The 57,671-nt window shown below is 65.3% G+C and carries 48 protein-coding genes, 1 tRNA gene and 1 pseudogene (1 of these 50 running past the window's edge); 36 read left to right on the top strand and 14 right to left on the bottom strand.

All coding sequences use genetic code 11. The annotated features are described in order from the left end of the window. Window positions 1-9: the 5' end (the start) of an acyl-CoA dehydrogenase family protein gene (locus M9H71_RS17815; protein ID WP_107354018.1), read on the bottom strand. It extends 1,152 nt beyond the left edge of the window; only the first 9 of its 1,161 coding nucleotides appear in the window; it begins with the start codon at window positions 7-9; its stop codon lies beyond the left edge, outside the window. A gap of 26 nt (window positions 10-35) precedes the next feature. After that, window positions 36-1,100 carry an acyl-CoA dehydrogenase family protein gene (locus M9H71_RS17810; protein WP_455406283.1) on the bottom strand — a complete coding sequence of 355 codons (1,065 nt, stop codon included), beginning with the start codon at window positions 1,098-1,100 and terminating at the stop codon, window positions 36-38. A 261-nt stretch (window positions 1,101-1,361) separates the two neighbouring features. Between M9H71_RS17810 and M9H71_RS17805 the strand changes: the two genes are divergently transcribed. Then, window positions 1,362-2,144, top strand: coding sequence for an SDR family NAD(P)-dependent oxidoreductase (locus M9H71_RS17805; RefSeq protein ID WP_455406282.1), 783 nt, complete (start codon window positions 1,362-1,364; stop codon window positions 2,142-2,144). A gap of 64 nt (window positions 2,145-2,208) precedes the next feature. Here the strand turns inward: M9H71_RS17805 and M9H71_RS17800 are convergent, their stop codons facing one another. From M9H71_RS17800 to M9H71_RS17790, 3 genes are all read right to left on the bottom strand, one after another. Then, entirely contained in the window at window positions 2,209-2,493 is a 285-nt protein-coding gene (locus M9H71_RS17800; RefSeq protein WP_455406281.1) for a GlsB/YeaQ/YmgE family stress response membrane protein, read from the bottom strand. 69 nt (window positions 2,494-2,562) lie between these two features. Next, complete coding sequence (locus M9H71_RS17795) at window positions 2,563-3,123, bottom strand: YidB family protein (RefSeq protein ID WP_455406280.1); 561 nt, start codon at window positions 3,121-3,123, stop codon at window positions 2,563-2,565. A 120-nt stretch (window positions 3,124-3,243) separates the two neighbouring features. Next, window positions 3,244-4,575 (bottom strand): TadE/TadG family type IV pilus assembly protein, encoded by a 1,332-nt coding sequence (locus M9H71_RS17790; RefSeq protein WP_455406279.1) that lies wholly within the window; start codon window positions 4,573-4,575, stop codon window positions 3,244-3,246. Between the two features lie 216 nt (window positions 4,576-4,791). Here M9H71_RS17790 and M9H71_RS17785 point away from each other — a divergent pair. Further along, window positions 4,792-4,868, top strand: a tRNA-Arg gene (locus M9H71_RS17785). A gap of 80 nt (window positions 4,869-4,948) precedes the next feature. Here the strand turns inward: M9H71_RS17785 and M9H71_RS17780 are convergent. Both M9H71_RS17780 and M9H71_RS17775 read right to left on the bottom strand, forming a co-directional pair. Continuing rightward, window positions 4,949-5,950, bottom strand: a complete 1,002-nt coding sequence (locus M9H71_RS17780; RefSeq protein WP_455406278.1) for an NADP-dependent oxidoreductase — start codon at window positions 5,948-5,950, stop codon at window positions 4,949-4,951. A 79-nt stretch (window positions 5,951-6,029) separates the two neighbouring features. Then, complete coding sequence (locus M9H71_RS17775) at window positions 6,030-6,980, bottom strand: hypothetical protein (RefSeq protein ID WP_455406277.1); 951 nt, start codon at window positions 6,978-6,980, stop codon at window positions 6,030-6,032. 290 nt (window positions 6,981-7,270) lie between these two features. On the opposite strand from M9H71_RS17775, the gene M9H71_RS17770 reads away from it, so the two are divergent. Next, complete coding sequence (locus M9H71_RS17770) at window positions 7,271-8,902, top strand: FMN-binding glutamate synthase family protein (RefSeq protein ID WP_455406276.1); 1,632 nt, start codon at window positions 7,271-7,273, stop codon at window positions 8,900-8,902. 96 nt (window positions 8,903-8,998) lie between these two features. Here M9H71_RS17770 and M9H71_RS17765 read toward each other — a convergent pair whose 3' ends face one another. Then, entirely contained in the window at window positions 8,999-11,041 is a 2,043-nt protein-coding gene (locus M9H71_RS17765) for a carbohydrate porin (RefSeq protein WP_455406275.1), read from the bottom strand. Between the two features lie 372 nt (window positions 11,042-11,413). Then, window positions 11,414-12,226, bottom strand: a complete 813-nt coding sequence (locus tag M9H71_RS17760) for a creatininase family protein (protein WP_455406274.1) — start codon at window positions 12,224-12,226, stop codon at window positions 11,414-11,416. Between the two features lie 129 nt (window positions 12,227-12,355). Here M9H71_RS17760 and M9H71_RS17755 point away from each other — a divergent pair, with 129 nt between their 5' ends. The 5 genes from M9H71_RS17755 to M9H71_RS17735 are packed head-to-tail and all read left to right on the top strand — an operon-like array spanning window position 12,356 to window position 16,824. Beyond that, window positions 12,356-13,492 (top strand): ABC transporter substrate-binding protein, encoded by a 1,137-nt coding sequence (locus tag M9H71_RS17755; RefSeq protein WP_455406273.1) that lies wholly within the window; start codon window positions 12,356-12,358, stop codon window positions 13,490-13,492. A gap of 8 nt (window positions 13,493-13,500) precedes the next feature. After that, entirely contained in the window at window positions 13,501-14,331 is an 831-nt protein-coding gene (locus tag M9H71_RS17750; protein WP_455406272.1) for an ABC transporter ATP-binding protein, read from the top strand. Further along, a complete protein-coding gene (locus M9H71_RS17745; protein WP_455406271.1) occupies window positions 14,328-15,152 on the top strand; it encodes an ABC transporter permease in 825 nt (274 codons plus the stop codon). The genes M9H71_RS17750 and M9H71_RS17745 overlap by 4 nt, the downstream gene beginning before the upstream one ends. Then, on the top strand, window positions 15,152-16,138 hold the full coding sequence (locus M9H71_RS17740; RefSeq protein WP_455406270.1) for a 2-hydroxyacid dehydrogenase: 987 nt from the start codon (window positions 15,152-15,154) through the stop codon (window positions 16,136-16,138). The genes M9H71_RS17745 and M9H71_RS17740 overlap by 1 nt, the downstream gene beginning before the upstream one ends. A 2-nt stretch (window positions 16,139-16,140) precedes the next feature. Then, the gene (locus tag M9H71_RS17735) at window positions 16,141-16,824 is read left to right on the top strand and encodes an AprI/Inh family metalloprotease inhibitor (protein WP_455406269.1); all 684 of its coding nucleotides are present in this window, start codon (window positions 16,141-16,143) and stop codon (window positions 16,822-16,824) included. A gap of 97 nt (window positions 16,825-16,921) precedes the next feature. Here M9H71_RS17735 and M9H71_RS17730 read toward each other — a convergent pair whose 3' ends face one another. Beyond that, window positions 16,922-18,415 carry an NAD-dependent succinate-semialdehyde dehydrogenase gene (locus M9H71_RS17730; RefSeq protein ID WP_455406268.1) on the bottom strand — a complete coding sequence of 498 codons (1,494 nt, stop codon included), beginning with the start codon at window positions 18,413-18,415 and terminating at the stop codon, window positions 16,922-16,924. A gap of 176 nt (window positions 18,416-18,591) precedes the next feature. Next, window positions 18,592-18,921, bottom strand: coding sequence for a hypothetical protein (locus M9H71_RS17725; protein WP_164603606.1), 330 nt, complete (start codon window positions 18,919-18,921; stop codon window positions 18,592-18,594). 246 nt (window positions 18,922-19,167) lie between these two features. On the opposite strand from M9H71_RS17725, the gene M9H71_RS17720 reads away from it, so the two are divergent. Both M9H71_RS17720 and M9H71_RS17715 read left to right on the top strand, forming a co-directional pair. Beyond that, window positions 19,168-20,355 (top strand): serine hydrolase domain-containing protein, encoded by a 1,188-nt coding sequence (locus M9H71_RS17720; RefSeq protein WP_455406267.1) that lies wholly within the window; start codon window positions 19,168-19,170, stop codon window positions 20,353-20,355. 133 nt (window positions 20,356-20,488) lie between these two features. Further along, on the top strand, window positions 20,489-22,183 hold the full coding sequence (locus M9H71_RS17715; protein WP_455406266.1) for an AMP-binding protein: 1,695 nt from the start codon (window positions 20,489-20,491) through the stop codon (window positions 22,181-22,183). A gap of 214 nt (window positions 22,184-22,397) precedes the next feature. On the opposite strand, the gene M9H71_RS17710 is transcribed toward M9H71_RS17715, so the two are convergent. Continuing rightward, complete coding sequence (locus tag M9H71_RS17710; RefSeq protein ID WP_455406265.1) at window positions 22,398-23,399, bottom strand: adenosine kinase; 1,002 nt, start codon at window positions 23,397-23,399, stop codon at window positions 22,398-22,400. Window positions 23,400-23,672: 273 nt separating this feature from the next. On the opposite strand from M9H71_RS17710, the gene murJ reads away from it, so the two are divergent. The 15 genes and pseudogenes from murJ (at window position 23,673) to M9H71_RS17635 (ending at window position 37,912) form a co-directional block, all read left to right on the top strand. Next, the gene (gene murJ / locus M9H71_RS17705; RefSeq protein WP_455406264.1) at window positions 23,673-25,229 is read left to right on the top strand and encodes a murein biosynthesis integral membrane protein MurJ; all 1,557 of its coding nucleotides are present in this window, start codon (window positions 23,673-23,675) and stop codon (window positions 25,227-25,229) included. A 55-nt stretch (window positions 25,230-25,284) separates the two neighbouring features. Next, window positions 25,285-26,337 carry a tryptophan--tRNA ligase gene (trpS, locus tag M9H71_RS17700; protein WP_455406263.1) on the top strand — a complete coding sequence of 351 codons (1,053 nt, stop codon included), beginning with the start codon at window positions 25,285-25,287 and terminating at the stop codon, window positions 26,335-26,337. Between the two features lie 400 nt (window positions 26,338-26,737). After that, window positions 26,738-27,232 carry a universal stress protein gene (locus M9H71_RS17695; RefSeq protein WP_455406262.1) on the top strand — a complete coding sequence of 165 codons (495 nt, stop codon included), beginning with the start codon at window positions 26,738-26,740 and terminating at the stop codon, window positions 27,230-27,232. A 146-nt stretch (window positions 27,233-27,378) separates the two neighbouring features. After that, on the top strand, window positions 27,379-27,945 hold the full coding sequence (locus tag M9H71_RS17690) for a NifU family protein (protein WP_455406261.1): 567 nt from the start codon (window positions 27,379-27,381) through the stop codon (window positions 27,943-27,945). 133 nt (window positions 27,946-28,078) lie between these two features. After that, window positions 28,079-28,774 (top strand): tRNA (adenosine(37)-N6)-threonylcarbamoyltransferase complex dimerization subunit type 1 TsaB, encoded by a 696-nt coding sequence (gene tsaB, locus M9H71_RS17685; RefSeq protein WP_455406260.1) that lies wholly within the window; start codon window positions 28,079-28,081, stop codon window positions 28,772-28,774. A gap of 22 nt (window positions 28,775-28,796) precedes the next feature. Next, window positions 28,797-29,282 (top strand): ribosomal protein S18-alanine N-acetyltransferase, encoded by a 486-nt coding sequence (rimI, locus tag M9H71_RS17680; protein WP_455406259.1) that lies wholly within the window; start codon window positions 28,797-28,799, stop codon window positions 29,280-29,282. Window positions 29,283-29,343: 61 nt separating this feature from the next. Further along, the gene (locus tag M9H71_RS17675; protein ID WP_164603632.1) at window positions 29,344-29,775 is read left to right on the top strand and encodes a Fur family transcriptional regulator; all 432 of its coding nucleotides are present in this window, start codon (window positions 29,344-29,346) and stop codon (window positions 29,773-29,775) included. Window positions 29,776-29,862: 87 nt separating this feature from the next. After that, a pseudogene (locus M9H71_RS17670) lies at window positions 29,863-30,521 on the top strand (HAD family hydrolase). 119 nt (window positions 30,522-30,640) lie between these two features. Continuing rightward, window positions 30,641-32,032 carry a tRNA (N6-isopentenyl adenosine(37)-C2)-methylthiotransferase MiaB gene (miaB, locus tag M9H71_RS17665; protein ID WP_455406258.1) on the top strand — a complete coding sequence of 464 codons (1,392 nt, stop codon included), beginning with the start codon at window positions 30,641-30,643 and terminating at the stop codon, window positions 32,030-32,032. Window positions 32,033-32,038: 6 nt separating this feature from the next. Then, a complete protein-coding gene (locus M9H71_RS17660) occupies window positions 32,039-33,094 on the top strand; it encodes a PhoH family protein (RefSeq protein ID WP_455406257.1) in 1,056 nt (351 codons plus the stop codon). A 68-nt stretch (window positions 33,095-33,162) separates the two neighbouring features. Further along, window positions 33,163-33,666 carry an rRNA maturation RNase YbeY gene (ybeY, locus tag M9H71_RS17655; RefSeq protein WP_455406256.1) on the top strand — a complete coding sequence of 168 codons (504 nt, stop codon included), beginning with the start codon at window positions 33,163-33,165 and terminating at the stop codon, window positions 33,664-33,666. A gap of 1 nt (window position 33,667) precedes the next feature. Next, window positions 33,668-34,789: a hemolysin family protein gene (locus M9H71_RS17650; RefSeq protein WP_455406255.1), complete on the top strand. Its 1,122-nt coding sequence runs from the start codon at window positions 33,668-33,670 to the stop codon at window positions 34,787-34,789. Next, complete coding sequence (gene lnt / locus M9H71_RS17645) at window positions 34,786-36,396, top strand: apolipoprotein N-acyltransferase (RefSeq protein WP_455406254.1); 1,611 nt, start codon at window positions 34,786-34,788, stop codon at window positions 36,394-36,396. Before M9H71_RS17650 ends, lnt begins: the two co-directional genes overlap by 4 nt. 200 nt (window positions 36,397-36,596) lie before the next feature. Then, window positions 36,597-37,016: a helix-turn-helix domain-containing protein gene (locus M9H71_RS17640; RefSeq protein ID WP_110787152.1), complete on the top strand. Its 420-nt coding sequence runs from the start codon at window positions 36,597-36,599 to the stop codon at window positions 37,014-37,016. A 128-nt stretch (window positions 37,017-37,144) separates the two neighbouring features. After that, a complete protein-coding gene (locus M9H71_RS17635) occupies window positions 37,145-37,912 on the top strand; it encodes a tRNA (guanine(46)-N(7))-methyltransferase TrmB (RefSeq protein WP_455406253.1) in 768 nt (255 codons plus the stop codon). A gap of 31 nt (window positions 37,913-37,943) precedes the next feature. Here M9H71_RS17635 and M9H71_RS17630 read toward each other — a convergent pair whose 3' ends face one another. Then, complete coding sequence (locus M9H71_RS17630) at window positions 37,944-39,029, bottom strand: DUF2336 domain-containing protein (RefSeq protein ID WP_455406252.1); 1,086 nt, start codon at window positions 39,027-39,029, stop codon at window positions 37,944-37,946. A 328-nt stretch (window positions 39,030-39,357) separates the two neighbouring features. Between M9H71_RS17630 and rimP the strand changes: the two genes are divergently transcribed. The 10 genes from rimP (at window position 39,358) to M9H71_RS17580 (ending at window position 53,905) form a co-directional block, all read left to right on the top strand. Continuing rightward, complete coding sequence (rimP, locus tag M9H71_RS17625; RefSeq protein ID WP_455406251.1) at window positions 39,358-40,137, top strand: ribosome maturation factor RimP; 780 nt, start codon at window positions 39,358-39,360, stop codon at window positions 40,135-40,137. Window positions 40,138-40,139: 2 nt separating this feature from the next. Continuing rightward, window positions 40,140-41,753, top strand: a complete 1,614-nt coding sequence (gene nusA, locus M9H71_RS17620) for a transcription termination factor NusA (protein WP_455406250.1) — start codon at window positions 40,140-40,142, stop codon at window positions 41,751-41,753. Window positions 41,754-41,813: 60 nt separating this feature from the next. Then, on the top strand, window positions 41,814-42,593 hold the full coding sequence (locus M9H71_RS17615) for an RNA-binding protein (RefSeq protein WP_455406249.1): 780 nt from the start codon (window positions 41,814-41,816) through the stop codon (window positions 42,591-42,593). Beyond that, window positions 42,586-45,219, top strand: a complete 2,634-nt coding sequence (gene infB, locus M9H71_RS17610; RefSeq protein WP_455406248.1) for a translation initiation factor IF-2 — start codon at window positions 42,586-42,588, stop codon at window positions 45,217-45,219. Before M9H71_RS17615 ends, infB begins: the two co-directional genes overlap by 8 nt. Window positions 45,220-45,392: 173 nt before the next feature. Then, window positions 45,393-45,806 (top strand): 30S ribosome-binding factor RbfA, encoded by a 414-nt coding sequence (gene rbfA, locus M9H71_RS17605; RefSeq protein WP_455406247.1) that lies wholly within the window; start codon window positions 45,393-45,395, stop codon window positions 45,804-45,806. Further along, window positions 45,806-46,903: a tRNA pseudouridine(55) synthase TruB gene (truB, locus tag M9H71_RS17600; RefSeq protein ID WP_455406308.1), complete on the top strand. Its 1,098-nt coding sequence runs from the start codon at window positions 45,806-45,808 to the stop codon at window positions 46,901-46,903. Before rbfA ends, truB begins: the two co-directional genes overlap by 1 nt. A gap of 2 nt (window positions 46,904-46,905) precedes the next feature. Continuing rightward, entirely contained in the window at window positions 46,906-47,175 is a 270-nt protein-coding gene (gene rpsO, locus M9H71_RS17595; protein WP_164603662.1) for a 30S ribosomal protein S15, read from the top strand. 333 nt (window positions 47,176-47,508) lie between these two features. Beyond that, window positions 47,509-49,665 carry a polyribonucleotide nucleotidyltransferase gene (gene pnp / locus M9H71_RS17590; protein WP_455406246.1) on the top strand — a complete coding sequence of 719 codons (2,157 nt, stop codon included), beginning with the start codon at window positions 47,509-47,511 and terminating at the stop codon, window positions 49,663-49,665. 286 nt (window positions 49,666-49,951) lie between these two features. Then, window positions 49,952-51,619 (top strand): methyl-accepting chemotaxis protein, encoded by a 1,668-nt coding sequence (locus M9H71_RS17585; protein ID WP_455406245.1) that lies wholly within the window; start codon window positions 49,952-49,954, stop codon window positions 51,617-51,619. A 606-nt stretch (window positions 51,620-52,225) separates the two neighbouring features. After that, window positions 52,226-53,905, top strand: coding sequence for a PAS domain-containing protein (locus M9H71_RS17580; RefSeq protein ID WP_455406244.1), 1,680 nt, complete (start codon window positions 52,226-52,228; stop codon window positions 53,903-53,905). Between the two features lie 10 nt (window positions 53,906-53,915). Here the strand turns inward: M9H71_RS17580 and M9H71_RS17575 are convergent, their stop codons facing one another. Continuing rightward, complete coding sequence (locus M9H71_RS17575; RefSeq protein ID WP_455406307.1) at window positions 53,916-54,857, bottom strand: LysR substrate-binding domain-containing protein; 942 nt, start codon at window positions 54,855-54,857, stop codon at window positions 53,916-53,918. Window positions 54,858-55,127: 270 nt separating this feature from the next. On the opposite strand from M9H71_RS17575, the gene katG reads away from it, so the two are divergent. Next, entirely contained in the window at window positions 55,128-57,338 is a 2,211-nt protein-coding gene (gene katG / locus M9H71_RS17570; RefSeq protein WP_455406243.1) for a catalase/peroxidase HPI, read from the top strand. Window positions 57,339-57,671: the final 333 nt, after the last annotated feature.

The following is a 57,671-nucleotide window of genomic DNA, read 5'->3' as shown; positions in this document are numbered from 1 at the left end:
GGCGGTCATCGCATAATCTCGCTACGTTGAGGCGGTCAGCGCGAAGCGACCAGCGGCCACAAATCATCGGCACCACGCTTGGCCACCATGCGGCCGAGCTCGACCGCCCAATGGCTCTCGTTGCCGAAATCGTCGCGCCAGGCGAGCGCGCGCAGGCTGAATCGATGCAGGACGTGCTCGGCCGTGAAGCCGATCGCACCGTGCACCTGATGGGCGATCGCCGCGCCCTTCTCGGCCGCCTCGGCGCAACGGATCTTGGCCGCGGCGGCTTCGAGAAACAGCGCGTCATCGAAGCCATCGGCGCTGCTGATCGCGTCGGCCGCGGAGGTCGCGGCCGCGAGTGCAGCCGAGGTCTCGCCGGCGAGCTTTGCCAGATTGTGCTGCACCGCCTGGAATTTGCCGATCTTCTTTTCGAACGCGACGCGCTCGTTGGCGTAAGTCACGCTGCGGTCGAGCAGCGTTTCCAGCGCGCCGGCGATTTGCAGGCTGCGCGCGACGGCGCCCATCAGCAGCAAAGAGGTCTGATCCAGCCCCTCAGGCGCGGGCGCCGTGGCGATCGGCGCGACCTTGTCCAAAGTAACGACGTCCGACGCATCACCGCCGACGCCGAGACCTTTGTCGATCCGGCAGGCCGATGCCGGCACCAGCGCGATCGTTGCGCCGGCGGCGCTTTGCGCCAGCACGGCGATGTGCTGCGCGCCTTGCGCGAACGGCACGCTGCGCGCGCGGCCCGACAACTTGCCGTCCGCATCCAGCGCAATGCGGTCTTTCGGATGAGCCGGCGCGATCGTCATCGCGCCTTCGGGCGCCGCGATCTTGCCCTGGGCGAGCAGCCAGCCGGCCAGCATGGTTTCGGCGAGCGGCACCGCGAGGCCGGCGCGGCCGGCGGCGTTGAGGACGCCGAAGCCTTCGGCAACGCTGGCGCCCGAGCCACCGAACTCCTCCGGCACCCAGGACAGCAGCAGCCCGGACTCGCTCAGCGCCTGCCACAGCGGCGCCTTCCAGGTCTCGGCTTTGTCGGCATTGATGGTTTGCGCATCGGCGAGGTCGGCGAAGATCTTCTCCGCAGTCTCGACGACGATGTTGTCAGTCTCCGTCACGGCGTTTCCCGGTTGCGCACTCAGCACCCGGCGGATCGCCAAGCATGCGTGCTGGTCTTGTTGTTGCGCGGCATGATGCTGAAAAGCCGATACGAAGACAAGCGCGGCCGGCACGGGGCGGACTGCGCAGCGGACATGGTCGAAACCGACGAACGCGACAGACTTATTCCGCATCATGGGTTTTGCCGGCTTGCCCTCGATGTCGCAGCCGATATGGTGGCGGCCACGCGGCGAAGCCGGTTCGATGCAGAGGGAGTGAAGATGTCGGAAGGACTGAACGTAATCGTCACCGGGTCGGCTTCGGGGCTCGGCGCCGCCACCGCCAAGATCCTGGCGAAAGACGGCGCACGATTGGTGATCAACTACGCATCGAGCAAAGACGACGCAGAAAAGACCGCCGAAGAGTGCCGCAAGCTCGGCGCCGCCGAGGTGATCGTGGTGCAGGGCGACGTCTCCAAGGACGACGACTGCAAACGAATCGTCGAAGCCGCGGCGGGTTGGGGCAAGCTCGACGCCCTGGTGAACAATGCCGGCACCACCAAGCATGTCGCGCATCATCTGCTCGATCAGTTGTCGGCCGATGATTTCCAGCGGATCTATGCGATCAATACGATCGGCCCGTATCAGATGGTTCGCGCGGCGCGCGAACTGCTGGTCGCCGGCGCCAAGGCGGCGGGGCGCGCCTCTGCGGTGGTCAACGTCTCGTCGGTCGCAGGGATCAGCGGTATCGGCTCGTCGATCGCCTATGCGGCCAGCAAGGGCGCGCTGAACACCATGACGCTGTCGCTGTCGCGCGCACTGGCGCCGAACATCCGGGTCAACGCGATCTGCCCCGGCTACATCGACACGCCGTGGTTCACCAAGGGCCGCGGCGCGGAGGAGGCCAAGCAGGTACGCGACATGGTGGTGTCGCGCGTGCCGCTGAAGATTGCCTCCAGCGCCGAAGACATCGCCGAGTTGGCGTGCTTTCTGGCGACGCCAAAGTCCAGCAGCATGACCGGCGAGCTGGTCCGGATGGACGCGGGGATGCATCTGGCGGGCTGATCACGCTTCGACTCGAAACGACAGCGGCCCGGAAAACCGGGCCGCTCCGTGTTATCGCAGATCGTTACGGATACCGATTGCCGGGGTCGGAAATCACCCGCCGCGCCACCAGCCTGTTCCAGATGAACAGCACCGCCACCGCTCCGATCGTCGCAGTGATGAACCCAGCGCCCTGATTGGGACCGTAGTGTCCGATCATCTGCCCGACCGCGGTGGCGAGAAAAGCGCCGGCAATGCCAAGCACCGTGGTGAGAATGAAGCCTTGCGGATTGTTGGGTCCCGGCGACAACACCCGCGCGATGATTCCGGCAACGAAGCCGACCAGCAAAATCCAGAGTAAGCCGCTCATACCCGGTGTCCTTTCTCGAGGTCCTTCCGACCGCTCAGTCTCGAAGGGCAACAACTCGGTCGTGGCCGATCAGATCCAGCGCGAGGCTTCGTCGTCGGTCGGCAGCCGGCCGTCCGGCGTGAGCTGGTCGACGACGTCAGGCAGGTAACGGCTGAGGCCGTCGAGCAGCTCGTCGCGGGACATACCGGTCTGATGTGTCATCAGATCGATCTGATCGGCGCCGAGCGCGTTGGCGAGATCGTTCGGGCCGATCTGCTGATTCGGACCGGGGCCGACCCAGGAATTGGCCGCATCACCGAGCCCGTTGTGCTGAAATTGCCGAAGCAGGTCGCCGAGGCCGCCCGACAGCACGCTGCCGGCAGCGCCACCGAGAACCAAGCCGCCGAGGCCACCTTTGAGGAGGTCGCCCCAACCGCCGCCGGTATTCGACGACGGTGCCGGCGTTGGCATCGGGCGCGGCTGATTGACCGGCGCCTGCTGCTGGCCGCCGGTCATGTGCTTGTAGGCCTTCCACGCCAGCAGCGCGAGAATCGCCATGGTGAACTTGGACATGCCGCCGCTTTGGTCCTGCGGATCGGCCGGGCCCCGAGGGCCGTTCTGCATGCCGTTGAGGATGTCGAGCAAACCCATCGAGACCTCCTGAGTGGTGCCGGCGCAGCGCGTCGGCCGGCATCACAACGTAGGAAGGGCCGATCGGGTTTCCAAGGCGAGCCCGGCGATCGCACGCGACCAAAAAAATGCACCAGCCGCTCAACTGGTGATGCGCGCGTCGGCGACAGCCTTCTTGAACAACGCGTCCATCGCCTCGGCGATGCCCTGCGTCGGACTGACCTCGAAGTAGAAGCCAGGCGACGCACAGGCTTGCATTTTCTGGGCGATCTCGCTGTTCGGCGACGGTCCATAAGGACCGGCGTTGAACGGTGCGATCCACTGCTTGTACCAGCCGTTGCTCGGCAGATCGAGGTAGGTGGTGTAGAGCACCGCAACCTTGATCCCACGGTCCTTGAGCGCCTGGCACAGCCGCGGATTGATCGGCGATTGGCAACGGTTGCCGGTCTTCGGCTTCAGGCAGCCCGGATTGTACTCGTCGGCGACGCCGTCGGAGACGAAGAACAGATATTTCATCGGCGCATCGACGCTGCCAGGACCGGGCGTGCTGATCATCGTGTCGATCGCCGGCAAGATGGTGGTGAATTGAGTGTCCTGGTCGTTGTTGTCGTTCTGCCCCTTCACCGACATCAGATCGATCGCTCCGGCAGCCGTCTTGGCGCTCGACAGGCTCGCCGACAGCGCGAACAGGTTGCGCAAGCCGGCGGTGTGCGCCGAGGCGCCGAAGTCGTAGATCGCCATTCGGAACTGGTTCGAGTAGGTCGCGGTCGAGGCGGCCGTGTCCATGAGTTGTTGTGTGGCGCTGCGCAGCACGTCGATCCGAGTGGTGATGCCGAGCGACTTCGCCAGATTGTAGTAGTTGTTCTTGTTATTGACGTCGTGGCAGGCGAACGCACAGTGATCGTCGGACGATTTGTTGGCGGTCGCCGACACCATCGCGGCGACGTCGGCCGGCGTGGCGCCGACCCCCATCGACGGCGAATTGTCGAGCAGCAGATAGAAGTCGATGTACTTCGGCATGGTGGCGCTGGCCGTCGAAGTGCCGCCGACGGTCATGCTGGGAATGCCGACCACCTTCATGAACATCGTGGAGATCTGCGCGGAGAACGTGACCTTGGAGGTGACGACATCGGCCACCTTGCTCACCGTCGCCGACACGTTGCCGAGCGTATATCCGGTCTCACCGCTCAGATTGCCGTTGAAGATCCGCAGCGCATCGTCGGAGCCCGATGTGATCACCCCGTCGGTCGGCATCGACCCGGCCGCCACATAGGCCGGCGCCGTCCTTGACACCGCACCGACCGACGCAGCATCGGCCGCAGCCTGAAGCTTGCTGCGCAGCGCGCTGGCGCGGCTGTAATCGACCGCGCAACCGACGGCCGAAATCAGCGGGATCAGCACAATCGCAAAGATCACCGCGATGTTGCCCCGCCGGTCGCGACTAAAGCGAGCTATCGATCCCGAGAACGCCATGAGAACGCCCGACTGAAACTGCCGGACCGAGAGCGTAGCCGGAGGCGCCTAAGCAAGATTTAAAGTCAGCACCAAAACACCCCACAGAACGTCAGCCGGCTTCCCGCACCCCGCCGGAGTGCCCGGCAGGGCCATGGATGCCGACTTCCGGGTGGCGATCGGACGGTCGCTCTGCTATGGGAGGCTCGTGCTCGCGGCTCTGATCCGCAGCCGGACGGTCCCGTAGCTCAGCCGGATAGAGCGGCGGTTTCCTAAACCGTAGGTCGGAAGTTCGAGTCTTCCCGGGATCGCCAGCTTCACCCTTGCCGCCCATGGAACGTGGCTGGCCGGGACAAGCCCGGCCAGTTTTCCTGTGCGGCCAAGCCGGCTCAGCTCACACCCGCACCATCCGTTTGCCACGGTTCTCGCCGGCCAGCAGACCGATCAGCGCGGCGGGGGTGTTTTCCAGGCCGTCGATGACGTCCTCCTGGACCTTGAGCTTACCGCTCGCGACCCATTCCTGCATCTTGGCGACCGCTTCGTCGCGCTGATCCATGTAGTCCATCACGATGAAGCCCTGCATGATCAGCCGCTTCACCACGATCAGTCCGGGGATGCCGCGCGGGCCGGTGGCCGAGGGGGTGCGGTCGTATTGCGAGACCGCGCCGCAGCAGGCGATCCGGCCCTTCAGGTTCATCTGCGGCAGGCAGGCTTCGAGAATGTCGCCGCCGACATTGTCGAAATACACGTCGATGCCGTTCGGCGCGGCGGCCCGCAGCGCCTTGAACAGCGCGCCGTCCTTGTAGTCGACCGCCGCATCGAAGCCGAGTTCGTTGACCAGCCAGTCGCACTTCTGTTTGCCGCCGGCGATGCCGACGACGCGGCAGCCCTTGATCTTCGCGATTTGCCCGACGATCGAGCCGACCGATCCCGCGGCGGCCGACACCACCACGGTTTCGCCGGCGCGCGGCTTACCGATGTCGAGCAGGCCGAAGTAAGCGGTCAGGCCGGCGATGCCGTAGACGCTGAGCAGATGCGTCATCGGCTCGACCTTCGGCAGCTTGGCGAGATGCTTGGCGGGCAGCGCCGCATAGTCCTGCCAGCCGGTATCGGCGAACACGAGATCGCCGGCGGACAGCCCCGGCGCTTTTGAGCTCACCACCTCGGCGACGCTGCCGCCCGGCATCACGCTGTCGGTCTCGACCGCGGCCCGATAGGTGGCGCCCTGCATCCAGGCACGGTTGGCGGCATCGAGCGAGATGTAGCGGACCTTGACCAGCGCCTCGCCGTCCTTCGGTTCCGGCATCGGCGATTCCGCCAGACGGAAATGCTCCAGGCCGAGTTTCTCCTTCGGCTTCTCGATCAGCAGGATCTGGCGGTTGATGGTCGCGGTCATGAGTTTCCTTCGTGTCTGATGAACATGCGGATGCGGCGCGATCTTAGTCGATCCGCAGCGAAAGGAAATCTGCGGCGCGTCAGGCCGGTAGCGCCTGCATCACGCGATCGAGCGCGCGGCTGTAGACCTGCTCGGCAATGCCCGGAAACCGCCGACTGAGCGATTCGATCATCACGCCGGAGTTGATCTCGAGCACCTGCGGGCCATGAACGGTCCAGACCACATCGACTGCACCGAAGCTGAGTCCGATCGCGCGGGCCGCCTCCGCGGCAAGCGTCACGCAGGCGTCGCGCAGCGCCCCATCGTCGATCAGTTCCGGCACCGCACCGAATTCAAGATTGTGCCGCCAATCGAGCGGGATCCGTGTGCCAGCCGGCACGATTGCATCCAGCGCAACGTGTCCCGCCGGCAGGTTTGACAGCACGGCGCCGAGACGGTCTGCAGGGACCGCATCGAGCAGAAGCTGCAGGAGGCTGCGCACGCCATCGCCGGTGATCGCCGGCCGCTTCTTCTCGTAGACCACCAGCGGCGCCCGATCGAGCAGGATGACGCGGACTTCGCGGGCGATGTCGAAATACGGCGCGATCGCCAGATTCTGGTTAGCGGCCAAGATGGCGGTCGCGGCGCGCTCGAGCTCGAGCTCGGTGGTCGCTTTGAAGACCAGATGTCCGCAGGTGCCTTCGTTCGGCTTCAGCACGAGTCCTGCGGGATTGGCACGCAGCATCTCGAGCATTGCCGACCAGTGGCCGCTGCTCGGTACGTATTTGAAGTGCTCGTGATTCATGAACAGCCGGTGCGGCACGCAGGCCATGCCGGCCGCGGCGAGGATATCGGCGGTCGCCGCCTTGTCATTGGCGAGGCGGTGCGTGACCGAGCTGTTCAGCCCGAAATCATACCCATAGATAAAATGCCGGGCGTCGCCTTTGCTCAGCACGATCAACCAGCCGTCGAGCCCGAGCGTGACGCCGACGCCGCGCGCACCGCAATAGTCTTTGACGATCCGGACGATCACGCGGTCGGCATATTGCATCGGGACTCTCGTCAACAGGCAGTGACCGGCGCGGTCATCCCCGGCCGGCGGGCGCGGTGGGATCGCTTTGCGACGGCGAAATGTCAAGCCGAACCCGGCCGCGAGGTCTGGTCCGGGCTGCATCACGGAATTGCGACGACGCCGTGACCAAGCCGATCGAGGAAGCCACCGAGGTTATCGGGGCCGGGTGGCCGTGCTATACAGCGCCACGATCAGCGCCCTCGGCCGCACCAGGCTTCCCACCGCGGCGGCTGATCGAATGTCCATCCTGCCGCTTCCGCGGGGACTCCATGGCAACGCTGCTGCTTCCTCTCTCGCCGCGCTACATCGCACTCACCGTCTGCGTCGTACTTACAGCACTCCTCGCCACGCTCGCGGCATTCGATGCACACACGCCGCTGTTCGGCGTGGTGCTGGTGCCGCTGCTGGTGTTCGGCGCGCTGACCCTGCTCGGCATCCACGACCTGCTGCAGAGCAGCCACGCGGTGCTGCGCAACTATCCGATCTCGGCGCATCTGCGCTTCCTGCTCGAAGAGATCCGCCCGGAGATGCGGCAGTACTTCTTCGAGAGCGAAAAGGACGGCAAGCCGTTCAGCCGCGACACCCGCGCGCTGATCTATCAGCGCGCCAAGATGGAACTCGACAAACGTCCGTTCGGCACCCAGAAGGACGTCTATGACGACGGCTACGAGTGGATGCACCATTCGGTCGCGCCGCGGCCGCACGCCGAGGAACCATTCCGCATCGAGATCGGCGGGCCGGACTGCGCCAAGCCGTATTCGGCTTCGGTGTTCAACATCTCGGCGATGAGTTACGGCGCGCTGAGTCCGAATGCGATCCGCGCCCTCAATGCCGGCGCCAGAAAAGGAGGCTTTGCGCACGACACCGGCGAAGGCGGCGTCAGTCCGTATCACCGCGAGCACGGCGGCGATCTGATCTGGGAAATCGGGTCCGGTTACTTCGGCTGCCGCACCCGCGACGGCCGGTTCGATCCCGAGGCGTTCGCCCGCGTCGCCGCCGACGACCAGATCAAGATGGTGGAGCTGAAGGTCAGCCAGGGCGCCAAGCCCGGCCACGGCGGCGTGCTGCCGATGGCCAAGATCTCCGAAGAGATTGCGCAGATCCGCGGCGTCGGCATGGACGAGGATTGCGTCTCGCCGCCTTATCACAAGGCGTTTTCGACGCCGATCGAGATGATGCGGTTCATCGCCGAGATGCGGCGCCTCGCTGGCGGCAAGCCGGCCGGCTTCAAGCTCTGCATCGGCCATCCGTGGGAGTTTCTGGCAATCTGCAAGGCGATGCTCGCCACCGGGATCTATCCGGACTTCATCGTGGTTGACGGCAAGGAGGGCGGCACCGGTGCTGCGCCGCTCGAATTCATGGACCACCTCGGCATGCCGATGCGCGACGGCGTCAGCTTCGTGCACAACGCGCTGATCGGGATCGGCGCCCGCGATCGCATCAAGCTCGGCGCTTCGGGCAAGATCGCTACCGGCTTCGACGTCGCCCGCGCCATGGCGCTCGGCGCCGACTGGTGCAATTCGGCCCGCGGTTTCATGTTCGCGCTCGGCTGCATCCAGTCGCTGAGCTGCCACACCGACCGCTGCCCGACCGGCGTGACCACACAGGAGCCGACCCGCTACCGCGCGCTGGCGGTGCCGCACAAGCTGGAGCGGGTTTACAACTATCATCGGGCGACGCTGCAGGCACTGGCGGAGCTGGTCGCAGCGGCGGGGCTCGATCATCCGCGCGACATCCGCCCGTATCACTTCTCGCAGCGCACCTCGTCGTCGGACGTATTGTCGCTGGCGCAGCTCTACCCGGAACTGCAGCCGGGCGAGCTGCTGAAAGGCACTGATGATTCCCGCTTCAAGCAAGCCTGGGCGATGGCCCGCGCCGAGAGTTTTGCGCCGTTAGTTTAAGCGGCGTCACTGCGGGCAAAGCAAAACGGTCCAGCGTCGTGCGCTGAGCTGGATCGCTTGGTCGCTCTGCTTCGCTCGATAGCAGCCAGGGACGCGTCAGAACTCCCCATGCAACCGTCCTGAGAACACCGACACCGGACCCCGATCGGCATTATAGGCGGGATTGACGATGAGCTGATAGTCGGCGGTCGCGGTCCAGGCCTGATTGAACGCCAGCGCGTAATAGCTTTCGAACACCCGCTCGCGGCGATAGTTCAGGGCGCCGTCGCCGATCAGGGGGCCGAGGCCGCCGGCGGCGAGGAAATCGCGGTGATCGCGTGACAATCCGTTGAGCGCACCGGCGATGCCGATCACGTCGTCCGGGCGGCCCCAGCGCTGGCCGCGGATCGACACGCCGCCCGACAGACTCTCGTCGATGTCGGTGAACGCCATGATTTCGTTCCGGCCGTCGTTCCAGCTCCAGCGGCCGAATACGCCGATGTCGTCAGTGACCGCCTGTTCCAGATTGAACGCGTAACCATATTTGATCCGGCCACGTCGCGTCTGGGTGATGTCGAGATTCAGCGACGGGTCATCGAGCGTTTCGCGATAGCTGCCCGAATAGGTGCTGTTGATGAATCCCAGCGTGCGCAGCTTGCCGGGCAGGCCGAACAGCGAGTAGCGGGTCTCGAGCTCGGCGACATATTCGCCGCGCCTCAGCAGCTTCATGTCGTAATTGTTCGAATTGGACTCGGCGTCGACCAGGAAGTAACCGGCGCGAATCGCCCATTGCTTCTGGTTGAGTTCGGCGGTGGCGCCGTAGCCGAGGCCGAGCTTGTCCGCCGCATAGTCGAACGCGCCGGACGCCCAGATCGACCAGTTCATGAAGTCGCGGCGCGGATCGTGCGCGTAGGCGTTGCCGTCGAACACGTCGATCACGCTGAACCGGCCGACCTGCAGGGTCAGCCGCGAGATATCAGCCTTGCCGGAGAGCTGCGAGCTGCTCGAAGCGAGCTGCTCCTGCTCGCCGCCGAGCCCGAAGGTCTGGCGCAAATAGAAGCGCGACGGGCTGAAATGCGGATAGGCGAAGCCGGACTTCTGGGCTTCGCCGTTCGGAAACCCTGCGGCGCCAACGGTGTCGCTGAGCCCGTAGCCCTGCAGGAATTCAGGGTTGAAGTAGAACTCGCCGCCGTCCCACAGCCGGACGTTGACGAACAGGCTGGTGCTCCAGGTGTTCTTGAACTGGGCGCCAGGAAACAGGCTGTTGGTGCCACTGTAGGGCGCCCGGAAAGCCGGATAGCCCTGCCCGATGAAGGTGGTCTGGCCGTGGATCTCCCAGCGATCGGACTCGGGATCGGCAACTGCGGCGAGCGACGGGGAGGCATCTGGGCCGCCGGCTCCAAACCAGTCGATCTTGCGGTTCACGCCGACCCGGACGGTCTGCAGGTTGAGCGACGTCGCGTAATTCGCTCCGGTCGGCAGGGCGACGGTCGCGTTCTGATACTGGCTGTAGAGATACTCGACCCGCGCGCTCCAGTTCGGGGTGAAACCGTATTCGAGGCCGCCCCCCGCAACCCAGCCGAGCCGGCTGTTCATCACGCTGCCGGTGTCGGGGTTGGTGAGATAGCGCTCGTGGTCGAACGCAAGGCCGCCGGTGACGTACCCCAGCCAACGGCCGGCAATGACGCCGAACCGGGCGCGGACAGAGCCGTAATAGTCGAGGTGTTGCAGCGCGCCGGCGGTGCCGTTGTTGAACTCCGACAGCACCGCGTTCTGCGGCAAATAGCTCGGAAACGAGATGTCGGCTTCGACGCCGAGCAGCAGGTTCGATCCGGTGACGAAATTGTATCCCACCTGCGCGCCCGCGGTGACGCCTCCGGCCCCGTTGCTGTTCTGCGCGGCCGATGTCGCATCCTGCAGCGTCGCGCCGGCATGACCGCGGACGTACCCCGCGTGGGCGCCGACATAGAATCCACCCCAATCGTAAGCCGGGTCCGGCCGCTGCCTGCCGATGCCGCCCGCGGCCGCGGCCTGCGGCAGCAGCAGTGCGCCAGCCGCCACGCCGGCGATCAGCGTCGAAGCGGAGCGGCCCCGCGACATCCGATTGTGGGGTTCGCAATTTTCGCGTGGAACGCGGGCGGGGCGGCGTCGAACAGTCATCAAGCTCACCTGGAACACATGCGGTCGCGCGACGTTTCGTCGCGCCCCTGACCCCGAGGGCATCTGAATAGCGTTCGCAAGCTGACGAAAGTCGGAAGCAGTATCAGCGCCTTGGGGCCTGTGACACGCAAAAGAGCTATCTGGCGCACACAACTCGATGCCCGGCCCACGCGACAGCGACAGTCTGGAATTCCTCCAAGTCCAGAGTGCGCGGTAATTCATTGCCGCTCTGCCAGATTCGCCGCCAAAGGCTCGCGTCTCGGGGGCAACAGGCCGAGCGGGATCACAGGCGGACGGGCCGCATGGAGACGGAGGTGAAGCGCACGCGACCCGGCGTCGGGACGGCAGCGATACGCCCGGAGGAAATACCGGTCAGACCGAAGGCGTGGTCGCCAGCGCGGCGAGATCGAAGCGGTGGACATCGTCCAGCAGCTCGCAGAATGCGCCCGCACCGTAATCGAGCAGTCGTCGTCCCTTCTCGGCGCTCGCGGCGGTGGCGTCACCGATCGCGCCGCTCGGATGCAGGTCTTCAGCCGCCCAGGCGAACGGCGCCGGCCGCTGCGCCGATAAACGCAGATAGGTCTGCTCCATCGCCACACTCGCGGGACGGAAGTCTGCAATCCGATCTGCACGGACCAGCTCCGGCGCGTGCGCCAGCATGATCGAGGTCTCGACCGCCCCGCCGTGGATGCCGTGGCGCAGCTCGTCCGCAGCGAACAGCCCGTCCGGCACACCAAACCGCGACCAGCCGGTGGTCACCACCAGCATTCGGTGCCGCGCACGCAGCTCCTGCGCCACCAAGCCCATCGCGGCGCTGTTGCCGCCGTGGCTCGTCACCATCACCAGCCTGCGCACCCCCGCGCGCGCGACGCTGTCCCCGATCTCGGTCCACTGCTTCAGCGCGGTCTCGGTCGACACCGTCAGCGTGCCCGGAAACGACAGATGTTCGGTCGACAGGCCGATCGTCTGCACCGGCAGGAAGGTGGCGGGAATGTCGGCCGGCAGCCGCTCACGCACCTTTGCCAGATAGGCCTCCGCGATGGTGACGTCGGTCGATAGCGGCAGATGCGGCCCGTGCTGCTCGGTCGCGGCGAGCGGCAGCACCGCGATCCAACGCGCAGGTTCGGCGCTGGCGATCTCGGGCCAGTAGATCGCGCTCCAGTCGCGAGGCGGCAGCTTGGTCATCGGCGATAGGCGGGCTGACGGAGAAGTGGTTCAAATGCCGGCATTGTTTCGCTATCAATCCTGAAACGCTCGAATCCGCGCCGCCCATGATGCTTCATCATGGGCCAAAATGAACGACGGAGTCCAACCATGAGCCCCGCTTTCCTGCTGCGAGCGTTAACCGGGGTGCTGCTGGCCGTCGCACTGGCGTCCCCCGTCCATGCCTCCGGCCATGGGGCGGAAAAGCCCGCAGCCGAAAAGCCGCCGGAACCGCCGCCGCGCCCGCCGATGCCCAAGAAGCCGCCGCCTCCGAAGGTGCAGCCGGTGCGCAAGGTGCCGGAAGGCGGCTTCGACAAGCTGTCGTTCGGCACCAACTGGGTGGCCGAAGCCGAGCACGGCGGTTTCTTTCAGGCGGTCGCCGACGGCACCTACAAGGCCTACGGCCTCGACGTCAGCATCGTGCCGGGCGGTCCGAACGTCAACAATCGCGCGCTGCTGATCGCCGGCAAGCTCGACTTCTTCATGACCGCCAACACGCTGCAATCGTTCGACGCCGTGGCCAACAACGTGCCGGTGGTGGCGATCGCCGCGATCTTCCAGAAAGACCCGCAGGTGTTCCTGTCGCATCCGGAGTCGAAGGTCGAGACGTTGGACGATTTGAAGCCGCTGACGCTGTTCGTCTCCAAGGAAGGTATCGCCAGCTACTTCCAGTGGCTGAAGTCCGAATACGGTTTCAGCGAAGCCAAGGTGAAGCCCTACACCTTCAACCCGCAGCCGTTCATCATCGATCGCCGCAGTGCGATGCAAGGCTACGTCACCTCGGAGCCGTTCACCGTCGAGCAGGCCGCCAAGTTCAAACCGAACGTGCTGCTGTTGGCCGACTACGGCCTGGACGGCTACTCGACCCTGATCGAAACCCGCCGCGATCTGATCGATAAGAACCCCGACATGATCCAGCGCTTCGTCGACGCTTCGATCGTCGGCTGGAATAACTATTTGTACGGCGACAATTCCGCCGGCAATGCGATGATCAAGAAGCTCAATCCGGAAATGACCGACGGCATGCTGGCGTATTCGGTCGACAAGATGAAGCAATACGGCATCGTCGATTCCGGCGACGCCATCAAGAACGGCATCGGCGCGATGAACGACGACCGCTACGCCTCGTTCTTCGACAAGATGGCGCGGGCCGGCGTAGTGTCACGCGGGCTAGATTTCCGCAAAGCCTACACGCTGCAATTCATCAACAAGGGCGTCGGCGTCGACCTGCGTCCGAAGCAGCAGTAACCGGCTACATGGCCCCGTCGCCGCGACCGTCCGCTGCGGATGCCGACGCCACCGGGCCGGCAATCGAACTGCGCGCCGTCACCAAAGCCTACCGGAGCGGCACGCTAGCACTCGGCCCGGTCGATCTCGACATCGACCGCGGCGAGTTCGTGTCGCTGCTCGGGCCGTCCGGATGCGGCAAATCGACGGCACTGCGAATGATCGCCGGACTCGCGGCCCCATCCTCCGGGCGGATCGAGGTCGGCACCGCGCCGCCGCGCGGCCGCGGCGAACATCCGATCGGCTTCGTGTTCCAGGAGCCGACGCTGATGCCGTGGGCGAGCATCCGCCACAACGTCGCATTGCCGCTGAAGCTCGCGCGCGTCGCTGGTGCCGAAATCGACCGCCGCGTCGACGGAGTGCTGGCGCGCGTCGACCTCGCCGACTTCGCCAATGCGTTTCCGCGCGAACTGTCCGGCGGCATGAAGATGCGGGCGTCGCTGGCCCGCGCGCTGGTGACGCGGCCGGACGTCCTGCTGATGGACGAGCCGTTCGCCGCGCTCGACGAGATCACACGCTTCCGCCTCAACGACGATCTGCTGGCGCTGTGGCGCGAGCTGCAGATGACCGTGGTCTTCGTCACCCATTCGGTGTTCGAGTCGGTGTATCTGTCGCAGCGGGTGGTGGTGATGACCCCGCGCCCGGGGCGGATCGCTGCCACCTTCAACATCGACGCACCGAGGGTGCGCGGCGACGAGTTCCGGCTGTCCGCCGATTATGCGGCGCAGTGCCGGGAGGTTTCGCGCGCGCTGGCGTCAGCCAGCGAAACCGGCTCCGCCTCCAGCAAGGCCCGCGCATGAGCACCTTGCCCACCCCACATGACCAGGCACGACCGCTCGGCACACGCGCCGGACTGCGAGTCGCACTGCCGATCGTCGTGCTGATTGCCGCCATCCTGGCATGGGATCTGGTGGTGCGGCTCAATCAGATCCCGCCTTATGTGCTGCCGGGACCTTTCCTGGTCGCTTCGACGCTGATCCACGATTGGCCGGTGCTGTTCGGCTCGCTGCTGACCACGCTATGGACGACGCTCGAAGGCTTCCTCGCCGCCGCGGTCGGCGGCATCGCGCTGGCGCTGTTGTTCAACCAGTCGCGGCTGCTCGAATACTCGCTGTTTCCCTATGCGGTGGTGCTGCAGGTGACCCCGGTGATCGCGATCGCACCGTTGCTGCTGATCTATCTGCCGCAGGAAACAGCCGTCATCGTCTGCGCCTGGATCGTCGCGTTCTTTCCGGTGCTGTCCAACACCACGCTGGGGCTCAACTCGGTCGACCGCAATCTCGCCGGCCTATTCCGGCTGTACGGCGCCTCGCGCTGGCAGACGCTGCTGCGGCTGAAGCTGCCGGCAGCACTGCCTTACATCCTCGGCGGCCTGCGCATCGCCGGCGGATTGTCGCTGATCGGTGCGGTGGTGGCGGAGATCGCCGCGGGCTCCGCCGGCGCCGGCTCCGGACTCGCGTACCGGATCGCCGAATCCGGATACCGGCTCAACATTCCGCGGATGTTCGCCGCATTGCTGTTGCTGTCGACGGCGGGCATTGTGATCTATCTGCTGCTGGCCCTGCTGTCGCATCTGCTGCTGCGGCGCTGGCACGAAAGCGCGTTGGGAAAGGATAATTGATGCCGGGGGAAACGGGCGCGTCCGAGCTGATCGATCTGTTGATCTATGGCCCGCGCAAACAGGTAATCGATGAGGGCTTTCCGGACGGCTATGCGCTGCACCGATGCGAACGCGCGAACGACCTGGAAAGCCTGAGCGACGACGTCCGTGGCCGCATCCGCGGCATCGCCGTCACCGGCCTGGTGCCGACCGGCGCCGCAATGCTGGGGCGCTTTCCGAAACTCGAGATCATATCGAGCTTTGGCGTCGGCTACGACCATGTCGACGCCGCCTGGGCGGCCCAGCATGGCGTGATCGTCACCAACACCCCCGACGTTCTCACCGAGGAAGTCGCCGATACCGCGCTGGGGCTGCTGATCGCCACGTTGCGCGAGTTCATCCGCGCCGACAAATACGTCCGCGACGGCCTGTGGCAAACGCAGGATTATCCGCTCAGCACCGGCTCGCTGCGCGACCGCAAGGTCGGCATGGTCGGGATGGGGCGGATCGGTCAGGCGATCGCCCGGCGGCTCGACGCCTCGCTGGTGCCGGTGGTGTATCACTCGCGTAATACGGCGCCCGGCGTCGCCTACCAGCACTATCCGAACCTGATCGAGATGGCCGAGGAGGTCGACACCCTGGTGGTGATCACGCCGGGCGGCCCCAGCACTGCCAAGCTGATCAACGCCGAGGTGCTCGATGCGCTCGGGCCGCGCGGCGTGGTGATCAACGTCGCGCGCGGCTCGGTGATCGACGAAGCGGCCCTGATTGACGCACTGAGATCCGGCAAGATTCTCGCCGCTGGCCTCGATGTGTTCGCGGCCGAGCCGACCGTTCCCGAGGAGCTGCGCGCGATGGACAACGTCGTCCTGCTACCACATATCGGCTCGGCCTCGGTGGTGACGCGCAATGCCATGAATCAGCTCGTCGTCGATAATCTGAAAGCTTGGTTCTCAGGCCGGCCGCCGCTGACGCCGGTGGCCGAAACACCGGTGAAAGGCCGCTGACCATGTGGCGCGCGTTCGGCACGGCGATCCTCGCAGCGCTGCTGGCGACCGCCGCGGCAGCACAGGACGCAGCGACGATGAAGAAGGACATGGTCGGCCAGTGGGAATTGTCGACCACCGAACGCAGCAAAACCTGCGTCGTTACGCTGTCGTCCGAACCGGCGCCCCAGGGACTGAAACTGACGCTGGAGCCCGACTGCGCCAATTCCCTGCCCTTCACCAAGGCGATCGTGGCCTGGGACGTCAAGGGTCTCGATATCATACGGTTCGAGACCGCCGAAGGCGGCTCGGTGATCGACTTCACCGAGGTCGAGAGCGGCATCTTCGAAGGCCACCGCGACGGCGAAGGGATCTACATCCTGCAGAATCTGGTGGCGGCCCGCTCGCTCGCCAAATCGATGGAGCAGATGATCGGCGACTGGACCATGGTGCGCGGCAACGGTCGCCAAGTCTGCGGCCTGACGCTGACCAACACCGAAGCGGGGAACGATAACTTCCAGGCGTTCCTGAAACCACGCTGCGACCCGCAGGTGGCCAGTTTCGGACCGACGATGTGGCGGCTCGAACACGGCGCGATGCTGCTGGTCGCACCGAACGGCGACACATGGCGATTCGAAGCCGACGACAATGCGCAATGGCGCAAGATCCCCGACAGCACCGATCCGCTGATCATGCTGCGGCAGTGACCTTTTCGATCCTCGCCATGCCGTGAGTCCCGCGAGGGGCCCGCTGACTGCCGGCGGCCGTCACGCCGCCGGAGCCGGCCGCATCAACCGGTGCGCCTCAGATCCCCGCCATCATCACGTATTTGATCTCGACATATTCTTCGATGCCGTGATGTGAGCCTTCGCGGCCGAGGCCGGATTCCTTGACGCCGCCAAACGGAGCGACCTCGGTGGTGATCAGGCCGGTGTTGACGCCGACCATGCCGCTCTCCAGCGCCTCCGCGACTCGCCAGACGCGGCCGAGGTCGCGGGCATAGAAGTAGCTGGCGAGGCCGAAGGGCGAGGCGTTGGCGAGCTTGATGACTTCGGCTTCGTCCTTGAAGCGGAACACCGGCGCCAGCGGGCCGAAGGTTTCTTCGTGCGCCACCAGCGCGTCGGGCCGCACATCGGCCAGTACGGTCGGCTCGAAGAAGGTGCCGCCGAGCGTGTGGCGCTTGCCGCCGGTGATCACCTTGGCGCCGTGCGCCAGCGCGTCCGCAATGTGCCGCTCGGTCTTCTCGACCGCGGCATCGTTGATCAGCGGCCCTTGGGTCACGCCCTGCTCGGTGCCGTTGCCGACCTTCATCGCCTTGACCTTGGCGGCGAGCTTCTCGACGAAGGCGTCATAGACGCCGTCCTGGACGTAGAGCCGATTGGCGCAGACGCAGGTCTGACCCATGTTGCGATATTTCGACACCATCGCGCCGTCGACCGCGGCGTCGATGTCGGCATCGTCGAACACGATGAACGGCGCGTTACCGCCGAGCTCGAGACCGAGCTTCTTCACCCCGGCGGCGGACTGCTTGTAGAGGATCTTGCCGACCTCGGTGGAACCGGTGAAGCCGACGAACCGCACCGCCGGATGCTCGCAGAACACCTTGCCGATCGGCGGCGCATCGCCGGTGACGATGTTGAACACGCCTTTCGGGATGCCGGCCTTCTCGGCCAGCGCCGCCAGCGCCAGCGCCGAGAACGGCGTCTCTTCGGCCGGTTTCAGCACCACGGTGCAGCCCGCCGCCAGTGCCGGCGACACCTTGCGGGTGATCATCGAGTTCGGAAAATTCCACGGCGTGATCGCGGCGCAGACGCCGATCGGCTGCTTGATGGCGATCAGCCGCGCGTCGGGGCGCTGGGTCGGAATGGTTTCGCCATAGACGCGCCGCGCCTCCTCGGCGAAGAACTCGATATAGGCGGCGCCGATATCGACCTCGCCGAGCGCTTCCGTGAGCGGCTTGCCCTGTTCGCTGGTGAGAATCAGCGCCAGATCCTCGCGATTGGCGACGATCAGCTCGAACCATTTACGTAAGATGTTGGAGCGCTGCTTGGCGGTGAACTTGGCCCAGGCCGGAAACGCGCGTTCGGCGGCTTCGATCGCCGCGGTCGCTTCAGCAGCGCCGAGGCTCGGAATGCGGCCGATTTCGCCGCCCGTCGCCGGATTGGTGACGGCAATCGACCCGCCGCCGGTCCAGCCACCGTCGATGTAGCACTGCTCACGCAGCAAGGACGGGTCGTTCAGACGATCGCGCAGCGATGCGGATTGAGCGGCAGTGCGGGCGGCGGCGGTGGGGGACATCGAAGGCTCCGGCGTGGCTGGTGAATCGCAGGCGGGACCGCGATGGCCCCTGTCGCCGGTTAATATAGGAGGAGATCGCTCCGAGCACAGGGCCGGGCCACTATCATGCGCCGCGTCGTCAAGCAGCTTCGCCCTTGCGAAGGCCCGTATGCGCCATCAGGCGCCCCGCACAACGGCTAGGCAGCGCCAGCGATCCAGGTGCTGCGCAGATTGATCATGCGCTCGGCAGCGGTGCGGGCATGGGCCCGGGACGTGGTGGCGCAGACGCGATATTCGAGCTCCGGGAACGGCTGCACCCCGCGCCGACCGAACCACGACCCGATTCGGCCCGATTTGGCCGAAAGCTGCGCCAGCGCGACGGCGAGATTGTCGACCGCCTCGAACCCGTACAGCGCACCGGTCTGCGCATAGCGCACTTCATAGATCCCGGGACTGATCGGCGCCTCGATGTTCCCGCCGCGGCCGGGCTGCGGATAGCGCTTCCAGTCACTCCAGGTCGGGATCATCTCGGTGCTCCGGGCGGGGGCTTCGTAACGTTGAGTTGGACGATGGCGGACGCCGCGAGGTTCAACACTGCGGCGACTTTGTGAACGCCATGCACTCCCGTTCGTTCCCGGCGCGCGCCCGCGGTCGCGGCCGCCCACAAATGCGAGACTTTGTCGCCGCCCCGCCTTGCCGCTTGCCGGGCGAGATCGGCCGGTGAACAATCCGGCCGCTTTCAAAAGACTGCCAAACAGAAAGGGAGGGCAACAATGCAGAGCAATAATCAGATCGATCAGAGCTTGCGGCAGATGAGCGAGAGCGGCGCTATCCCCGGCGTCGTGGCGATCGCCGGCAATTCGCAGGAGACGTTATACCAGGGCGCGTTCGGCAAGCGCGATCTGTCGAAGCCGCAGGCGATGACGGCCGACAGCGTGTTCTGGATCGCATCGATGACCAAGGCGATCACCGCCGCTGCCGCGATGCAGCTCGTCGAACAGGGCAAATTGTCGCTGGACGAGCCGATCGGCAAGGTCCTGCCCGACCTCGCCGAGCCTTTGGTGCTCGACGGCTTCGACGCCGACGGTACGCCAAAGACGCGCCCCGCCAAGACGCCGATCACGCTGCGCCGCTTGCTCACCCACACCGCCGGCTTCTGCTACGACATGTGGAATGCCGACATGGTGAAGTACATGGAGCGGCACGGCATCCCCGGCATCATCGGCTGCCAGGAAGCCGCGCTGAAGACGCCGCTCACCTCCGATCCTGGGACACGCTGGGAATACGGCATCAACATCGACTTCGCCGGCAAGGCGGTGGAAGCGGCGAGCGGCGTCAAGCTCGACGATTACTTGCGCGACAACATCTTCGCACCGCTCGGCATGACCGACACCGGCTTCAAGATCAGCGACGCTCAGCGCCAGCGGCTGGTGGCGGTGCACGCCCGCGGCGAGGACGGCTCGCTGTCGCCGATCCCGTTCGAGGTCGCACAGGAGCCGGAATTCCACATGGGTGGCGGCGGCCTGTACGGCACCGCGGCGGATTATCTCAAGTTCACCCAGATGATCCTCAACAACGGCCGCGCCGGCGGCAATCAGGTGCTGAAGCCCGAGACGGTGGCCCTGATGGGCCAGAATCATATCGGCGATCTCAACGTCACCAAATTGAATTCGGCAATCGCCTTCGCCACCAACGACGTCGACCTCTATCCCAGCATGACCAAGAAGTGGGGCCTCAGCTTCCTGATCAACACCGAGACGACCCCGGAAGGCCGCAGCCCCAACAGTCTCGCCTGGGCCGGCCTCGCCAACACCTATTTCTGGATCGATCCGGCCCGTGACGTCTGCGGCGTGATCCTGATGCAGGTGTTGCCGTTCGCCGACGCCAAGTGCTTGGAAGCGTTCGCTGCGTTCGAGCGCGATGTCTATGCCGGCCTCGCCGCCGGACAGCAGGCGGCCTGACAGGCTCTCGCGCCGCCGGCGGGGTCGCAATGCCTCGCCGGCGGCGCTATGCTTCGTGAAAGAGGCGAAAAGCCCAGACGATGACGACCCGGCACTCCAGATCGGCCGGGCGCTAAGGCGAGGACCAAGGATCGTGACCAGCTCGACCCCCAGCTATGTCTGCGGCGTCTCCGACGCGCCGCTACTTGGAATCACCATCGGCCAGGCTCTCGACCGCGCGGCGGAGCTGTGGCCGGATCGCGAAGCGCTGGTCTCCCCCAGCCATGACACCCGTTGGACGTGGCGCGACTTTGCCGCGCGGGTCGACGCGCTGGCGGCCGGCTTTCTGGCGCTCGGGTTGGAACGCGGCGCCCGCATCGGCATCTGGTCGATGAACCGGCCGGAATGGACGCTGACGCAGTTCGCCGCCGCCAAGGCCGGACTGATCCTGGTCACCATCAATCCGGCTTACCGGTTGAGCGAACTGGAATTCGCGCTCGCCAAGGTCGGCTGCGCCGCGCTGGTGACCGCCACCGCGTTCAAGACCTCGCACTACATGGAGATGCTCAACACGCTGATCCCGGAGCTGGCGACCTCGCCGCCCGGCGCGCTGCAGTCTGCCAAACTGCCGAAGCTGCGGACCGTGATCCAGATCGGCGGACCGAAAGCGCCGGGCACGATCGCATTCGACGAAGTCGCGGCCATGGGCGGCGCGCGGCACCGCGATCAGATCGCCGCCTTCGCAAGCGAGCTGCAGTTCGATGATGCGGTCAACATTCAATTCACCAGCGGCACCACCGGTTCGCCCAAGGGCGTGACGCTGACGCATCACAACATCCTCAACAACGGTTACTTCGTCGGCCGCGCGATGAAGCTGACCGAGCAGGATCGCATCTGCATCCCGGTGCCGCTGTATCACTGCTTCGGCATGGTGATGGGCAATCTCGCCTCGGTGACCTCCGGCGCCACGATGGTGTACCCGGGCGAAGGCTTCGATCCGCTGGTGACGCTGCAGACGGCATCGATCGAGAAGTGCACCGCGCTGTATGGCGTGCCGACGATGTTCATCGCCGAACTCGATCATCCGGAATTCGCCGGCTTCGATTTGTCGTCGCTGCGCACCGGCATCATGGCCGGCGCGCCGTGCCCGGTCGAAGTGATGCGCCGCGTCAACGATCAGATGAACATGCGCGAAGTGACGATCGCCTATGGCATGACCGAGACCAGCCCGGTCAGTTTCCAGAGCGCGGTCGACGATCCGGAAGAGCGGCGTGTCTCGACGGTCGGTCGCATTCACCCGCATGTCGAAGTGAAAGTCATCGATCTCGAAGGCCGCATCGTGCCGCGTGGCACCCGCGGCGAACTTTGCACCCGCGGCTACAGCGTCATGCTCGGCTACTGGGACGAGGCGGAAAAGACCGCCGACGTGCTCGACGACGCCGGCTGGATGCACACCGGCGATCTTGCGGTGATCGACGAGGAAGGCTTCTGCAACATCGTCGGCCGCATCAAGGACATGGTGATCCGTGGCGGCGAGAACCTGTATCCGCGCGAGATCGAGGAATTCCTGTATCGTCATCCGAAGATCCAGGACGTCCAGATCTTCGGCGTCGCCGATGATCGCTACGGCGAAGAACTGTGCGCCTGGGTCCGCCCGCGCCCCGGCGAAACCCTGAGCGCCGACGACGTCCGCGCGTTCTGCCAGGGCCAGATCGCCCACAACAAGATCCCGCGCTACATCGAGTTCGTCGACGAATTCCCGATGACGGTCACCGGCAAGATCCAGAAGTTCATCATGCGCGAGAAAGTCGAGGCCAAGCTTGGCCTGAAGGCGGCGAAGACGGCGTAGTTAGCTCGATGATGTCTCGTTCGTCATTCCGGGGCGCGCGGAGCGCGAGCCCGGAATCCATACTCCCTGGACTCTCGGTGAGGCACCGTGGTGCCGGCACTTTGCAGAACTAACAACAAACAGGGGTTATGGATTCCGGGCTCGCGACCTGCGCTCGCGCCCCGGAATGACAAAAGAGAGGTGGGGGTTCAAAGGCCCGCTGTGTCGCCTCGACCTACACCGCCAGCCCGCGCTGCTGCGCCAATTCCTTCAGCGAAACCTGCGGGCGGGCGCCGATGTGCTGGATCACTTCGGCTGCCGCCAGTGCGCCGAGGCGGCCGGCGTTCTCGTAGCCGAGATTACGGACCAGGCCGAACAGGAAGCCGGCCGCGAACAGGTCGCCGGCGCCGGTGGTGTCGACCAGTTGATCGATCGCGGTCGCCGGCACCAAAGTCACGCCTTCCTTGTCGACCACCGCGCAGCCCTTTTCGCTGCGAGTGACGACGCCGAGCGCGACGTCCTGAGCCAGCAGAGTCAGCGCCGCATCGAAATCCGAGGTCTGGTACAGCGAGTGCAGCTCGGCCTCGTTGGCGAAGATCAGGTCGACGGTCTTGGAGCGCATCAGCTCAAGGAATTCGCTGCGGTAGCGGTCGACGCAGAACGCATCCGACAGCGTCAGCGCCACCTTGCGGCCGGCACCGTGGGCGATCTTCGAAGCCTTCAGGAACGCTTCCTTGGCCTGCGGCGGATCCCACAGATAACCTTCGAGATAAGTGATCGCCGAGGCGGCGATCTTGGCCTCGTCGATATCGGCCGGCGACAGATCCTGCGCGGCGCCGAGGTAAGTGTTCATGGTGCGCTGGCCGTCCGGCGTCACCAAAATGTAGGAACAGCCGGTCGCCGGGCCGTCCGTCGCCGGCTTGGTGTCGAAGGTGACTCCCGCGGCGCGGATGTCGTGGCTGTACAGCTTGCCGATCTGGTCGTCCTTGACCTTGCCGAGATAGGCGGTGCGGGCACCGAACGAGGCCAGGCCGACGATGGTATTGGCGGCCGAGCCGCCGGACATTTCGGTGGCCTGCCCCATGTCGGCGTAGATCGCCGCAGCACGGGCTTCGTCGATCAGCGCCATGCCGCCCTTGGCCATGCCGTGCTTGACCAGAAAGTCCTCTTCGGTGCGGACCAGCACGTCGAAGATCGCATTGCCGATGGCGAGGACGTCGTATTGGGCTGAGCTCATCGAATTCGATCCATAGCGGGGGAGAAACGACAAAAATCCCGCGATTGTGCGGGTCGGGCCGGTGCATCGCCGGCCGCGCGAAAGGCGAGCCGGCCTATCATGTTCGGGTCGGCAGCGGCAAGCGAACCGGCCCGGACAGCGGTGACCTCGGGGTCTGCCCGCGGCATCAGCCCCATCGACGAAGCAGCGGGTGGTCTGGCCCCTCTTTACCAAATGGATCAAAAGCCCATCGGCCCAGGCGCTTGAGCGCGCAACCGGGCTATAACCCGGCTCATGCTTCGCCCGCTGCTCACCGTCTCCGCCGGAACGCTGTCGTCACGCTTATTAGGATTCGTTCGCGACGCACTCGTCGCGGCACTGCTTGGCGCCGGCGTGGTGGCGGATGCGTTCCTTCTGGCGTTTCAGCTCGTCAACGTGACGCGGCGACTGCTGACCGAAGGCGCGCTCAATGCCGCGCTGGTGCCGGCCTGGCTGAAAGTGCGCGAACACAATGGTCCCACCGCAGCCGCCGCATTCGCGGGGCGCCTGCTCGGAACTATTGCGCTGGCGACGCTGCTGCTGGCGATCCTGCTCGGCGTGTTCATGCCGCTGCTGATCGCGGTGCTGGCGCCGGGCTTCGTCGGCCAGCCGGCGCTACTGATGGCGACGCGCGATGCCCGGCTGATGCTGCCGTATCTGGCCTTCGCCGGTCCGGTCGCGGTGATGATGGGACTGTTCAACGCGCAGGGCAAAGTCGGTCTCACGGCGTTCTCGCCGCTACTGTTCAACGTCTCGCTGATCGTCGTCACGACGGTCCTGCTGCTGGACCACGATGATGCGACCACCGCGGCACTGATCCTGTCGGGCACCGTCGGCGTCGCCGGGCTGTTGCAGCTCTCGATCCTGGCGGTGAACGGGCGCGGCGAGCGGCTGGCGACGCCGCTGCGCGCCGGCTTCGACGCCGCGATGCGAACGTTCTTCGCCAAGGCGATTCCGGGCATGATCGCCAATTCCGGGCCGCAGCTCCTGATCGTCGCCGGCGCGATCATCGCCTCGGCCCAGCCGGCGGCGGTGTCTTGGCTGTATTTCGCCAACCGGCTGATCGAGCTGCCGCTCGGCATCGTCGGCGTGGCGATGGGCGCGGTGCTGGTGCCGGAACTGGCGCGCGCGGTGCGGGGCGGCGACGACGCTGCGCTGTCGGAAGCCGCTTCCCGCGGGCTGGAACTGGCGATCGGTGTGGCGCTGCCTGCGACTTTCGGACTGATCGTACTGGCCGAACCGATCGTGCGGCTGTTGTTCGAGCACGGCGCGTTCAGTGCCGCGGACTCCGCCGCAACCGCTCAGGCGCTGGCCTTACTGGCGGTCGGCCTGCCGGCACAGGTGCTGGCCAAGAACTGGTCGGCGGCCTTCTTCGCCCGCGAAGACACCCGCACGCCGCTGATGGCGACGCTGATCGCGGTCGCGGTCGCGCTTGCAGCAGCCGTTCTGCTCGGACGGCTATTTGGGGCTGCGGGAGTTGCGGCTGCGATCAGCCTCGGTGCCTGGAGCAACGCAGCTCTGCTGCTGGCGCGCGGCGTGCAACGCTTCGGCGTCACCATCGATGCGTCGGCGCGGAGCCGTCTGGTGCTGATCATGATCGCGGCCGGCGCGATGGGCGGCCTGCTGTGGCTGACGGCCGACCTGCTGCACCCGCTGGCGGCGGCAGACTCCACTTTGGTCCAAGCCGCGGCGATCGGCGTGCTGATTGCGGGGGGCCTGACGGTCTATGCGGCAGCGTTGATCCTGTTCGGCGTGGTCCGGCCAAATGCGGCGCTCCGCGCGCTGCGGCGGCCGTGCAGCTTGCGCGACTAGCGGAGCTGTGCCACTTCACGGCGCCTTTTCCAGACCAAGCGCGGGAATCACGATCATGGCCATCACGCAGCGGGTATTTTCCGGCATCCAGCCGACCGGCAATCTGCATCTCGGCAATTACCTCGGCGCGATCGTGAACTTCGTGAAGATGCAGGAGACGCACAATTGCGTCTATTGCGTCGTCGATCTGCACGCCATCACCGTCCCGGTGACGGTGTGGGGCGGACCGGACGAGCTGCGCAAGAACATCCGCGAAGTGACGGCGGCGTTCATCGCGGCCGGCATCGACCCGAAGAAGCAGATCATCTTCAACCAGAGTCAGGTCGCCGAACATTCGGAACTGGCTTGGGTGCTGAACTGCATCGCGCGGCTCGGCTGGCTGAACCGCATGACCCAGTTCAAGGAGAAGGCCGGCAAGGATCGCGAGAACGTCTCGGTGGGGCTCTACGACTATCCGGTGCTGATGGCGGCCGACATTCTGGTATATCGCGCCACCCATGTTCCGGTCGGCGAGGATCAGAAGCAGCATGTCGAGCTGACCCGCGACATCGCCCAGAAGTTCAACAACGACTTCGGAGCCTCGATCGCGGCGCAGGGCTTTGGCGATGCTTACTTCCCGTTGCCCGAGCCGGTGATCACCGGCCCAGCGACCCGGGTGATGAGCCTGCGCGACGGCACCAAGAAGATGTCGAAGTCGGATCCGTCCGATTACTCGCGCATCAACCTGACCGACGATGCCGACGCGATCGCGCAGAAGATCAAGAAGGCCAAAACCGATCCGGAACCGCTGCCCGGCGAGGAGAAGGGTCTGGAAAGCCGCCCCGAGGCTGACAATCTGGTCGGCATCTACGCGGCGCTCTCCGGCAAACCGAAGGCCGACGTGCTGACCGAGTTCGGCGGTGCGCAGTTCTCTTCGTTCAAGTCGAACCTGGTCGATCTCGCCGTCGCCAAGCTGTCGCCGATCTCCGGCGAAATGAAGCGGCTCTCTGCCGACCACGCTTATGTCGATGCCGTGCTGGCCGACGGCAGCGACCGCGCCCGCGCGATCGCCGCCGAAACCATGCAGGCGGTCAAAGACATCGTGGGCATGGTGCGGAAGAAGGGCTGAGATTCGGCCCCCTCGTCCTGAAAGCCCGACTGGAAATGCGTGCAATGACAGCGCTTTCGTTTCAACCCGTCATTCCCGGCCTCGTGCCGGGCATCCACGCCTTGCAGCGAACGCAGCAAGAAAGGCGTGGATGGCCGGGACAAGCCCGGCCATGACGAAACTAATCGTCAATTGAACGACTTACAAAAGCCCCTGAGCTTGTTGCCCGCATTTCCAGCCGGGCTCTGAGGAGCCCGGCGTAGCCAGGCGTCTCGAAGGACGAGCTTGTATCGCCATGGTTCGTGACGCGCAGCTTCGCTGCGCTCCTCACCATGATGCCCCTGCCCTTGTCCTTCCCGCTGCCGCCATGGCAGCATCGCATCGTTCCCCGGGCGGGCGCTCGGGAATCGTGGGGGACACCATGAGCAGCCAGCGACGGAGCTATGAATCCGGCCACAAGCCGAAGTGTCTGGTGATCGTCGACGACACCGCCGAATGGGACCGCGCGGTGTATTACGGCAGCCGCTGGGCGGTGCGGGTCGGCGGCAGCGTCGTGATGCTGCGGGTGATCGAGATTCTCGACAAGAACCAGCAATGGCTCGGGGTCGCCGAGGTGATGCGTGCCGAAGCTATCGAAACCGCCGAGCTCGCGCTCGATCGCGCCTCGGGCCGCGCCAACGGCGTCGCCGGGATCACGCCGGAGCGGGTGATCCGCGAGGGCGACACCATTGCGCAGGTCCGCAAGGTGATCGAGCAGGACGTCGACATCGTCATGCTGGTGCTGGCGGCGGACGACGGGCCGGATGGGCCCGGCCCCATCGTCACCTCGATGGTACGCCATCTCGGCACTTTTCCTGTGCCGGTGATGATCGTCGCATCGAGCCTGACCGACGACGACATCGACGCACTAGCCTGACGCCTGAATTCCTGGAAAATGTGAGCCTGATCAGCGACTTTCTGCAACCTCGGGGAGAGCCCGCGGGTTGACCGTGCTTTCCCGAGCGCTATTTGCTAGGAGAAACCCACGCACCGGCCTTGAACCGGCGACGACGGAGACATTCGATGTTCATTCAGACCGAACCGACCCCCAATCCGGCCACGTTGAAGTTCATTCCCGGCCGGAGCGTGCTCGACAGCGGAACGCTGGAATTCACCGATGCGGCCCAGGCGGCGCGTTCGCCCCTCGCGGCGCGGCTGTTCGACATCGACGGCGTCAGCGGCGTGTTCTACGGCACCGACTTCGTGACCGTCACCAAGGACAAAGGCGAGTGGCAACATCTCAAGCCGGCAATCCTCGGCGCCATCATGGAGCACTTCATGTCGGGCGCGCCGATCCTGGCGGACGGCCAGTCGGACGGTGAGGATGGCGACGACGACGAGTTCTACGCCGATGATGACGCCGAGACGGTCGAGATCATCAAGGATCTAATCGAAACGCGGGTCCGTCCGGCCGTCGCCAACGACGGCGGCGACATCACCTTCCGCGGCTTCAAGGACGGCATCGTCTATCTGAACATGCGCGGCGCCTGCGCCGGCTGCCCGTCTTCGACCGCGACGTTGCAGCACGGCATCCAGAATCTGCTCAAGCACTTCGTGCCCGAAGTGGTCGAGGTACGCCCGGTGACCTGACGGGCGACTGCTGCAGCAACAGGCAGGCACGCCAAACAGGCATGGTGCAGCGCGCCATGCCTCACGTCCCAATAATTGTCGATCGATCCGGCAGGACATGACGCAACTGTCGCATTGCTGATATGTTAGCCGGATGCTGATCCTCGCCATCGACACCGCTCTCGACGCCTGCGCAGCCGCGGTGCTGGACACCGAAGCCAATCGACTGCTCGCCGGCGAATCGCAGGCGATGAAGCGCGGCCATGCCGAGGCGCTGATGCCGCTGCTCGGCCGGGTGATGAACGCGTCCGGGATCGGTTTCCTCGATATCGACCGCATCGCAGTGACCACCGGACCTGGTAGTTTCACGGGGCTCCGGGTCGGCCTGTCGGCTGCGCGCGGCATTGCGCTCGCCGCAGCCAAGCCGGTCGTCGGACTGACGACGCTGTCGGCTTTCGCGGCGCCGCTCGTGAGCGAGACCGACGACACCCCGATTCTGTCGGTGATCGACGCCCGTCACGACCACGTCTACTACCAGCTCGTCGCCGGCAACGGCACGATGATCGTGCGCCCGCGGGTCGCGCCGATTGCCGAAGCGCTGGAAGCTGCGCGTTACGGCGCGCCGCGCGTGGTCGGCAATGCGGCGGAGCTCCTGGCAGATCGATGGCCGGCGCTGACCCCGCCTCCGCTCGCGGTCGATCAGCGCCCCGCTCCCGATATCGGTTGGCTCGCCTGGCTCGGCGCAGCCGCAACGCCGGAATCCGCACCCGCCAAGCCGTTCTATCTGCGTCCGCCCGACGCCACCCCCAAGATTGATCCGATCGCTCAATCGGCGCAGCCCGCCGCATGACGCGCCGCGAAGTGTGCCATCGATGATGACTTGGCTGGCCGAGTTCTGGGGTTACGCCGACGCAGTGGTCGAAACGGCGACGCTGCGCGACGCGCCGAAGCTCGCTGAACTGCACTCCGCGTCGTTTCATCGCGGCTGGGACGAGCAGGAATTCGCCGACCTTTTGAGCGAGCGCAATACGCTGGTGCACCGCCTGCGGGTCGGGCGGCGAATCATCGGCTTCGTCGCCTCACGAATCGGCGCGGACGAAGCCGAGATCCTGTCGATCGCCATCACAGCGTCATATCGCGGTCGCGGTCTGTCTCGCGAAATGCTGCTCACTCACCTCGGTCACCTGGCCGGCCGCGGCGTCGCCACGGTGTTTCTCGAAGTAGAGGAGAATAATCAGCCGGCGCGCCGACTCTACGATCGTACCGGCTTTCAGGTGGTCGGGCGGCGCGAGCGCTATTACCGGCAGCCCAATGGGGAGCAATTGAACGCATTGATAATGCGTCGCGACTTGTCCTGACCGCTGCGCGGTGGCAGAACACTGTCTAAGATATCATTCACAATCACATGCGTTGACGCCGATGTCCGAACCCAAGGCAACCGAAATCGAAGCGCGCTGTGCCGCCACCGGCATGCGCATGACGGAGCAGCGCCGCGTCATCGCACGCGTCCTCGCGGAGTCGCAGGATCATCCCGACGTCGAGGAACTCTATACCCGCTGCGTCGCGATCGATGACAAGATCTCGATCTCCACGGTGTACCGAACGGTGAAGCTGTTCGAGGATGCTGGCATCATCGAACGTCACGATTTTCGTGAAGGACGTGCGCGCTACGAACAGATGCGCGACAGCCATCACGACCATCTGATCAACCTGCGCGACGGCAAGGTGATCGAGTTCACCAACGAAGAGATCGAGAAGCTGCAGGCCGAGATCGCACGCAAACTCGGCTACAAGCTGGTCGATCACCGGCTCGAACTGTATTGCGTGCCGCTGGAAGACGACAAATCCTGAGCCCGCAGCGCATTTCCTTCGCTGCCGATCCGCCGCGAGCTGCGCAGCTCGCGGCGTTGTTAGTTTAGCTTGCGGCAGGTCCCACGCGTGTCTTTCGACCTCGTCATCTTCGACTGCGACGGCGTGCTGGTCGACAGCGAGGTGATTTCCTGCCGGGTCCACGCCGAGACACTGACGCGCTACGGCTATCCGATCGCCACCGAACAGGTTGCAGCCCGGTTTCTCGGCCGTTCGGGACGCGAGGCGCGGCGCGAGATCGAGGCCGAGATCGGCCGCCGCTTCGCCGACGACCTCGAAACGCATCTGCTCGACGAACTGCTCCGTGCCTTCACTGAGACGTTGCAGCCGATCCCCTACGTGACCGAGGCGCTCGACGCACTGACATTGCCGTTCTGCGTCGCTTCGAGCGGCACCTTGGATCGGATTCGGGTGGCGCTGACGCAGGCGGGCCTGCATGCGCGGTTCGCGCCGCATCTGTTCTCGGCCGAGCAGGTGGTGCACGGCAAGCCGGCGCCGGACCTGTTTCTGTACGCAGCGGCACAAATGGGGCCGCCGCGGAGCGCTGTGTGGTGATCGAGGACAGCGTGCCGGGCGTATTGGGCGCGAAAGCGGCCGGAATGACCGTGCTCGGCTTTGGCGGCGGCAGCCATTGCACCGGCGCCACGGCCGCGGCGCTGCTCTCCGCAGGAGCCGATCGCAGCTTTGCCGATATGCGCCAACTCACGAAGATCATTGACGAAATTTAGCCACGCGGGACGCCGCCAGCGGCAAATCGGCGGTCGCGGCTGGATTTCGCCCGGTTTCAGCTATAAGTGACGGCAACGCGCTGGAAAACGCGCGTTTTTGTTCCGGGCCCCCACACGCAATGTCTCCGCCGCGTAAGCTGCACATCAAGTCATACGGCTGTCAGATGAATGTCTACGATGCCCAGCGCATGGTGGACGCATTGGCACCGGAAGGCTTCGTCGAGACCGCGAACGTGGATGACGCCGATCTGGTGATCCTCAACACTTGCCACATCCGCGAGAAGGCGTCCGAGAAGGTCTATTCCGAGCTCGGCCGGCTGCGGGTCGCGCGCGACGAGGCCGCCAGCCATGGCCGGCGGATGCAGATCGCGGTCGCCGGATGCGTGGCGCAGGCCGAGGGCGAGGAAATCATCCGCCGCGCACCGGTCGTCGACGTCGTGGTCGGACCGCAGAGCTATCACAACCTGCCGCAATTACTGGCGCGGGCGGACCGCGACGGCCGAGCCCTGGAAACCGAGTTCCCGATCGACGACAAATTCGGCGTGTTGCCGCAGCCGGCGCCGGATGCGATCCGCGCCCGCGGGATCTCCGCGTTCGTGACGGTCCAGGAAGGCTGCGACAAATTCTGCACCTTCTGCGTGGTGCCCTATACCCGCGGCGCCGAGATGTCGCGCCCGGTCGCGGCGATCGTCGAGGACGTCAAGCGGCTTGCCGAGAATGGGGTCCGCGAGGTCACGCTGATCGGTCAGAACGTCAATGCCTATCACGGCGAGGGACCGGACGGCCGCGCCTGGCAGCTCGGCCGCCTGGTGCGACGGCTGGCCGAGATCCCCGGTATCGTTCGGCTGCGTTATTCCACCAGCCATCCGAACGATGTCGACGACGATCTCTTGGCCGCGCACCGCGATCTGCCGGCGCTGATGCCGTTCGTACATCTGCCGGTGCAATCGGGCTCGGACCGGATCCTGGCGGCGATGAATCGCAAGCACACCGCCGACGATTATCGCCGGGTGATCGACCGGTTCCGCAGCGCCGCGGATGGAATCGCGTTCTCCTCGGACTTCATCGTCGGCTTCCCCGGTGAAAGCGAACGCGACTTCTCCGCAACCCTCGCGCTTGTCGCACAAATCGGCTACGCTGGGGCGTATTCGTTCAAATACTCGCCGCGACCCGGCACGCCCGCGGCGGAGATGGCGGAGATGGTGCCTGCAGCGGTCATGGACGAGCGGTTGGAGCGGCTCCAGCAATTGATCGACCAGCAGCAATCGGCCTTCAACCAGGCTGCGATCGGGCGGACCGTCGAGGTTCTGTTCGAGCGCGCCGGCCGCAAGCCGGGCCAGATCGTCGGCCGCACCACTTATCTGCAGCCGGCCCATGTGATGGCGCCGGACAGCATCATCGGACAGGTGCTACCCGTCCGCGTCGACAGCCTCGAACGCTACAGCCTGCTCGGCGAACTCGTATCGGCAACTGCCCGGCCGGCCGATGCGATGGCCCCCACTGGAGCCTGAGCCCCCTTGGTCAAAAGCGCACCGGAATCGTCTTCGTTCGTTTCCCGCCGCAAACCAGATCGCGACAGTTTGAACCCGCCCGAAACCCAGGTCGTAATCGATTTCGACGACAACCGCGCCGCCTCCTCCCTGGTCGGCCCCTACGGTCAGAACCTCGCTCAGATCGAGCGCAGGCTCAACGTGGTGGTGGACTCACGCGGCAACAACATCACCATCGGCGGCTCGCGGGAGGGCTGCGACGCGGCCAGGCGCGTGCTCGAAACGCTCTATGCGCAGGCGATGTCGGGGCACGACCTGGTCCAGGGCGACGTCGAAGGTGCAATCCGCGCCGTGATCGCGCAAGGTTCGTTGTTCGAGTTCGACACCAAGCAGCCGTCCGCGGCCGCGTTCGAAGCGATCAATTTGCGCAAGCGGCCGGTTCGCGCGCGCACTGCGGCGCAGGATTCCTACATCCGTGCGCTCAAGCGGCACGAGCTGGTGTTCGGCGTCGGCCCGGCCGGCACCGGCAAGACCTGGCTGGCGGTGGCGCATGCGGCGCAACTGTTCGAGCGCAAGGAAGTCGACCGCATCATCCTGTCCCGGCCAGCGGTCGAAGCCGGCGAACGGCTCGGCTTTCTGCCCGGCGACTTGCGCGAAAAGGTCGACCCTTACTTGCGACCGATCTACGACGCGCTGTACGACCTGATGGATGCGCGGATCGTCGAACGTGCCCTGCAATCCGGCGAGATCGAGATCGCACCGCTGGCGTTCATGCGCGGACGGACGCTGACCAACGCGGCGATTATTCTCGACGAAGCGCAGAATACCACGTCGATGCAGATGAAAATGTTTCTCACCAGGCTTGGTGAGAACAGCCGGATGATTATCACCGGCGATCCCAGTCAGGTCGACTTGCCGAACGGCCAGACCTCCGGCCTCTCCGAGGCCGTGCGGCTCTTGTCCGGGGTCGAGGGGATCGCACAGGTGCAATTCAGAGCTGAGGACGTGATCCGTCACGAATTGGTGGCGCGGATCGTCGCCGCCTATGAAGGATCGCCGCCGACGGCGAATGGTAAGTCGTGATGTCGCAGCCGCGCCCTGGGCGCCGACCCGATTGCAGCGCGATGCCCCCGGATATTAGCTTTGCTCCAATGACCCGCTCCAATCAGCCTTTCACCGAAGTCGTTATCGAAGCCGATTGCTGGCAGGCCGAAGCCGCCGCCGAAGCGATCGTGCTACGCGCCATCGAGACGGCCGCCGAAGTCATCGATGCAGACACCGGCGCCGCCGAACTGGCCGTGATGCTCACCGACGACGATCACATCCAGCAGCTCAACGCCTCGTTCCGCGGCAAGGACAAGCCGACCAACGTGCTGTCGTTTCCGGCCACGCAGCCGGACGTGCAGGGGGACGGCGCGCCGCGCGCGCTCGGCGACATCGCGATCGCGTACCAGACCGTCCGTCGCGAGGCCGACGACGAGGGTAAGCCGTTCGATCATCATCTCAGTCACCTCGCCGTGCACGGCTTCCTGCATCTCGTCGGCTACGATCACGAAACCGACCAGGAGGCCGACGAAATGGAAGACGCCGAGCGCGTCATTCTCGCCCGGCTCGGGATTCCGGATCCCTATGCCGGCCAGGATCGGGTGAACTGACATGCCCGACGGCGACAGAGCCCTGACGACGTCTCAGACGACACAGGAGGAGCCTCCGCCTGGCCAGTTACCTGCGGTGGTGCACCAAGGCGAAGTGCTGCAGCCGCCCGGCAGCAACTGGCTGATCCGTGCGATCCGTTCGCTGTTCGGCTGGAAGCCCGGCTCGGTGCGCGACGATCTGCAAGTCGTGCTCGACACCAGCTCGCCCGACGACGCCGGCTTCTCGACGCTCGAGCGCACGATGCTGCGCAACATCCTCGGGCTGCACGACCGCCGGATCGCCGACGTAATGGTCCACCGCGCCGACATCGTCGCGATCAAGCAGGACATTCAGGTCGGCGAACTGCTCAGCCTGTTTCAGGACGCGGCTCACTCGCGGCTCGTGGTCTACAACGAGACGCTCGACGATCCGGTCGGCATCGTTCACATCCGCGACTTGGTCGCGTTCATGACCGCCAAGGCCAAGGTGCCGCCGGCGACGGTCGCCAAGCGCAAGAAAGCATTGCCCGCCGGCCTCGACCTGCGCGCCATCGATCTGAAGATGCCGCTGACCGAAACCGGCATCATCCGCAAGCTGCTGTACGTGCCGCCGTCGATGCGGGCGATCGACCTGCTGGCGCAGATGCAGGCGGCACGCATCCATCTGGCGCTGGTGGTCGACGAATATGGCGGCACCGACGGGCTGGTATCGATCGAAGATATCGTCGAGCAGATCGTCGGCGAAATCGACGACGAGCACGACTCGACCGAGCCGCCCGCGATCGTTCGTCAGCCCGACGGATCGTTCATTGCAGACGCCAGGGCCAGCCTCGAAGACGTCCGCGCGATGATCGGCGATCAGTTCGTGACCGGCGAAGCGGGCGAGGACGTGGAAACGCTCGGCGGTTATCTCGTCAATCACGTCGGCCGGCTGCCGGTGCGCGGCGAAGTGATCGCCGGCCCCAGTAATTTCGAGTTCGAAGTTCTGGACGCCGATCCCCGACGGGTGAAACGACTCTGCATCGGCCCGCGCAAAGAGCGGCCGGCACCGCGCGCGCGCGACGGCCGACGCCGCGATGCCTCGACCGAGGGCACGACTCCCGCCTCGCTTCCACCGACCGGCGACGGGACCGGTTCGCCGTGACGCATCGTGGTGTGCTGAGCCGGATCGCCTCGGGCATCATCCTGGCGTGGGGTTGGAAGCGCGCCTTGATCGCGCTTCTCGCCGGCGCGGCGTCCTCGCTGGCGATGGCTCCGTTCAATGCCTGGCCGGTTCTCTTCATCACCTTCCCGATCGTGGTTTGGCTGATCGACGGCTCGGCGGCCGGAAAACGGCACGGCGTACCAGCCGCGGCGATGGCCGGCTGGTGGTTCGGCTTCGGCTATTTCGTCCCTGGCCTGTACTGGATCGGCTACGCGTTTCTAGTCGACGCCAACACCTTCGCCTGGCTGCTGCCGGTCGCCGTGTGCGGGTTGCCGGCCTATCTGGCGCTGTTCACGGCACTCGGCTTCGCACTGGCGCGACTGCTGTGGCGACCAGACAGTCTGCGCGTGCTGTCGCTCGCCGTCAGCTTGACGATCAGCGAGTGGCTGCGCGGCCATTTGCTCACCGGCTTCCCGTGGAACGCATTCGGCTACGCACTGACCGAACCGTTGGCGCTGGCGCAGAGTATCTCGCTGATCGGGATCTGGGGCCTGACGCTGCTGACGGTAGCGATCTTCGCGTCGCCGGCCGTACTGATCGACGGCGATACTCATGCGAAGCGGCGCTGGGCAGCGCCGATCATGGCGCTCGGCGTGCTCGCAGCAATGGCCGTGTATGGCGGCATTCGACTCAAATTGTCGCCGACCCAACTCGTCGACAATGTTCGGCTGCGGATCATGCAGCCCGACCTGCCGCAAGATGCGCGCTTCAATTATTCGGCCAAGGCCGACGTGATGCAGAAATATCTGTCGCTGTCGGACCGCTCGACCGGACCGAAGTCGACCGGCGTGCGCGACGTGTCTCTGCTGATATGGCCGGAGTCGGCGTTTCCGTTCTTTCTGTCGCGGGAACCGGACGCAATGGCGCAGATCGCCGATCTGCTGCCGAAGGGCACCATCCTGCTGACCGGGGCGGTCCGCCCACCCGAGTTACCGCCGGGGCGCAGGATTACCCGCGCGTACAATTCGATCTACGCGATCGATCACGACGGCAGCATCTTGTCAGTTTACGACAAGCTGCATCTGGTCCCATTCGGCGAGTTTCTGCCGTACCAGAATCTGATGGAGAGGATCGGCTTCGTCCAGCTCACCAAGGTGCAGGGCGGATTTTTATCCGGTGTCACGCGCCACAATCTCGAGCTGCCCAACGCACCGCCGGCGCTGCCGCTGATTTGTTACGAGGCGATCTTTCCTGACGAGATCAAGATCGACGGCGCGCGGCCGGGCTGGATCCTGAATCTCACAAACGACGGCTGGTTCGGGATTTCCAGCGGTCCGCACCAACATCTGCAGCAGGCGCGGATGCGCGCGATCGAGCAGGGTCTGCCATTGGTTCGCGCAGCGAACACGGGCGTTTCGGCGGTCATCGATCCGGTCGGGCGGATCGTCGCCAAGCTCGGGCTCGGGGTCGAAGGAGTGCTGGATTCGGGGCTCCCGGCCCCGGTCTCACCCACCGTCTATGCGCGGGTCGGCGAACTTCCTGCGGCCGTACTGGTTGCGTTAGTGATGATGCTTGTACTATTACGAAAGCGCCAGTCGGGTTCGTGATAATACGCGCTCGATGACGCAACCAGAGATTAAGTTCGAGAAAATTCGCACTTGTGTAGCCCGCGAGTTTTGCTCGGCGTAAATTAACGCCGAATCCCCATCGGATTCCAAAGACATTTGACGACTCCAATATTTGAGGCGTATTCCAACCCGCATACGCTAACTGTTGGCGTGTGCACTGTGCCTGAGGAGTAAGTGAGATGTCGACTAAAGCGCCCAATCCTGTTGACAAATACGTCGGCAGCCGTGTGCGCATGCGACGCATCATGCTGGGCATGAGTCAGGAAAAGCTCGGCGAAGCGCTGGGTCTGACGTTTCAGCAAGTGCAGAAATACGAGAAGGGGACCAACCGCGTCGGCGCCAGCCGTATTCAGCAGATCGCTGAAGTCCTGCAGGTCCCGGTGTCCTTCTTGTTCGAAGGCGGCCCGAGCGGCGGCCTCGCCAACGGCAACGGCTTCAGTGAGGCGCCGTCGCCTTCATACGTATCGGACTTCCTCGCGACTTCCGAAGGTCTGGCGCTCACCCGCGCTTTCACCAAGATCACCGATGCAAAGCTTCGTCGCAGCATCGTCGATCTCGTTGAACGGATCGCCGCGCGCGAAGTGGACGAGACGAACTGATCGATCGACCTGCAGTAGCGCCGGCCTCCGCTGTGATATAAGCGGGGCCGGTTTTTCGTTGTCGGTCGAACAGGCGGCGGCTCTGCGTGCAGAGCGGCCCACTGTAGAAGTGCGAGTGCGGCTGCTTGATGTTCAATATTGATCACCCAAACTCGACACCTGACACTGAAGATCACATCGACGATCACACTGACGATCACGACGGCGACATCGTCATGCACGGCCAAGGATCTTTCTTCGGCCGCCGCAAGGGCCACAAGCTGCGCGCCCATCAGGCTGATCTGATCGAGAATCTGCTGCCGCATCTGTCGCTGCGGATCGATCAACCCGCGCCCGAGCCGCTCACGACCCTGTTCGATCCGCCGGTCGAGCATGTGCGCCTCGAGATCGGATTCGGCGGCGGTGAACATCTGATCGCCGAAGCCCTGGCCCATCCGGACACGGGGTTCATCGGCGCGGAGCCTTATGTCAACGGCATGGCCAAGATCCTGGCGCGGATCGAGGCCGACAACATCCGCAACATCCGCCTGTTCGCGGGCGATGCCTCCGAGCTGCTGGCCTGGGTGCCGGCCGGCTCGCTGGCACGGGTCGATCTGATCCATCCCGACCCGTGGCCGAAGCGGCGTCACTGGAAGCGCCGCTTCGTACAGGACGCCACCGTCACGGCGATGGCGCGAGCGCTGGTGCCGCACGGCGAATTCCGCTTCGTCAGCGACATCGACGGCTACAACGCGTGGACGCTGGCGCATCTGCTGCGCGCGCCGAGTTTCGACTGGCTCGCCGAGCGTGCCGACGATTGGCGCAAGCCGTGGCCGAACTACACGATGACTCGCTACGGCCGCAAAGCCGAACGCGAGGGTCGGCGCGCCAACTATCTGCGTTTTGAACGTCTCTAATTTCTGAGCTGGCGATTAGTTGGCGAGCGGATCAGGCGTCGGCCTGCCGCATCCTCCAGAATCCGAGTACGCGCTGCGCTGTCGCCGACGTCAGCCGCTCGAAATTGTGCTGCGCTTCTTCGACGTCGGGGCACGCCACCGAGCGATCCGGTCCGAGCCGCAGCCTGATCAGCGCCCGCACCGTCGCCCATCCGAACCCGAGCGCCTTGCCGAGGATCAGCACCGGATCGTGCCGTTCGCCGGACATCATCTGATCGAGGGTCGAGATCCGCGTGCCGGTCATCGCCGACAGAGCCGCAACCGTCTCCTCGTATTGATGCGCTTGAGCGAAGCCGAGCACCGTGGCTTCGTTGAGTTCGCCCTTGTTGTGCAGACCCACCACCGAACGCTGCGCGGCCTCGAAATCACGCTGCACAGTCGGCTGCCGGGACTCGCCCGCCAGTTCGCGCATCGCGCGGTTGATGGCGATCCGGGCACTCGGCCGCGCGCTTTCGAACAGGCGGCGGCGCACCAGATCGGTCGAGCATGCCAGCAGATCCTTCAGCCGCGGCGGCGACAGATCATCCCGCGTGCCGACCGCGATCGCCAGCACGCCGTCCTCCGCGGCGCGGCGGATCAGGCCGTTGAACCCGGTTGCGGAGAATTCTGCGCCGGCATTGCCGGCGACTTTCCGCACCACGTCGCGGTCGCCGCGGCGCACGATCACGTCGGTGACCGGCGGCGAAATGCTCGCCCGCTCTGAGATCGCCAGAAGATGCGTCTGGCCGCGCTGCTTGGCGAGTTCGACCAGGGTCGGATCGTCGAGCATCACCGAGCGTCGCAGCAGAGGCCCGGCGATCCCGATGTCTTCGTCGTGCACGAGCTGCCGAACCAGCTCCGGCGGCGCGTTGGAAATTTCCGAAAACCGGCGCGCCAGCTCGCTGCGGACCTCGACGTCGATCTCCGGGACCAGCGTCAGCAGAATTCCGTCGAACAGCGCGACATGGGTGGGCTGGAAACTTTCGGCATCCCGAATGTACAGGTCCGCAATGCGGCGCACGGCGTCCGCACGCCGCACAGGATCGCCCTGCCTGACGATGTCATCGAGTTCAGGAAGAAGGGAGTTGGCAGCAGACATCCATCGTTCTCGCGGGCGGCCCGCACCGGTACGGCCGGAACCTAGAGGCCTGGCGTGAACGAAGGGTTGAACCGCCCGGTCGCATTTGTTCCAGCCGCGCGCCGGCCGCGCCCTTTCCGGAAGCTCTTGTCGCTGAGGCAGAAAAGCGCTATATTGGCGTCACTTCGAAATTCTCATACGATCCGTATCGAGAGTGGGCCCCTCGGGACCCGCTCTTTTTTATTACCTGGATCGTCGGACGTGGACCGGAGCGCCCTTGGGCGCGAGGCCTCATTCACCAGCTTGATACCGCTTATCGACGAGACACTGTAACGCTTTGACCCAGGACATGACCGAGCCGACGCCTGCCGCTCCGGAAACCGACGCTTTGGCCGAGCCACGCCTGGTGATCGAGCCGGGCGTCGCGGCACGGTTCGGCGCAGTCGCCGAGCCGGTCTTGGTGGCAATGGGGTACCGCCTCGTCCGGATCAAAGTGTCGGGCGAAGCCGGCTGTACGGTGCAGATCATGGCCGAGCGGCCGGACGGCACCATGCTGATCGACGACTGCGAGGCGGTCTCGCGGGCGCTGTCGCCGGTCCTCGACGTCGCCGACCCGATCGATCGCGCCTACCGGCTCGAGATTTCCTCGCCGGGGATCGACCGCCCGCTGGTGCGCCGCTCCGATTTCGCCCGCTATGCCGGGCACTTGGTGAAGATCGAGATGGCGGTGCCGCACCAGGGCCGGAAGCGGTTCCGCGGCCTGCTCGACGGCGTCGAAGGCGACGCGGTTCGGATCCAGCGGGAGGAAGCTCCCAAGGGTGAAGATCCGCTGGTGCTGCTGCCGATGCACGATATCGGCGACGCCCGCCTGGTGCTGACCGACGAGCTGATCGCGGAATCGATGCGGCGCGGCAAGCAGGCGGAACGGGACCTCAAGCAGAGCCTCGGGCTCGCGCCGGAGCCGCCGCCACACGCCAAGCGAAGCGATCCGGCCAAAAGCCACGCGCCAAAGCGCGTCGCAAAGGCCGCCAAGCCTCCGGCCAAGCCGAAGCCGCAGAACACCAAGCAACACCGCCTCGCCGCCGAAAAAGCGCGGCGCGGCGAGACCGACACCTCTGAGGGAGACTGACCATGGCCGTCAGCGCCAATAGGCTGGAACTGCTGCAGATCGCCGATGCGGTGGCTCGCGAAAAAACCATCGACCGCGGCATCGTGATCGCGGCCATGGAAGACGCGATCGCCAAGGCGGCGCGCGCCCGCTATGGCTCCGAGACCGACGTCCACGCCGAGATCGACCCGAAGAAGGGCGAGCTGCGGCTGTCGCGGCACATGCTGGTGGTCGAGCAGGTCGAAAACCCCGCTAACCAGATCTCGCTGAAGGACGCGCAGCGCGCCAATCCCGGGGCGCAGATCGGCGACACCATCGCCGACACCCTGCCGCCGCTGGAATACGGCCGCATCGCCGCCCAGTCGGCCAAGCAGGTGATCGTGCAAAAAGTGCGCGAGGCCGAGCGCGACCGCCAATACGCCGAGTTCAAGGACCGCATCGGCGACATCGTCAACGGCGTCGTCAAGCGCGTCGAATATGGCAGCGTGATCGTCGATCTCGGCCGCGGCGAGGCCATTATCCGCCGCGACGAAATGCTGCCGCGCGAGTCGTTCCGCAACGGCGATCGGGTTCGCGCCTATGTGTTCGACGTCCGCCGTGAAACCCGCGGCCCGCAGATCTTCCTGTCGCGCACCCATCCGCAGTTCATGGCGAAGCTGTTCGCGCAGGAAGTGCCGGAAATCTACGACGGCATAGTCGAGATCAAGGCGGTTGCCCGCGATCCGGGTTCCCGCGCCAAGATCGGCGTGGTGTCGCGCGACTCGTCGGTCGACCCGGTCGGCGCCTGCGTCGGTATGCGCGGCTCGCGCGTCCAGGCGGTGGTGAACGAACTGCAGGGCGAGAAGATCGACATCATTCCGTGGTCGCCGGACATTGCCACTTTCGTGGTCAACGCACTGGCCCCGGCCGAGGTCTCCAAGGTCGTGATCGACGAGGATCGCGAGCGGATCGAGGTTGTGGTTCCAGACACCAATAACCAACTGTCTCTTGCAATCGGCCGTCGCGGCCAGAACGTGCGGCTCGCCTCGCAGCTCACCGGCTGGGACATCGACATCCTGACCGAGAGCGAGGAATCCGAGCGCCGCCAGGCCGATTTCGAAAAGACGACCCGGGCGTTCATGGATGCGCTGAACGTCGACGAAGTCGTCGGTCAGTTGCTCGCCTCGGAAGGCTTCACGTCGGTCGAAGAGCTTGCGCTGGTCGATTCCCGGGAGCTGGCCTCGATCGAGGGCTTCGACGAAGAAACCGCCGGCGAACTGCAGACCCGTGCGCAGGAATATCTCGATCGGGTCGAATCGGAGATCGAGGCACGGCGCCTGGAGCTCGGTGTCGAAGACGCCCTCAAGGACGTCCCCGGCGTCACCTCGAAGATGCTGGTGAAGTTCGGCGAGAACGACGTCAAGACCGTCGAGGATCTGGCCGGCTGCGCCACCGACGATCTGGTCGGTTGGACCGAGCGCAAAGACGGGGCCGAGCCGGTGAAGTATCCGGGCATTCTCGACGGCATGGAGCTGTCGCGCGAGGAGGCCGAACACCTGATCATGCAGGCCCGCGTCAAGGCCGGCTGGATCGACGAGTCGGAGCTCGCCTCGAACGACGAACCTGCGGACGAAGCGTCCGAAGCCGAGGCGGATTGACCGCCGATGGCTCGCGACACGCATCCGCCCAGTATGTGAGATGAAAGGCCAACCGCACCCATGCTCGCTGCCGAACCTGGCGCAGATCTCGACGACGGACCGCGGACCAAAACGCCCGCGACCGAACGGATGTGCGCGGTTACGCGGCAGGTGCGGCCGACCGGAGAACTGATCCGGTTCGTGGTCGGCCCGACCGGCGAGGTAGTGGCCGACCTGAAGCGCAAGCTGCCGGGCCGCGGCCTGTGGGTCGCGGCTTCGCGGGAGATGGTGACGCAGGCGGTTCGCCGCCGCGTCTTCGCCAAAGGTTTCAAACGCGACGTCAAGGCGCCGGCGGATCTCGCCGACGCGATCGAACGGCTGCTGGCACGGTCGGCGCAGGATGCGCTGGCGATCGCCGCCAAGGCCGGCCAGGTGGTCTGCGGCTTCGGCAAGGTCGAAGCCGCACTGAAGAGCCGCGAAGCAGTCGCGGTGATCCACGCCACCGACGGCGCCGCCGATGGAATCCGCAAGCTGGACGGGCTTTGTCGGCAAATCGACGAAGATGCGACCGCGGGTCGCAAACTTCCTCGGATCGCTGCGCTCAGCTCTGCAGAATTGGATTTGGCATTAGGGCGGTCAAATGTGATACATGCTGCCCTGCTTGCGGGCACGGCCGGACAAACATTCCTGTCGCGCTGCCAGATCCTGGTCCGATACCGGCTGGCGGGCGATGGCAATGCCGATGCGGCCACGGCAGGAACGCCGATCGACACGCCGAAAGACGCTGCTGACCAAGACGCCGCTGACGAAGTCCGTGCGAACGCGCACAACGTTGAGAGATTGGGACTACTGAATGGTTGATACGAAAACTCCTGGCGACAAGACTCTGACGATGCCGACCAAGACCTTGACGCTGAAGCCGCGCGTCGAGCAGGGCGTCGTGCGCCAGAGCTTCAGCCACGGCCGTAGCAAGCAGGTGGTGGTCGAAAAGCGCGGCAAGCGTCGCGTTGGCGGCGACGAGCCGGCCGCACCGGCGGCTCCCGAAGTGGCGAAGAAGCCCGCGCCGGCCGCCCCGAGCCGGCAGCAGCAGTCGCGTCCAGCGCCGCAGCAGTCGCGCAGCGGTATGGTGCTGCGTACTTTGACCGAGGACGAGCGCACCGCTCGCGCCACCGCGCTGGCCGACGCCCGCGTGCGCGAGGTCGAGGAGCGCAAGCAGGCCGAGATCGAGGCTCAGCGCCGCGCCGAGCAGGAAAAGATCGAGAAGGCCGAGCGCGAAGCCGCCGAAGCCCGCCGCAAGGCCGAGGAAGAGCGTCACCGCCAGGAAGACGAAGCCAAGCGCAAGGCCGAGACCGAGGCCAAGAAGCGGTTCGGCGACGCCGAGCCGGCCAAGAAGCCTGCCGAGACCACCACTGCGTCGCCGGCACGGCCTGCGACGACCACCGCACGCACGCCGACCGCACCCGGCCGCCCGCCCGCCGTCGCAGCCGAAGCTGGCGACGACGATGAAGCGCCGCGAATGATCCGTCGTCCGGGCGGCCCCGCCCGTCCGGCCCCGCCGCCGAAGCAGCCGGCCGCCAAGCCGGGCGCGTCGAAGCAGCGCGGCCGTCTCACCGTCGTCACCGCGCTCAATGCCGACGACGTGCGCGAACGTTCGATCGCCTCGTTCCGTCGCCGCACCCAGCGGCTGAAGGGGCACGCCTCGAACGAGCCGAAAGAAAAGTTGGTGCGTGAAGTCGTTATTCCCGAAGTGATCGCGATCCAGGAACTCGCCAACCGCATGTCCGAACGTGCGGTCGACGTGATCCGCCTGCTGATGAAGCAGGGCGCGATGCACAAGATCACCGACGTCATCGACGCCGACACCGCCCAGCTGATTGCCGAAGAACTCGGCCACACCGTCAAGCGCGTCGCCGCTTCGGACGTGGAAGAGGGTCTGTTCGACGTCGTCGACGACACCACCGACACCGAACCGCGTTCGCCGGTGGTGACCGTGATGGGCCACGTCGACCACGGCAAGACCTCGCTGCTCGACGCGCTGCGCCACGCCAACGTGGTGTCGGGCGAAGCCGGCGGCATCACTCAGCACATCGGCGCCTATCAGGTGACCTCGCCGGAAACCGGCACCAAGATCACCTTCATCGACACTCCCGGCCACGCCGCGTTCACCGCGATGCGTGCCCGCGGCGCCAAGGTCACCGACATCGTGGTTCTGGTGGTCGCCGCCGACGACGGCGTGATGCCGCAGACGATCGAGGCGATCAATCACGCCAAGGCGGCCGGCGTTCCGATCATCGTGGCGATCAATAAGATCGACAAGCCCGACGCCAAGCCGGACCGCGTCCGTACCGACCTGCTGCAGCACAATGTGCAGGTCGAATCGATGGGCGGCGACGTCGTCGACGTCGAGGTTTCGGCCAAGAACAAGGTCAATCTCGACAAGCTGCTCGAGATGATCGCGCTTCAGGCCGAAATCCTCGATCTCAAGACCAACACCACCCGCCCGGCCGAAGGCACCGTGATCGAAGCCAAGCTCGATCGCGGCCGCGGTCCGGTCGCCACCGTGCTGGTCCAGCGCGGCACCCTCAAGGTCGGCGACATCATCGTGGCCGGCGCCGAGATGGGCCGCGTCCGCGCGCTGATTTCCGATCAGGGCGAGACCGTGCAGGAAGCCGGCCCGTCCGTGCCGGTCGAAGTGCTCGGCTTCAACGGTCCGCCGGAAGCCGGCGACCGCCTCGCGGTGGTCGAAAACGAAGCCCGTGCCCGCGAGATCACCGACTACCGCGCCCATCAGAAGCGCGAGAAGTCGGCGGCCACAGCGAGCGGCATGCGCGGCTCGCTCGAGCAGATGATGAGTCAGCTCAAGACCTCCGGCCGCAAGGACTTCCCGCTGATCGTCAAGGCGGACGTGCAGGGCTCGCTCGAAGCCATCCTCGGCTCGCTGGAGAAGCTCGGCACCGACGAAGTCGCGGCGCGCATCCTGCACGCCGGCGTCGGCGGCATCAGCGAGAGCGACGTGACGCTGGCCGAAGGCTTCAACGCCGTGATCCTCGGCTTCTCGGTTCGCGCCAACAAGGAGGCGGCCGCGGCCGCCAAGCGCAACGGCATCGAGATCCGCTACTACAACATCATCTACGATCTCGTGGACGACATTAAGAAGGCGATGAGCGGCCTGCTCGCACCGACCCTGCGCGAGACCATGCTGGGCAACGCCGAGATCCTGGAGATCTTCAACATCTCCAAGGTCGGCAAGGTCGCGGGCTGCCGTGTCACCGACGGCACCGTCGAGCGCGGCGCCAATGTCCGCCTGATCCGCGACAACGTCGTGGTCCACGAAGGCAAGCTGTCGACCTTGAAGCGCTTCAAGGACGAAGTGAAGGAAGTCGTCGCCGGCCAGGAATGCGGCATGGCGTTCGAGAACTACACCGACATGCGGGCAGGCGATATCATCGAGTGCTACCGCGTCGAGACCATCCAGCGCTCGCTGTAAGTCCGATTCTTACAGCCGAGACGCTCGATTGAACTGAGACGTCGTGGCCGGGCCAAAGCGCGAAGCATGTCTTCGCGACGAAGTCCCGGCCATCCGCGTCTTGCTTTGCCCCATCGAAGACGTGCATGCCCGCGACCCATCGCGGGCATGACGGCAGTTTTTGAAAGAACGTCATGTCTCGCGATCATCAGAAGAGTTCCCCGCCCGGCGGTTCGACCCGCTCGCTGCGCGTCGGCGAACTCATCCGCCACGCCGTGGCCGAGATCCTGTCCCAGGGCGGCGTGCACGACCCGGTGCTCGAAAGCCACCTCGTCACCGTGCCGGAAGTCCGCATGTCGCCGGACCTCAAGCTCGCGACCATCTACGTGATGCCGCTCGGCGGCCGCGACGAGAAGCTGGTGCTCGATGCGCTCGAGCACCACAAGCGCTTCCTGCGCGGTGAGATTGCCCACCGCGTCAATTTGAAATTCGCCCCCGAACTCCGCTTCCGCATCGACGAACGTTTCGCCGAGGCGGAGCGGATCGACAAGCTGCTGCGCTCGCCCGCAGTCCAGAAAGACCTCGAACCGAATTCGGACCAGGATTGATGACCGTGACCACCCCCGACGCCCTGCTCGCCCCGCACGACGTGCAGCACGCCGGCGCCGACACCCCCGCCGCACCGCCGGACCGCAAGCCGCGCGCCAACAACGACCCGCGCAACGGATCCCGCGGCGGCAAGCAGCCGCGCCGTGACAAACGCGACGTCCATGGCTGGGTGGTGCTCGACAAGCCGATCGGCATGACCTCGACCCAGGCGGTCGCAGTGGTGAAGCGCCTGTTCTCCGCCAAGCGCGCCGGCCACGCCGGCACGCTCGACCCGCTCGCGTCCGGCGGCCTGCCGATCGCGATGGGCGAGGCGACCAAGACCGTGCCGTTCGTGATGGACGGCCGCAAACGCTACCGGTTTACCGTCGCCTGGGGCGAGGAACGCGACACCGACGACACCGAAGGGCGCGCGATCGCCACCAGCCCCGACCGGCCCACGGCCGAAGCCGTCATGGCGCTGCTGCCGCGCTTTACCGGCGTCATCGAGCAGATCCCGCCGCAATATTCGGCCGTGAAGATCCAGGGCGAGCGCGCCTACGATCTGGCCCGCGACGGCGAAGTCGTGCCGCTGGCCCCGCGGCCGGTCGAGATTCACGAATTAACCCTCGTGGATCATGGAGATAACGGCCAGTCGGTGTTCGAGGCGGAGTGCGGCAAGGGAACCTATGTGCGCGCCCTAGCGCGCGACATGGGCCGGCTGCTCGGCTGCTACGGCCACATCTGCGCGCTGCGCCGCACCCTGGTCGGGCCGTTCGACGAGGCCGACATGATTCCGCTGGAAGAATTGCAGGCTTTGTGCGATAGAGCCGCGTCCGGCGAGGGTAGCCTCGCCGACGCGCTTTTGCCCGTTGAGACCGCGCTGGACGACATCCCGGCACTGGCCGTCACACGGGCGGATGCGGCAAGGCTCCATCGGGGCCAGGCCGTTTTGTTGCGCGGACGGGATGCGCCTCATTGTAGCGGCACAGTCTATGTCACGGTGGCAGGCCGGCTTCTGGCCCTCGCCGAAGTCGGCAATGGCGAGCTCATCCCCAAGCGCGTGTTCAACCTCACCGGGCTGACTGCCAGCTCGGCCGTTCGCAAGGAAAGTATCTGACGATGTCGATTACCGCAGAACGCAAAGCGGAAGTCATCAAGGGCAACGCCACCAAGGCCGGCGACACCGGCTCGCCGGAGGTCCAGGTCGCGATCCTCTCGGAGCGTATTGCCAACCTTACTGCGCACTTCAAGACCCACACCAAGGACAACCACTCGCGTCGCGGGCTGTTGAAGCTGGTGTCGACGCGCCGTTCGCTTCTCGACTACGTCAAGAAGAAGGACGAGGCGCGTTACAAGGCGTTGCTCGAAAAGCACGGCATCCGTCGCTGATCTAAGCCGCGTCCGCCGGCTGCGGCATGGAAGCGGATCGCCGCTTCCACCGCGCCGGCCGAACCACCACACGGGAGCGCTGAGTTCGCCGGTGTGTTTCGTTCAGCCGCATCCGGCGGCTGGGCTGTCAACGGGCCTGAAGCCCGCCCTGCGGGTCGGAGACCTCGAAGGTCTCGATCCCGCACCCGGGAGGACAGAGCGCCATTTTCCACCTCGAGACCATGGCAGGATCGCCGGACGCTGTGCACGTCGTCGCCAGCGTCCCGCCATCTTGGCATGGTCTTTTGGTATCTGGCGTCCGGTCGTCTCGGGATCCGATGAAAGAAGGATCCGATGTTCAATCAACATTCAGTCGAAATCGATTGGGGTGGACGTCCCCTCAAGCTTGAGACCGGCAAGATTGCACGCCAGGCCGACGGCGCCGTCGTCGCCACCTATGGCGAGACCGTGGTGCTCGCCACCGTCGTCGCCGCCAAGTCGCCCCGTGAAGGCGTCGACTTCCTCCCGCTGACCGTCGACTACCAGGAAAAGACCTACGCGGCCGGCCGCATCCCGGGCGGCTATTTCAAGCGTGAAGGCCGTCCGACCGAGAAGGAGACGCTGGTCTCCCGCCTGATCGACCGCCCGATCCGTCCGCTGTTCGCCGACGGCTGGCGCAACGAGACCCAGGTGATCGTCACCGTCCTGTCCCACGACATGGAGAACGATCCCGACGTGCTGTCGATGGTCGCCGCCTCCGCGGCGCTGACGCTCTCGGGCGTGCCGTTCAAGGGCCCGATCGGCGCCGCCCGGGTCGGCTTCATCAACGACGAATACGTGCTCAACCCGGTGCTCGACGAGATGGCCGAGACCCAGCTCGAGCTGGTCGTGGCCGGCACCGCCGACGCGGTGCTGATGGTCGAATCCGAAGCCAAGGAGCTGTCGGAAGAGATCATGCTCGGCGCGGTGATGTTCGGTCACCGCCACTTCCAGCCGGTGATCGACGCGATCATCGAGCTCGCCGAGAAGGCCGCCAAGGAGCCGCGCGAGCTGGTCGAGATCGACAATTCGGCGATCGAGAAGGAAATGCTCGGCCTGGTCGAGCAGGAGCTGCGCGCCGCTTACGCCATCCCGGTCAAGCAGGATCGCTACGCCGCGGTCGGTAAGGTCAAGGAGAAGGCGATCGCGCACTTCTTCCCGGAAGGCCAGGAGCCGCAGTACGACAAGCTGCGCATCGCCGGCGTGTTCAAGGAGCTCGAGGCCAAGATCGTCCGCTGGAACATTCTCGACACCGGCAAGCGCATCGACGGCCGCGACTCAAAGACCGTCCGCAACATTCTGGCCCAGGCCGGCGTGCTGCCGCGCACCCACGGTTCGGCGCTGTTCACCCGCGGTGAGACCCAGGCGCTGGTCGTCACCACGCTCGGCACCGGCGAAGACGAGCAGTATGTCGACTCGCTGTCCGGAACGTACAAAGAGACGTTCCTGCTGCACTACAACTTCCCGCCCTACTCGGTCGGCGAGACCGGCCGCCTCGGCGGCACCAAGCGCCGCGAGATCGGCCACGGCAAGCTGGCGTGGCGCGCGATCCATCCGGTGCTGCCGCCGCATCACGAGTTCCCCTACACCATCCGCGTCGTCTCCGAGATCACCGAGTCGAACGGCTCGTCCTCGATGGCGTCGGTGTGCGGCGCCTCGCTGGCGCTGATGGATGCGGGCGTGCCGCTGAAGCGGCCGACCGCGGGCATCGCGATGGGCCTGATCCTGGAAGGCGAGCGCTTCGCCGTGCTCTCCGACATCCTCGGCGACGAGGACCACCTCGGCGACATGGACTTCAAGGTGGCCGGCACCGAGGCGGGCATCACCTCGCTGCAGATGGACATCAAGATCGCCGGCATCACCGAAGAGATCATGAAGGTGGCGCTCGGCCAGGCCAAGGACGGCCGCATCCACATCCTGGGTGAGATGTCCAAGGCGCTCGACCGCGCCCGCGCCGAGCTCGGCGAACACGCGCCGCGGATCGAGACCTTCAAGATCCCGACCGACAAGATCCGCGAAGTGATCGGCACCGGCGGCAAGGTGATCCGCGAGATCGTCGAGAAGACCGGCGCCAAGGTCAACATCGAGGACGACGGCACCGTGAAGGTGGCCTCATCCGACGGCGAATCGATCAAGGCCGCGATCAAGTGGATCAAGTCGATCGCGTCCGATCCGGAAGTCGGCGAGATCTACGAAGGCACCGTCGTCAAGGTGATGGAGTTCGGCGCGTTCGTGAACTTCTTCGGCGCCAAGGACGGTCTGGTGCACATCAGCCAGCTCGCCGCCGGCCGCGTGCAGAAGACCTCCGACGTCGTCAAGGAAGGCGACAAGGTCAAGGTCAAGCTGCTCGGCTTCGACGACCGCGGCAAGACCCGGCTGTCGATGAAGGTGGTCGATCAGACCACCGGCGAAGACCTCGAGGCCAAGCAGAAGGCCGAGGGCGACGCCCCGGCGCAGGCCGCCGGCGAGTAGTTCGGCTTCTTAGCCAGCCAGTCAACGGGACTACCAGGGGCGGCCACGAGGCCGCCCCTTTCGTTTTGCGAGCAGCCGCGCTGCGACCCCGATTTGTCCCGACTTGTCATGGGCATGGCGCCGATCGTGAGGCGATCGGAGTGATCCCGTCCGGCGCCACCGCGTAATCCTCCGAGGGCGCGCGCTAGCCAATTGTTAAATCCCTCAGCGCAACCTCCGCGACGTAGCCCACGCCGCCAGCCCGGCTTCGTGGCATCCCACGACTTGCCCCGGAGGCCGGCAGCAGATGTTTCCGTTTTCGCGAAACGGCGATCATGATCGTGCCACGGCTGTGCTCGCTGCCATCGAGCGTTCTCAGGCCGTGATCGAGTTCGATACCGACGGAACTATTCGCCGTGCCAACGACAATTTCCTCGCCACCTTCGGCTATTCGCGCGCCGAGTTGATTGGTCAGCACCACCGTCTGCTGGTGGACCCTGCGGAAAGTGGCGGCCCCGCCTATCGACAGTTCTGGGAAGCGCTGCGTGCCGGAGAGTACAAGAACGGCGAGTATCGGCGCATTGCCAAGGACGGCCGACACGTCTGGATTCAGGCGACCTACAGCCCGATCTTCAACCGCCAGGGCACAACGGTCGGGGTCGTCAAGTTCGCCAGCGATATCACCGCGGCGAAGCTGAAAAGCCTCGACGATGCCGGAAACCGCGCGGCGATCAGCCGGGCTCAGGCGGTGATCGAATTCGCAATGGACGGCACCATCCTCACCGCCAACGAGAATTTTCTCGGCGTGATGGGCTACGCGCTCGACGAAATCAAAGGCAAGCACCACAGCATGTTCGTCGCGGCGGTTGAGCGGGACAGCGCTGGCTATCGCGAATTCTGGGCGCGACTGAACCGCGGCGATTACTTCCCGGGTGAGTTCAAACGCATCGGCAAGGGCGGCAAGGAGGTGTGGATCCTCGCCAGCTACAATCCGATCCTGGACGACAGCGGAAAACCGCTGAAGGTGGTGAAGTTCGCCACCGACGTCACCGCGCAGAAGCTGAAGAACGCCGATACCACTGGCCAGATCGCCGCAATCCAGAAATCGCAGGCGGTGATCGAGTTCAAGCCCGACGGAACCATCCTCGACGCCAACGAGAATTTTCTCAAGACGATGGGCTACGCGCTGTCCGAGATCAAAGGGCGGCATCACAGCATGTTCATCGATCCAGAAGACCGAAACAGCCAAGCCTATCGCGAGTTCTGGGCAGCACTCGCCCGCGGCGAATACAAGGCAGGCGAATTCCGCCGCCTTGCGAAAGGAGGCCGCGAAGTCTGGATTCAAGCGTCCTACAATCCGATCCTCGACCTCGACGACAAGCCCTACAAGGTGGTGAAGTACGCCGCCGACACCACCGTGCAGGTGCAGCGCCGCCTCGCCAACGAGGAAGTGCGCGGACAACTGCTGCGCGTCGCCGACTCCACAGAAGAACTCACCGCCACCGTCAATATGATCGCCGAGGCCACCAACCAGACCCGCCACATCACACTGGAGGCGGTCGGGAATGTGGACAACGCGGACGCCCAAGCGCAGCGGCTCGAAGATGCCGCGCAGGCGATGAGCGGCATTGCCGAAATCATCGGCCACATCACCGGGCAGATCAATCTGCTGGCTCTCAACGCAACGATCGAGTCCGCCCGCGCCGGCGAGGCAGGCCGCGGCTTTGCGGTCGTGGCGCAGGAGGTGAAGAGCCTCGCCACCCAGGCACGACAGGCCACCGATCAGATCGTCGGCCAGATCGACAATCTCAACGGCATTGCCGGCGACGTCGTCAGTGCGCTCAGTTCCATCAAGGTCGGAATGGACAAGGTCAACGAGTTCGCCAGCTCGACGGCGTCGACCGCAGAGGAACAAAGTGCCGCGACTCAAGAGATCGCCTCGAGCATGCAGCGCGCCACCGCCATGCTGCGGTAAAGGCTGCCCAGAATGGTGTGGCCCCGGCGATCGCGCGTCGAGTTCGAGCAAGACCCGTGATTGTGCCGCCGCTGCGTTTGCAGGAAGAGTGACCATCGGCTGGCGTGAACAACAGGCGTCAAAACAAGCCAGGGTCCCGGCTCCGATTCTGTCGGCGCCGGAGACGCTCTCGATAACTCCGTCCCTCATGGAATCGGGGGCGGAACTCGGGAGCGCTCACAGCAAGTGCAGCCTCAAAGCGTGAGGAGCGCGCGGCGTCACCTCGCACCATGCGTTGCTGGCGTCGCAACTTCTCATCCTTTGAGGCGGCCGGCTTTGCCGGTCTCCTTGGATTCAAGGCGTCAGTGCAATTGGAAAGGATTGCGTCGCTTGAGTTAGTCGATCGGCCGCTCTTGGGCACAACCGATCGACTCGACACACGGTGATTACGACCTCGGCGTGCCTGAATAGGCTTCCGTACGAATACCGGTTTGTGACGAATGCGGTAGTCGAGAGACTATGCCCCGTACGGGACTAGGTAAAACTTAAGAGAATCGGGATCAGGATGAATCCCCGTTTCATCCGGCGCGACGATGTAGCCAAGCGGGCCGGCAAGGAAGGTGCACCGTGTTTTCATTCACCCGGTCCGGCAATGACCGCTCCGAGACCATGCTCGCGGCGCTCAATCGCTCCCAGGCTGTCATCGAATTCGATCTCGACGGCAATATCGTCGACGCTAACGACAACTTCCTCGCCGCGATGGGCTATTCGCTGGCCGAGATCAAGGGCAAGCACCACCGGATGTTCGTCGATCCGGCCGACCAGGACAGCGCGGCGTATCGGGATTTCTGGGCTTCTCTCCGCGCCGGAACCTTCCAGTTCGGCGAATTCCTCCGGATCGGCAAAGGCGGCCGCGACGTCTGGCTTCAGGCGTCCTACAATCCGATCCTCGACAAGAACGGCAAGCCGACGGGAGTGGTGAAATTCGCCGCCGACATCACTGCAGCGAAGACCCGGTCGCTCGAGCAAGCCGGCAAGCTCGCGGCGATCGACCGCGCCCAGGCGGTCATCGAATTCGCGATGGACGGCACCATCCTCACCGCCAACGACAACTTCCTCGCCACGATGGGTTACTCGCTCGGCGAGATCAGGGGCAAGAACCACAGCATGTTCGTGGAGCCGTCGGAGCGCGACAGCCACGACTATCGTGAGTTCTGGGATCGGCTCAATCGCGGCGAGTACTTCCCTGGCGAATTCAAGCGAATCGGCAAGGGCGGCAAGGAGGTCTGGATTCTCGCCTCCTACAATCCGATCCTCGACCACCGCGGCAAGCCGTTCAAGGTGGTGAAGTACGCGACCGATGTCACCGCACAGAAACTGAAGAACGCCGACTTTGCCGGCCAGATCGACGCGATCCACAAGTCGCAGGCCGTGATCGAATTCAGCATCGACGGCACCGTGCTCGACGCCAACGACAATTTCCTGCATGCGCTTGGATATACGCTGGCCGAGATCAAGGGGCGACATCACAGCATGTTCGTTGCTGCCGACGAACGCGAGGGAGCCGCCTATCGGGAATTCTGGTCGGCGCTGCGCCGGGGCGATTATCAGGCCGCCGAATACAAGCGGATCGGCAAGGGCGGCAGGGAAGTCTGGATCCAGGCTTCCTACAACCCCATCCTCGATCTCAACGGACGACCGTTCAAGGTGGTGAAGTACGCGACCGACACCACCCGCCAGGTCCTGACCCGGCTGGGCAACGAGCGGGTTCGCGCCATGATGGAGTCGGTCGCCGCCGGTGCGGAGGAACTGAACGCGTCGGTGCGGGAAATCTCCGAGGCGATGACCAAGTCGCGGCAGACCGCACTGAACGCCGTCGGCGAGGTCGATGCCGCCGACTCCCAAGCCAATCAACTCAACGACGCCGCGCAGGCGATGAGCGGCATCGTCGAACTGATCAATCACATCACCGGCCAGATCAATCTGCTGGCGCTTAACGCCACCATCGAATCGGCGCGCGCAGGCGAAGCCGGCCGCGGCTTCGCGGTGGTGGCGGCCGAGGTGAAGAACCTCGCCACGCAAGCCAAGCAGGCGACCGACAGGATCGGTGCGGAGATCGGCAACCTGACCAACATCTCCGGTGACGTCGTTGGTGCGCTCGGCAAGATCAAGAGCGCGATCCAGAACGTCAGCGAATACGTCAACTCGACTGCCGCCGCCGTCGAAGAGCAGAGCACCGTGACCGGCGAGATGTCCTCGAGCATGCAGCGCGCCGCTGCCGAAGCGGCCGCGATCGCGGCCGGGTGAAGGGGCGCCGTCAGGCGACCTCCGCGGGCTCCACCGACCCAGGTCCCCCGACGCCCAGTTTCACCACCTCGCCGAACGCCACGAAATCACCGCGGCGGGGAGAGGTCTTGCGAAACACGAGGCCAACGCTGCGGCCCGGCTGTGGCCGGCGCAGCCGCAGGAACTTGACCCGCGAATCGCGACATTCGACCTCCGCGGCGATTTGCGGGATCAGCGTGATGCCATAGCCGCCCGCGACCATCTGGATCACCGTAGTAAGGCTGGAGGCGCCGAAGCTGGCGGTGCCGGCGCCGCCGATCTGGATGCCGCGATTGCGCGCGGTCGCGCAGAACGCCAGCGCCTGATCGCGCAGGCAGTGTCCGTCCTCCAGCAGAATCAGCCGGGACTGGTCGATTTCCTCGACCCCGATTGGCGCCTTTTCGGAGCGCGGGTCGTCGGCCGGTACCGCGAGCAGAAACGGATCGTCGAACAGCGCGATCCCGTCGAGATCGGAATGGCCGGCGGGCAGCGCCAGCAGCGCGGCGTCCAGTACGCCGCTGACGACGTCGGCAACGAGCGGCCGGGTCTGGCTTTCGCGCAGCTCCAGCCGCAGCTCCGGGAATCGCTGCTGCAGCAATGGCAGCACCTTCGGCAGCAGATACGGCGCCAACGACGGAATCACCCCGAGACTGAGCCGGCCAGTGAGCGGATTGGCACGGTGGCGCGCGAAATCCACCAGATCGCGTGTCGCCGCCAGTACCTCTTCGGCGCGGCGGGCGATCTCGCGGCCGATGTCGGTGAGGAGCACCTCGCCCGGCCGACGCTCCACCACTTTGACGCCGAGCGTGCGCTCCAGCTCGGCGATCTGCATCGACAGCGCCGGCTGGGTGACCGAACAGGCATCGGCGGCGCGACCGAAATGGCCGTGCCGGGCGAGGGCCGACAGATAGCGGAGCTGGCGCAGCGAAATCATTGCGATCAGTTTATCTGATCGCAATGCAAAATCAATTCGACTGGACCTGATCGTAGAACTGATCCAGAGTCGTCAAGCCAGACCTGGAACACAACTTCCGGGAGTGAACGGCCAACACAATACATTCACCCCAGGAAGCAACGCCGCGGACGTCCCCCCGCGCCCGCGGCGTTCAACTCGATCGCGGCTCTGGCCGGCGTCATGAAACTTTCCAAAGACGCCACCACACTGAGCCGGGAAAAACTGCAACACGGAGATCGGAGAGACACCATGGACGCAAAGACGGACGACAAGGGCGCAGGCAAGTGCCCGTTCTCGGGCGGCAGCCACGGCCACCGCAACCGTGACTGGTGGCCGGATCAGCTCGACATTTCGGTGCTGCACAACAATTCGAAGAAGTCCGACCCGATGGGTGCGGCGTTCGATTACGCAGAAGAGTTCAAGAAGCTCGATCTGGAGGCGCTGAAGAAGGACCTTCACGCGCTGATGACCGACTCGCAGGAATGGTGGCCGGCCGACTTCGGTCACTATGGCGGCCTGTTCATCCGCATGGCCTGGCACTCGGCCGGCACCTATCGCATCACCGACGGCCGCGGCGGCGCCGGAGCCGGACAGCAGCGCTTCGCGCCGCTGAATTCGTGGCCGGACAACGCCAACCTCGACAAGGCCCGCCGTCTGCTGTGGCCGATCAAGCAGAAGTACGGCCGCAAGATTTCCTGGGCCGACCTGATGGTCCTCACCGGCAACGTCGCGCTGGAGTCGATGGGCTTCAAGACCTTCGGCTTCGCCGGCGGCCGCGCCGATGTGTGGGAGCCGGATGAGCTGTATTGGGGCCCCGAGGGCACCTGGCTCGGCGACGAACGCTATTCGGGCGAACGCGAACTGTCCGAGCCGCTCGGCGCGGTGCAGATGGGCCTGATCTACGTCAATCCGGAAGGTCCGAACGGCAACCCCGACCCGGTCGCCGCCGCCAAGGACATCCGCGAGACGTTCCGCCGGATGGCGATGAACGACGAAGAAACGGTGGCGCTGATCGCCGGTGGTCATACCTTCGGCAAGACCCATGGCGCCGGCGATCCGTCGCTGCTCGGCCCCGCCCCGGAAGGCGGGCAGCTCGAGGAGCAGGGACTCGGCTGGACCAGCAAGCACGGCACCGGCTTCGGCGCCGACGCCATCACGGGCGGTCCGGAAGTGATCTGGACCACCACGCCGACCAAGTGGAGCAACAACTTCTTCTGGAATCTGTTCGGCTATGAATGGGAGCTGGAGCACAGCCCGGCCGGCGCCAAGCAGTGGCGCGCCAAGGGCGCGGGCGCGACCATTCCGGATCCGTTCGATCCGGATAAGAAGCATGTGCCGAAGATGCTCACCACCGACCTGTCGCTGCGGTTCGACCCGATCTACGAGAAGATCTCGCGCCGCTTCATGGAGCATCCCGATCAGTTCGCCGACGCGTTCGCCCGCGCCTGGTTCAAGCTGACCCATCGCGACATGGGCCCGATCACCCGCTATCTCGGCCCGGAAGTGCCGAAGGAAGAACTGATCTGGCAGGACCCGTTGCCGGCGCTCGACCACGAGCTGGTCAGCGACGACGACATCGCCGCGCTGAAGGCGAAGATCCTCGGCTCCGGCCTGTCGGTGTCGCAGCTCGTCTCCACCGCCTGGGCGTCGGCATCGACCTTCCGCGGCTCGGACAAGCGCGGCGGCGCCAATGGCGCGCGCATCCGCCTCGCGCCGCAGAAGGACTGGGAAGTCAACCAGCCGGCCGAACTGGCGCAGGTGCTGAGCAAGCTCGAAGCGATCCAGAAGGAATTCAACGGATCGCAGACGGGCGGCAAGAAGGTCTCGCTCGCGGACCTGATCGTGCTCGGCGGCTCGGCCGCGGTCGAGAAGGCGGCCAAGGACGCCGGCATCGACATCAAGGTGCCGTTCACGCCCGGCCGCACCGACGCCACGCAGGAGCAGACCGACGTCGAGTCCTTCGAGGCGATGGAGCCGCGCAGTGACGGCTTCCGCAACTACGTCAACGCCAAGAAGAAGCAGTTCATGAAGGTCGAAGAGGCGCTGGTCGACAAGGCCCAGCTTCTCACCCTGACCGGCCCTGAACTGACGGTACTGATCGGCGGGCTGCGAGTGCTCGGTGCTAATCACGGACACTCGACCCACGGCGTGTTCACCGACCGGCCGGAGCGGCTGACGAACGACTTCTTCGTCAACCTGCTCGACATGCGCACCAAATGGGCGCCGTCGTCCACCGCCGATGGAGTCTATGAGGGCCGCGACCGCAAGAGCGGCGATCTGAGGTGGACCGGCACTCGCGCCGATCTGATCTTCGGCTCGCACTCCCAGCTCCGCGCCCTCGCCGAGGTGTACGCGTGCTCGGATGCCCAGGAGAAGTTCGCCAGCGACTTCGTCGCCGCCTGGACCAAGGTGATGAACGCCGATCGGTTCGACATCGTCGCCAAGAAGCAGGCGGCCTGACCGCTGACGCCGATGAGTTGAGAAGACCAAAGGGCGGCCCTCGGGTCGCCCTTTGGCGTTTCCGCAAACGCGGCCAGATCGCAGCGCGTGATGGATGCGCCCTTGAATCCGGTTGCCCGTCTCGCGAAATGTCCCCGCGCCGCGCCGGTTCCAATTCTCTGCGTTGCGTTGACGATGCTCGGTCGGTTTGCTTTCCTTTGCATCCCTTCAACAACGCAAGGACGTCTTGATGCTGCTGCGCCTGCCTGTGATCATCGCTGCGATGATGGCCTTTGCCGGCCTCGCTCATGCCGACGACGATGAGCTTACGATGTCGTCCGTGAAGTTTGCTGA

This window comes from Rhodopseudomonas parapalustris, from assembly GCF_053772255.1.
The sequence above is the reverse complement of the archived record's forward strand: the minus strand, read 5'-3'. Positions and strand labels throughout refer to the sequence as shown.

What these genes read in the sequence shown, in the direction of transcription:
- M9H71_RS17805 (WP_455406282.1), top strand. Translation starts at nt 1,362, where the DNA reads ATGTCGGAAGGACTGAACGTAATCGTCACCGGGTCGGCTTCGGGGCTC.
- M9H71_RS17800 (WP_455406281.1), bottom strand. Translation starts at nt 2,493, where the DNA reads ATGAGCGGCTTACTCTGGATTTTGCTGGTCGGCTTCGTTGCCGGAATC.
- M9H71_RS17795 (WP_455406280.1), bottom strand. Translation starts at nt 3,123, where the DNA reads ATGGGTTTGCTCGACATCCTCAACGGCATGCAGAACGGCCCTCGGGGC.
- M9H71_RS17790 (WP_455406279.1), bottom strand. Translation starts at nt 4,575, where the DNA reads ATGGCGTTCTCGGGATCGATAGCTCGCTTTAGTCGCGACCGGCGGGGC.
- M9H71_RS17780 (WP_455406278.1), bottom strand. Translation starts at nt 5,950, where the DNA reads ATGACCGCGACCATCAACCGCCAGATCCTGCTGATCGAGAAGCCGAAG.
- M9H71_RS17775 (WP_455406277.1), bottom strand. Translation starts at nt 6,980, where the DNA reads ATGCAATATGCCGACCGCGTGATCGTCCGGATCGTCAAAGACTATTGC.
- M9H71_RS17770 (WP_455406276.1), top strand. Translation starts at nt 7,271, where the DNA reads ATGGCAACGCTGCTGCTTCCTCTCTCGCCGCGCTACATCGCACTCACC.
- M9H71_RS17765 (WP_455406275.1), bottom strand. Translation starts at nt 11,041, where the DNA reads ATGACTGTTCGACGCCGCCCCGCCCGCGTTCCACGCGAAAATTGCGAA.
- M9H71_RS17760 (WP_455406274.1), bottom strand. Translation starts at nt 12,226, where the DNA reads ATGACCAAGCTGCCGCCTCGCGACTGGAGCGCGATCTACTGGCCCGAG.
- M9H71_RS17755 (WP_455406273.1), top strand. Translation starts at nt 12,356, where the DNA reads ATGAGCCCCGCTTTCCTGCTGCGAGCGTTAACCGGGGTGCTGCTGGCC.
- M9H71_RS17750 (WP_455406272.1), top strand. Translation starts at nt 13,501, where the DNA reads ATGGCCCCGTCGCCGCGACCGTCCGCTGCGGATGCCGACGCCACCGGG.
- M9H71_RS17745 (WP_455406271.1), top strand. Translation starts at nt 14,328, where the DNA reads ATGAGCACCTTGCCCACCCCACATGACCAGGCACGACCGCTCGGCACA.
- M9H71_RS17740 (WP_455406270.1), top strand. Translation starts at nt 15,152, where the DNA reads ATGCCGGGGGAAACGGGCGCGTCCGAGCTGATCGATCTGTTGATCTAT.
- M9H71_RS17735 (WP_455406269.1), top strand. Translation starts at nt 16,141, where the DNA reads ATGTGGCGCGCGTTCGGCACGGCGATCCTCGCAGCGCTGCTGGCGACC.
- M9H71_RS17730 (WP_455406268.1), bottom strand. Translation starts at nt 18,415, where the DNA reads ATGTCCCCCACCGCCGCCGCCCGCACTGCCGCTCAATCCGCATCGCTG.
- M9H71_RS17725 (WP_164603606.1), bottom strand. Translation starts at nt 18,921, where the DNA reads ATGATCCCGACCTGGAGTGACTGGAAGCGCTATCCGCAGCCCGGCCGC.
- M9H71_RS17720 (WP_455406267.1), top strand. Translation starts at nt 19,168, where the DNA reads ATGCAGAGCAATAATCAGATCGATCAGAGCTTGCGGCAGATGAGCGAG.
- M9H71_RS17710 (WP_455406265.1), bottom strand. Translation starts at nt 23,399, where the DNA reads ATGAGCTCAGCCCAATACGACGTCCTCGCCATCGGCAATGCGATCTTC.
- murJ (WP_455406264.1), top strand. Translation starts at nt 23,673, where the DNA reads ATGCTTCGCCCGCTGCTCACCGTCTCCGCCGGAACGCTGTCGTCACGC.
- trpS (WP_455406263.1), top strand. Translation starts at nt 25,285, where the DNA reads ATGGCCATCACGCAGCGGGTATTTTCCGGCATCCAGCCGACCGGCAAT.
- M9H71_RS17695 (WP_455406262.1), top strand. Translation starts at nt 26,738, where the DNA reads ATGAGCAGCCAGCGACGGAGCTATGAATCCGGCCACAAGCCGAAGTGT.
- M9H71_RS17690 (WP_455406261.1), top strand. Translation starts at nt 27,379, where the DNA reads ATGTTCATTCAGACCGAACCGACCCCCAATCCGGCCACGTTGAAGTTC.
- tsaB (WP_455406260.1), top strand. Translation starts at nt 28,079, where the DNA reads ATGCTGATCCTCGCCATCGACACCGCTCTCGACGCCTGCGCAGCCGCG.
- rimI (WP_455406259.1), top strand. Translation starts at nt 28,797, where the DNA reads ATGATGACTTGGCTGGCCGAGTTCTGGGGTTACGCCGACGCAGTGGTC.
- M9H71_RS17675 (WP_164603632.1), top strand. Translation starts at nt 29,344, where the DNA reads ATGTCCGAACCCAAGGCAACCGAAATCGAAGCGCGCTGTGCCGCCACC.
- miaB (WP_455406258.1), top strand. Translation starts at nt 30,641, where the DNA reads ATGTCTCCGCCGCGTAAGCTGCACATCAAGTCATACGGCTGTCAGATG.
- ybeY (WP_455406256.1), top strand. Translation starts at nt 33,163, where the DNA reads ATGACCCGCTCCAATCAGCCTTTCACCGAAGTCGTTATCGAAGCCGAT.
- M9H71_RS17650 (WP_455406255.1), top strand. Translation starts at nt 33,668, where the DNA reads ATGCCCGACGGCGACAGAGCCCTGACGACGTCTCAGACGACACAGGAG.
- M9H71_RS17640 (WP_110787152.1), top strand. Translation starts at nt 36,597, where the DNA reads ATGTCGACTAAAGCGCCCAATCCTGTTGACAAATACGTCGGCAGCCGT.
- M9H71_RS17635 (WP_455406253.1), top strand. Translation starts at nt 37,145, where the DNA reads ATGTTCAATATTGATCACCCAAACTCGACACCTGACACTGAAGATCAC.
- M9H71_RS17630 (WP_455406252.1), bottom strand. Translation starts at nt 39,029, where the DNA reads ATGTCTGCTGCCAACTCCCTTCTTCCTGAACTCGATGACATCGTCAGG.
- rimP (WP_455406251.1), top strand. Translation starts at nt 39,358, where the DNA reads ATGACCGAGCCGACGCCTGCCGCTCCGGAAACCGACGCTTTGGCCGAG.
- nusA (WP_455406250.1), top strand. Translation starts at nt 40,140, where the DNA reads ATGGCCGTCAGCGCCAATAGGCTGGAACTGCTGCAGATCGCCGATGCG.
- M9H71_RS17615 (WP_455406249.1), top strand. Translation starts at nt 41,814, where the DNA reads ATGCTCGCTGCCGAACCTGGCGCAGATCTCGACGACGGACCGCGGACC.
- infB (WP_455406248.1), top strand. Translation starts at nt 42,586, where the DNA reads ATGGTTGATACGAAAACTCCTGGCGACAAGACTCTGACGATGCCGACC.
- rbfA (WP_455406247.1), top strand. Translation starts at nt 45,393, where the DNA reads ATGTCTCGCGATCATCAGAAGAGTTCCCCGCCCGGCGGTTCGACCCGC.
- truB (WP_455406308.1), top strand. Translation starts at nt 45,806, where the DNA reads ATGACCGTGACCACCCCCGACGCCCTGCTCGCCCCGCACGACGTGCAG.
- rpsO (WP_164603662.1), top strand. Translation starts at nt 46,906, where the DNA reads ATGTCGATTACCGCAGAACGCAAAGCGGAAGTCATCAAGGGCAACGCC.
- pnp (WP_455406246.1), top strand. Translation starts at nt 47,509, where the DNA reads ATGTTCAATCAACATTCAGTCGAAATCGATTGGGGTGGACGTCCCCTC.
- M9H71_RS17585 (WP_455406245.1), top strand. Translation starts at nt 49,952, where the DNA reads ATGTTTCCGTTTTCGCGAAACGGCGATCATGATCGTGCCACGGCTGTG.
- M9H71_RS17575 (WP_455406307.1), bottom strand. Translation starts at nt 54,857, where the DNA reads ATGATTTCGCTGCGCCAGCTCCGCTATCTGTCGGCCCTCGCCCGGCAC.
- katG (WP_455406243.1), top strand. Translation starts at nt 55,128, where the DNA reads ATGGACGCAAAGACGGACGACAAGGGCGCAGGCAAGTGCCCGTTCTCG.